The organism is Mucilaginibacter frigoritolerans (assembly GCF_007830615.1).
Lineage (GTDB): Bacteria > Bacteroidota > Bacteroidia > Sphingobacteriales > Sphingobacteriaceae > Mucilaginibacter > Mucilaginibacter frigoritolerans.
Genome location: NZ_VLLI01000004.1, coordinates 173,015 through 230,685, shown reverse-complemented (window position 1 = coordinate 230,685; position 57,671 = coordinate 173,015). Strand labels below are relative to the sequence as shown.

Sequence of the window (57,671 nt, the reverse complement as noted above, 5' to 3'; positions counted from 1 at the left end):
GCTATTCCCGGTGTAAATGCAGTAAGCTTTTCAATGAGCACACCGGGCATGCCCAATAATCAATATACCACTATCATCCAAAATCACGACAACATAAACCAGGAACTAAGAAGCGATGCTTATTTTATTGATGATGCTTTTTTAAAACAATATAATATTAAGGTAATTGCCGGTCGTGGTTTTTCAAAGCAGTTTAGCACCGACGCAAGCCAGGCTATGCTGATTAACGAGACAATGGCCAAAAAACTGGGCTATGCAAACGCAGCCGATGCCATTGGCAAAGCCTATACACTGTTAGGCAGCCATGGGTTAATTATTGGTGTTATCCAAAATTTTCACTTCCACTCTTTTCAGGAAACTATCCAACCATTGGCAATATGTTATGGCACCGGTTTTTTTACTTGTATCTCGCTTAATATCGCATCAAATCATATCCAAAATACCATTAGTCAAATTGAAGAACAATGGAAAGTACTTGCCCCAGGCTTACCCTTGGTTTATTATTTTGCTGATGAAGCTTACAACCAGCAATATATTTCGGAACAACGTTTCGGCAGCTATTTATTTGTTTTTCGATACTAGCTATATTTATTCCCTGTTTGGGTCTACTTGGTTTATCAACATTCAACACAGCGCAGCGTAAAAAAGAAATTGGTATCCGTAAGGTATTGGGTGCATCATCTACCGGCATTGCACTCCTGTTATCAAAAGATTTTACACAATTGGTTATCATCGCCTTGTTCATTGCCTCGCCTGCGGCCTGGTGGCTTATGCAGGTTTGGCTGCAAAACTTTGCCTATCATATTCAAATTTCTGTATGGATATTCATTTCATCGGGTGCAGCTGCTCTATTTATTGCGTGGTTTACGGTAAGTTACCAGTCCATAAGTGCGGCTTCACTTAACCCGGTAAAAAGCTTACGGAGTGAGTGATTCCTATATTAATTATTGTTGATAATATGCTTCTTGCTATTAAATTGTAAAATGATTGTTTTTATGTTAAAAACTAAAAGCAAACTTATTAACTTGACATTGTTTAATAAAAATCAGTCCGGATGCATACCGGCAACCCAATAGAAGCATTATTATCCTATGAAAACACAAGAATTGATCAATACCGCAAACGCACTTTTTGCGGGCGATAAGGGCCTGCTGGCTATGGACGAAAGTACCAGCACCTGCAACAAACGCTTTGCTGAAGCGGGTATCCCCCAAACCATTGAATATCGCCGTGCCTACCGTGAATTAATTGTAACTACGCCCAAATTGGGTGATTGTTTAAGCGGGGCCATTTTATATGATGAAACCATTTATCAGGCAACTAAGGATGGTGTTTTATTTATTGATAAACTGAAAGAAGCAGGCATCATACCCGGCATAAAGGTTGATGAAGGCACCATAAATCTGGCAGGTTTCCCCGGCGAAAAAATCACTGCAGGTTTGGATGGTCTGGATGATCGTTTGGCTAAATATTACCAATTGGGTGCCCGTTTTGCTAAATGGCGCGCAGTAATTACTATTGGTGCAACTATACCAACGCGTGGTGCTATTGAAGCCAATATGCATACCCTGGCCCGTTATGCTGCCATGTGCCAGCAAGCCGGAATTGTACCTATTGTAGAACCAGAAGTACTGATGGATGGATCGCACAGTTTAGAAAGATGTTTTGAGGTGACCAGAAATGTGCAGCACGAACTTTTCCACCAGTTGTATACTCAAAATGTTGATTTAGAAGCCCTGGTGCTTAAACCTAATATGGTTATACCGGCTTTTGATGCACCAAAGCATGCCACTATTGATGAGGTAGCCCATGCAACCGTAACCTGCCTGTTGGAAACTGTCCCTGCGGCGGTTCCGGGAGTGGCATTTTTATCAGGCGGTCAATCACCTGCGGATGGAGCAGCTCACCTTAACGCCATGCATAAATTGTATAAAGGCAAATTGCCATGGGGACTTACTTTCTCCTATTCCCGCGCTATACAACAACCAGTAATGGATTTATGGAGAGGTAAAGATGAAAATGTAGAAAAGGCTCAAAAAATGCTTCACTTCCGCGCCAGCTTAGTCAATGCTGCCCGTCGTGGAGAGTATACGCCGCAAATGGAAGCCTAGGTTTTGAGTACGGAGTCTTTAGTCTGAAGTAATTTTTTCAACCCTCTTTTTTGCTTGCAAAAAAGAGGGTGAACGAGCGTAGCGATATTCGGGTGAGTCTACTCTGCGAGCGGCGTTAACGTAAATGCATTGGCGTATTGACTCATCCCGACGTTCTCCGCCTTTAGGCGGATGGTCGACCTTCTCTCCGCTCCGCGCAAAGAAGGTAATTATGGCGATTCGAAAAATAAATTGACTTCCATGTTAGTGTCATAAAAAGACTTCAGACTAAAAACTCCAGACTTAAGACCTCTCTCACTAAAACTAAACCCTTTATTCCTTGTTACCTTAATGAATTAAAAACATGGAGCAAGTAACCTTATATCCGTTAAAGTTTGAGCCTATTTATCAGTACCGCATTTGGGGCGGCCGCAGGCTCGAAAATCTACTATCAAAACCCTTACCACCTAAGGACCCTATAGGCGAAGCCTGGATTTTAAGTGATCGTGATGATCAGCCAAGTAAAGTAAGCTATGGAAAACTGAAAGGGAAAACCATTAAATGGCTAATGGAAAACGCTCCCGAAAAACTGATGGGCAAGTTTGCCGGCCAGTTTAAACGCTTCCCGTTATTGCTTAAGTTTTTAGATTGTCAACAGGTGCTTTCTGTGCAGGTACATCCTTCTGATGATTTGACAGCATATATCCCCAAGGGCGAAAGTGGTAAAACAGAGGCCTGGGTGGTGTTGGAAACAGGTGATAAAGCCATTATTTATGCCGGTTTGAAACCTGGCACTACAGAACAAAAACTGAGGGCAAAACTGGATGAACATAAAGTGGCCGATGATTTGGCACATTTTACCCCGGTTATTGGTGATAGCGTACTCATAAAAGCAGGCACGGTGCATACGCTTGGCGATGTGGTGGTTTTTGAGGTACAGGAAAACAGTGATGTTACTTACCGCCTGTACGACTGGGACCGCATTGATGAAAAAACAGGCAAACCACGCGATTTACAGGTTGATAAAGCCATTGCCTGCATTGATTTTAATAAAACTGATATAAAACCAGTTACTCTAGTTATAAAAAGTGAGGTTCCGGTGCAAAGAGAGATAGTGATCCGGAATGAACATTTTGATTTGTGCAGAATAACCGGCGAGCTTCCCTTTATGGTTGGCAAAGAAGCCACACCCCATGTTTTGATCTGTGTTGACGGCAAGGGCGATCTGGAACATAATAGTGACTTTTATTCACTAAAAAAGGGAGATGTGATGCTTTTACCTGCATCTATTGGTGCATGCCCGTTTGTACCCAAGGGTGAAATTATCCTGCTTGAACTAGCTTTGCCAGAATAATATCATTGAGTCAGCCCCACCTAAATCCTCCCCGGTAGGGAGGACTTAAAAAAAAATAAACGTGATCCAAGCCAAAGTCTCCCCTACCGGGGGAGATTTAGAGGGGGCTATTAATAATAAAAATACATGAAGAAACTAATTGTTTTTGACCTTGACGGCACACTTGCCGAAAGTAAGGCGGCTATTGATAAAGATATGTCCGAAAGGCTTGCTGCCTTGTTAACGGTTGCCAAAGTAGCCATCATTTCGGGAGGAGATTGGCCTCAATTTGAGAAACAGGTGCTCAGCCATCTGCCTAAAGGAAAAAAGCTCAAAAACCTGTCTATTTTACCTACCTGCGGAACCAAATACTATCAATATAAAAAAGAGTGGAAGCTATTATATGCCGAAAACTTTACGGATGCCGAAAAGGAGAAAATTATTGCTTCACTAAATAAAGCGGTTGATGACTCGGGCTTTAAAGCTACCAAAACCTGGGGCGAAACCGTTGAGGACAGGGGGAGCCAGGTTACCTATTCGGCATTGGGACAGGAGGCACCATTGGATGAAAAGAAAAAGTACGATCCTGATTTTAAAAAGCGTGATAAAATAAAGAAACACCTAGAGAAAATGATTCCGGAGTTTGCCGTAAACCTGGGTGGTGCCACATCTATTGATGTTACTAAAAAAGGGATCGACAAAAAATATGGCATCCATAAACTGCGCGATGTACTGGATATAAAAATAAGCCAGATGATATTTATTGGCGATGCTATTTTTCCGGGAGGGAATGATTATCCGGCAAAAGAGGCCGGCACTTTTTCTATCAGGGTTAAAGATCCAAACGAAACAAAAACCGTTATTGAAGGTATTATAGCTTGTTTGGATGATGACGGTCATTTTAAAAAAGGGTTTTAAAATTCTCTGACCCCAAGCACTACTATAAATTATGATCAAAGCAAAAAAAGAAGGTGTAATATTCCGCAAAACGGAGCTGAGTTTTGAAAACGAAAGTGTGCTGAATCCTGCCGTTATAAAGGAAGGGGATCTAATCCATATTTTTTATCGGGCAGTACACATTAAAAATTACTCCAGCATAGGCTATTGTAACATGGATAGCCCCTTAACTATAAAAGAACGCTGGGAGAAACCCATACTATCACCCGAATTTGATTATGAGAAACACGGAACAGAGGATCCGCGTATAGTACAAATTGATGGGGTTTATTATCTTACCTACGTAGCTTTTGATGGTGATAATGCGTTGGGAGCACTAGCTACATCAACAGATCTGGTCAACTTTAAAAAGCAGGGAATTATCGTCCCTAAAATAACTTATACTGATTTTGATTTGCTTACACAAAACAATATCAACCTGAATAAAAAATACCTGGTTTATAATGAAGGCGCCAATATCCTTGCAGATAAAGACCTGGTGTTTTTTCCGCGGAGAATAAATGGCAAACTGGTATTTACACACCGCATTAAGCCAGATATTCAAATCACTGCTGTAAAAGAACTTTCGGATCTTACCGACGATTTTTGGATCAATTATTTCTCCCGCCTGAAAGATCATATTTTTTTATCATCACAATACCCGCATGAGGCTGAATATGTGGGTAGCGGTTGCCCTCCTATTGAAACGGAACATGGTTGGCTGGTGCTTTACCATGGGGTAAAAAGAGTACATGGAAATTATGAATATTCGTGCTGTGCAGCATTAATGGAGCTTAATGACCCGGGTAAAGAAATTGCGCGGCTGCCATATCCCCTCTTTAAACCCGACCAGGATTATGAACTTGCAGGCGGCGATGTAGATGATGTATGCTTCCCTACCGGAACAGTTTTGGAAGGCGACCAACTTTACATTTATTATGGTGCTGCCGATGAATTGATAGCCTGTGCATCGGTAAGTTTAAAGGGGTTGACTGAGGAGTTGTTGAGACAGCCCTTTCTAAATCCTCCCCGGTAGGGAGGACTTAAGCTTCGCACTTTTTTAAAGCCCTCTCCTTCCGGAGAGGGTTGGGTGAGGCTACCTCACAAAAAAGCCTCCCTGAATTTTCCAGAGAGGCTTTTTTATACCTGTTAGTTATTACGCGTGGCTGGATAACTTATCATTATGGATCTCTTCGAGGTAACCATGCTCATTTACGGCATATCTGGAATCGGAGGTATCATTGTAATTTTTAGGTATTCTGATTGCTCTGGCTTTCTTTTTTACCGGATAAAATAAAGGCAAAAGTATAACCGTCATCAGGGCGCAGATTTTTAATAGATCAATAAGCATAATTTCCAAACTAAGTAAACAAAATAGCGAGAGCGCTTTCCTTAATTTAAATACGAGGAAAATAGTTTCCTGGTTTAATTACTTCAGGACCAGTGCCATCGTGCATTACAAAGCTAAATCAATGCCAAATTATTTCATAGAGCGCAAACATTACTTTTAAATTATCAATAAAGGCATTCTTAGCTTATAAATTTTATCGGGATGCCCATTTTAACCTATCAGTTTGATACCTTTTTATCAGTTTGATAATAATTTTCCTATTCTGATTTTTTTTAAAACAAACGAAATATCACAGTTAAATCATGATTTCCTTCCCCAAAAATACTATGCATGCATAATTATTTATACAGTATGTTGAAAATAAAACACAGGCCGGCAACACTAAATACTTACCTTAATTGTTGTAAACCAAAATCATTGTTTAAAAATCAAACCATCGTTATGAAAAAATTAGCATTGGCAGCGCTTGTTCTTACTACCGCAATTTTTGCGGGATGTAGTGGGAACAGCAACAAATCAGCTACAGACAGCACCTCAAATTCAACTGCATCATCAGGCAGTGATGCAAATACTTTGCTGGGTGCGGGCAGTACTTTTGTTTACCCGCTGTTTTCAAAACTCTTTGCACAATACAATACAGAAACCGGCATTAAGGTTAACTACCAGTCTATAGGATCGGGCGGCGGAATTTTACAGCTTACTAATAAAACCATTGACTTTGGCGACTCAGATGCCCCGTTAAATGACGATCAAACTAAAAAAATGGGAGCCGATGTTTTACATATCCCCATGTGCTCGGGCGCTGTGGTAATCAGTTATAATCTGCCCGAAGTAAAATCAACCTTAAAACTAAGTCCTGATGTTTTGGCCAACATATTTTTAGGGAAGATCACCAAATGGAACGATCCGCAAATTGCCAAAGTAAATCAGGGTGTAACCCTGCCCGAAACCGGAATATTTATAGCACACCGCAGTGATGGCAGCGGAACCACCAATATTTTCACCACCTATTTATCAAAAGTAAGTGCAGCGTGGAATACCAGCCCGGGTAAGGGTTCGGCTATTAACTGGCCGGTGGGTATTGGCGGCAAGGGAAACGAAGGAGTAGCAGGCTTAATTAAGCAAACTCCGGGTGCTATTGGTTATATTGAGCTATCATATGCTATTCAAAACAAGATGACTTTTGCTGACCTGCAAAACAAAAGCGGCAATTTTATAAAACCTTCGGTTGAATCGACCAGTGCTGCGGGTAATATAACAATACCCGATGATGCCAAGGTTTTATTAAGTAATACTGATGCTGCTAATGGTTATCCTATCAGCGGCTTTACCTGGGCCCTAATTTATAAAGAGCAAAACTATACCGGCAGAACATTAGACAGGGCACAAAAAGTAGTCAAACTACTTTGGTGGAACATTCACGAAGGGCAAAAATATTGTAAAGACTTAAACTATGCCCCGCTTTCGCCGGCGGCGGTAACAGTTGCCGAAAAAATATTAAAATCGGCCACTTATGACGGGAAGCCATTGTTGCCATAATGCAACAAGAAACATATAAAACAGGGTGTCATTCTTTAAAAGGATGACACCTTTTTTATACCCATTTACTCAAAAACCCGCTAAACGCTTCTTTATACTGATCGCCCACGGTGATATTGACCTTCCCTATCTGCAAAGCATTGCGGGTAATGGAATTAATTTTATCAAGAGAAACAATAAAGGACCGGTGTACACGCATAAAACGCTTGCCTGGTAATTTTTCTTCAAGCGATTTTAAACTGGTAAGTGATAACACAGGTTTTTCGGCACTTTTCAGCCAAACTTTAACATAATCTTTCAATCCTTCAATATAAAGGATATCACTCAGGGCTATGCGCACCAGCTGATACTCTACCTTTAGAAATAAATATTCATTTTCGATATGCTCTTCAGCAGTAGTTGAAGCAGTTGGAGCATTTACCGCAGCGGTTGATTTTTGGAGCAATTCGCAATAAGCCAGGGCTTTGTTGGCCGCATGCAAAAACTCTTCGTAATTAAAGGGCTTCAGCAGATAATCCAAAGCATCAACCTTATAGCCTTCCAGCGCAAATTGGTTATATGCAGTGGTGAAAATAATGCGGGGCTTATTGCTTTTGCTGTTGTCCAGCACGCGGGCCAATTCAATACCGTTCAGGTCGGGCATTTGGATATCCAGAAAAACCAGATCTATTTTTTTTGAATGGATGGCTTTTAAAGCATCCACAGCACTCGCAAACTTACCTTCAAGTTTTAAAAACGGCGTTTGCTCAATAAAGGAGCTTACCAGGCCCAATGCCAGGGGTTCGTCATCAACAGCTATGCAGTTTAATATCATGACAGCGTAATAGTTAAGTGAACAGAATAAATTGCCTGGTCTACATCGTCATTAATAGTTAATGAGTAATTGCCGGGATACAACAGATCGAGCCTTCTCCGGGTATTATTGAGGCCTATACCGCTGCCTTCCTCTAAGTTATTACTTTGTTCTTTAAAAACAGAATTAACCACATGCAGATCAATAATTGATCCGTGCTGACCGATGTTAATATCAATAAACCCAGGCTGAACGGAACTTACCCCATGTTTAAAAGCATTTTCAACAAATGGCAAAAATATCATGGGTGCAATAGGCATATCGGTTAAATTAAGCGGCGAAGTAAAATTAATTTTTGTTTTATCCGTAAGCCGTAATTGCATCAGGCTGATATAATCCATTACAAAAGCAATTTCCTGCGTAAGCTGGGTGGTGTTGCTTTGATTGTCATACAACACATAACGCATCATCCGCGATAACTGATGAATAGCTTTCCGCGAAGTGTCAGCATTTACCAGTGTAAGCGCATAAATATTATTAAGGGTATTGAAAAAGAAGTGCGGGTTAATTTGCGCCTTTAGGAATGAAAGCTCCGAGCTTACCCGCTCCTGTTCTTTTTCAAGATTTGCCTGCTTATCGTGCTGCCATTTCACAATGGTAGTAATACTGGTGCTAATGCCTAAAACCAGCGCAATGGTACCTATTGTGGCGCCCATCATACCCAAATCCCATTCACGGCGATGACCATGCGGGCGCCTTGGTGGCCCCATTTTATGGAAGGCCACGTCTAAAAGCTGACGTACATTAAGCCAGTAATCTACGTAGCTATTTAATATTACCACCAATGCTATAATACTTATAATAGTGAGCAGATAAATACCGGTGTGATTTTTTAACAGAAACCGTGGCACCAATACAAAAGCATTTAAATAATAGGCAGCTACCAGTAAAATAAATATTATGGCATTTTTTACCCATATCTGTACGGGAACCGTTATGCCCCAAGACAGGGGCTGAGTATAAAACATTAAACCAAATACCAACCATATTAAAATATGGATCAACACGGTAACCAGCTTGCTCTTTGATTTGGTAACTATCATTTTTTTTGAGTGGATTGAGTGGAATAACTTAACTGTGCTAACAGGTTAGTAATCAACAAATCTGATTAACTTCACTATTCCACAAACAATATTACAAATCAAATCGGCATAAAGCCAATGCTAATCTATCATCAGCCATATTATACCGACGGGGAGGCAATTATTATCTTTAAAAAAGCCATTTTGATCGTGGTATTTAAGATGAAGCTTTTATGGGTTAAAATAAGGCATTTATCTACTTAATCGGGTTTGCCGTCTATTCTGTTTTTTTATGGATGAATAATGCAATTGATTTGTATCATCCAACAATAAAAAATGAAACAAGCATACTTTTTTTTAACATTTATCCTGCTGCTAAGTATACGGACTTACGCGCAAACCGGCAGGGATGTTCACGGAACCGTAACCGATTCGACCAAGTTAACCTTACCCGGCTCAACAGTAAAACTACTAACAGCAACTGACAGCATTACTACTGTTACCGATGCCAAAGGAGCTTTTGTTTTCCCTGGCGTAAAAGCTACTCAGTTCAGTTTAGTGATACAATCTATTGGCTTTGATCCGGTGAGGAGACGTATTACTTTAGATAATACTAATCAGCCTGTTTTTTTACGGCCCATTATTTTAAAAACATCAACAACCATGCTAAACACGGTTGTTATTGCTGATGCATTGCCGATAAAAGTAAAGGAAGATACTATAGAGTTTAACGCTGCGGCTTACCCGGTACGTGATGGTGCACCCATAGAAGATGTGATCAGAAAAGTGCCCGGAGCAGATGTTGATGCCAGCGGCAATATTACTTTTCAGGGTAAGAGTGTTACCAAAGTACGTGTAAACGGTAAGGATTTTTTTGGTGGCGATTTAAAAACTGCTACACAGAACTTGCCTGCCGATGCCGTGCAGAATGTGCAGTTTGTAAATGATTATGGCGACCAGGCCAACCTTACCGGTATAAAAAGCGGTGACCCCGAAACTATCCTGAACATCAATATAAAACCCAGCCGCAACCATGGTTATTTTGGACAGGTAAGCGCAGGCGATGGCGCAGATGCTATTCCGCAGGTTGCAGGCACTAAGGATGCAGACCGCTACATTGCACAAGGCAATCTGTTTAACTTTAATGGTGATCAGCAAATAGCGGTACTGGCTAATTTAAACAACACCAATACCAGCTTGTTCAACTTTGGCGGCCCCGGTGGGCGGCAGGGTGGTGGCGGACCGGGTTCATCTGCCACAAATAATGGTATTACTACGCAAAGATCCATCGGTTTAAATTACCGCGATAGCTGGGGGAAAAAGATTACCGTTTATGGTAGCTACAGTTTTTCGGACAATACGGTAAACACTATCAGCACAACTATACAAAACAATATTTCGCTGTCCAATCCTACTACCAATACCCAAACCAGTAACGAAACCGACAGAAAGGTAAACCATCGTTTTACCTTCAATATGGAGTATAAGCCCGATACGGTGAATTATTTAAAAATCAGTCCTTCGTTTTCGTACGCTGGTGTGCATACCATTCAAACCGGTTCAAACATACTGGCAAGAACTGACACAGCATTAACCTTAACAGATTATAGCTACAATTCGCTGGTGCATTCATCATCTCCCAACTATGGTTTGAATGTATTGTACAACCACAGGTTTAACGGACATGGACGCAATTTCAGTGTAAATTTAGGTGCAGGCCGTTCGGAGACTGATCAGTATCAAAACCCGGTTTACAATTATATCAGCGGCAACCCTAATGCCCCATTAAACCAATATATTACAACGGACAGCCATACTGATACAGTAAGTACCTATATTTCATATATCGAACCGATTGCGAAGCACTCTTACCTCGAACTGAATTATAATTACAAACATTCCAACACCGTTGCAGATAAAGAAACCGATACCTTGTCTACCGATGGAAGTATAAATATGTACCCGTTGTTGAGCAATGATTATACTTATAATTTCATTATTAACAGGGTAGGTTTAAACTACCGCTTTATTCAAAAGAAATACAATTATGTTTTAGGTGTTACGGGCCAATCGGCTTTGCTGGAAGGTAGTTCATTAGACAGTGCACCTACGCATTTAACCAGCTATAATTTTTCGCCCAATGCGCATTTCGTTTATAACATTTCGCGTACGCAAACATTCAGTGCCAACTATAGCGGCGCCAGCAACCAGCCCACTTATTCGGAATTGCAGCCGGTAACAGATTTTTCAAGCGCACTTTATCCCGTAACCGGTAACCCTGATCTGAAGCCGGAGTATAACAATACCTTTTCGGTAAGGTACAATAATTTCGATTTTACGTCCGGAAATGTATTTTTCAGCAACATGTCTTTTGTTCAAACGGATAATAAAATAGTTGCCAATACCATTACTTACCCCAAAAAATATACGCTTAATAATAAGCTGGCAGGCACTATTGCTACCGATTATTTAAACGCCCCAGGCTATTATTCGGCATCGGCATTTTATGTATTTGCCAAGCCTTGGGAAAAACGGAAGTATAACCTGTTTTTTGTAGGTAATGCCTCTTACACCAATAACATCAGTTACATTAGCAATGTTGACTCAACTAACTATCGTGAAACTACCGAAAAGAATATTGCCAAAACGCTGGTATTATCACAAGGCATCCGTTTCAGGGTTGATATTACCGATATAATTGATGCTGAGGCCAGTAGTACTTACACCGTTAACTCTTCACAAAACTCCATCAGCCAATCAGGTATACAGGACAATTTCAGAAGTTTGGTGTTAGGCTTAAATGGTAAAAACTATATCTGGAATAACTGGACCTACAGCTATGATTACACCAAAACACTTTATTACGGTTATAAAGGAGCAACCAACCCTAATATTTTTAACACCTACGTTGAGCGCAGGTTTTTAAAGGGTAATATGGCTACCCTACGCCTTTCGGCAATGGATGTTTTTAACCAGAATACCGGTTATACCAATACACAAAACGGCAGTTATACTACGCAAACCAATGCCAACCGTTTGGGCAGGTATTACCTGTTAACGTTTACCTATCGTTTCAGGAAAACAGCAGGTACTGCACCAAAAATGGGCCCTGGTCCTGGTGGTATGGGTCCTCCTCCGGGTGGTGGTTTTGGAGGCCCTCCTCCGGGTGGTGGCCCATCAGTTGACTAAAGACAATGGTTAATAAGAGCTTGTAAACTTTAAACAGTTTATCGGAGAAAGGGTTCAGTAGGGATCCTGATTTAGTTGATTAGTTGTTGATTTTATCAATAACTGAAAAGCGCCCCGGGGTGAGATACGGGGCGCTTATTTTTTTCATCAGGAACGGCTAATTACAAATGCGTTTCCAAAAACGCTACTGCCTCTTTCCAGTTATTTACCCTATGGTGATGGTTATGGTTTACATTATGAAAGGCATGAAACATAATGGGCTTCCCTTTAAAATAATCGAGGTTTTTAATGTGGTCGTCAATCATAAAATCGGTATTGATAACACTTTTATCGCCACAAAAAATAATATTGCGCCAGCCTATAAAAGGAAAGTTTTCCTGCAACCATTCCAGTTTTTCGGGTAATGACTGCGGAAATTCCATTGCTGCCGAAACAATATATACATCAAAGTTTTCCATCAGTGTTTGTACCGCTTCCACAGCACCTGGCATTACCGGCAGTGTCCGGAAAAAACCGGGAGTAAAAGCAAATTTCCGCGCGGCTTCTTTATCAGGAAACATTTCGTTTTCTTCGCGCCCCAGTATTTCATGCGGGTATACTTTTACGCCGTAATCCAGCTCATACCAGTTTATAAATTGGGTTTCGGTATCGGCAATAACCCCGTCCATATCAATCGCGATAGATTTTCTCATATCTCAAAAATAGAAAAGATAAGCTGTTTGAGAAACTTGTTTACCAGAAATCGTATTTCATGTCTTTGAAATGATAAGTAGCCGGTTGTTCTTTTTATGATTATTGATAGCTTTGCCACCGGAAGGCACGCTTTCAATTTTACCATATACCGCCATGTATCACCCGCTCGATAATCCTATTTGGAACGCCTTAAACTCCGGAAATAAATCAATTGCACACGGAAACGAAAAGGCAAAATACTTTTCCAAGGATGTATCGCCTTTTGTTGGTGTTGCGGAGCCAACCGATAGCCATTTTGAAGAGTTGTATAATCTGCTACCTGCCGGGTATGTGGCATTTCCTTCGTTAGTTGAACGCACCATTCCGCAACCCTGGAAAACAGTTGGCCAGGTTAGAATATTTCAGATGGTTTGTGAAACGCCGACAAGGGATGTAGATAAAAATGTATCTATTTTGCCTTTAAACGATGAGCATATCCCACAGATGCTTGCCTTAACCAAGTTAACCAATCCGGGGCCATTTGCTGAAAGAACAATAGAATTCGGTCACTATAAAGGAATTTTTGATGGAGACAAGCTTATCGCCATGGCCGGCCAACGGATGAACCCCGAACCTTATGCTGAAATCAGCGCTGTTTGTACCCATCCCGACTATTTAGGGAATGGCTATGCCGCCAAACTTTTATTATACCATGTGGAGCGGATAAAAGCATTGGGCGGAATCCCCTATCTTAACGTACTAACAGACAATGCCAGGGCTATTGCCCTTTATAAATCGCTGGGGTTTGTTACACGCGTTGAAATGCCAATTTATACTATACAGAAAAGTTAAATATTGTGAATAAAAAAGCCATCGCATACTGTGCGATGGCTTTTTGTTGAGGAAAAATGCTTTTATTACCTTCTTTGCGCGAAGCGGAGAGAAGGTCGACGGGCGAAGCAACGTCGGGATGAGTAGACACCGCCAATGCATTTACGTTAACGCCGCCCGCAGAGTAGACTCACCCGATCTACGCTTCGCTGGATCTGCCCTCTCTATTGTGAGCAATAAAGAGGGCGGGGAAGGCATTTACTCCACCCTAGCTTCCACTAAGCCACTATTATCAACCCCAAAAACTTTTGCAATAGCCTTTATGGTTGTTCCCTTTTTAAGGCTGATTGGTTTTGAATATTCATTGGCTTCCACAAAGGATGGTGTAGTACCATTGGTGGTATAATAAATTTTCGCACCGGGTGTAGCGGTAGTAATGGTTGCGGTATTTCCTTTTATGCTGATAACAGGTTTAGCAACTACCCCTACATATTTTTCGGTGCGGGCATCATGTATTACTCCTTTCCAGTTTAAGCCGAAACCAAAATCATAGGTATGCGCGTCGGCATCGGTATAGCAGATCATGTCATGCGGGATATCTTCATCCTGCAGCTCCACCGTTTGCATATTGGCAGGCATCTGGAATGGCAATAAGCCCGATGGTTCGGCTGCACCGGTTAAAATATCCAGTATGGCCTGGTTTTGCACGCCAAAGCTGGCAACAATAGCATTAGCATCTTTTTCAAACTCCGCCAGGATAGCCGGTTTGGTTAAAGTAATAGCTACAATTACGGGCTTGCCGTTCATGGCTTTTTTAGTTTCCTCAATAGTTTTCAGGTCGTTGTAATTGCCCGCGGTAATGCTCTTGCCTTTGTAGGTACGATCCTTTACGGTTGGTTCGGCAGGGTCGCCGGCAGCTATGCTATGTTCACGGGCGTCAGTTGCAGTATAGGCTCCATATTGCAAAGTGATGGGTACGTATCCATTACCTCCTTTAGCCACATCATCGGCATCATAACCTGCTCCGCCACTTGGACTGCTTACAAAAACAATGGCATAGTCCGCTTTGGCCGGATCATCAGTCACGGTAAAATATTTACTGATCAATTCCGCACTCACAGCATCGTCCCAACGCTCTTTTGACGGCGGCCCAAAAAAGCCTTTTATTGACGGAGTATATTTTTTAGGCAGATAAATGGTTTTACCCTTTTGCAGCGGCAGCACATTATCATGATTTTTTAGCATTACAATTGACTTTAACTGCGCATTATAACCAGCGGTCATAAAATCAGGATTACCCACAGTGGCTTTTGATTTTTCTACATCCAGGTAGGGGTTTTCAAAAAGACCAACCCTGAATATGTTGCGCAGCAACCTCACTGCCGATAGCTCAAACCTTGCACGCATAAATGCTTCGCCATGCTCTTTAACACCCATGTTATAAGCCTCAATAACCGGCCCGGCCACATTGTTACCACCAAACTGATCAACCCCGGCCATCAGCACTTTGTAATGGCGCTCGGCAACGGTTTTGGTTTCCATTCCCCATGATTTCCCGGCAAAAACATCGGGCGTTTTACCTTCATCAGCCGTAACCAGCCAATCGGTACAAACAACACCATCAAACCCATATTTTTTGCGGAGCAAATCGGTTATTAAATATTTATTATAGCTGTTACCTTCGTTTTCGCCGGTTATTTTATCCCTTCCGTACGAAATAGTGTAGTAAGGCATTACTGCCGAAACCATTTTTGTTGGGCCCGATAATTTCAAAGCACCATCAACAAAGGATACCAGGTGTTCATCAAAATTATTACCCGGATAAACGGCAAACTTGCCATAAGCAAAGTGCGCGTCGCGGCCGCCTTCTTCGGGGCCGCCACCCGGCCAATGTTTCATCATGGCGTTTACACTATTGAAGCCCCAGCCATCTTTTATCTCCGCATCGCCGGTTGAGGTTTGAAAGCCATCAACATAAGCCCTCGCCATATCGGCATCCAGTTGCGGGTCCTCACCAAAAGTACCGTTGATGCGTGCCCAGCGTGGCTCTGAACCCAAATCAATTTGGGGCGACAGGGCCGTTGCAATGCCCAATGCCCTATATTCTTTTGCGGCAATATTTCCAAACTGCTGTACCACAGCAGGATCAAACGTAGCCGCCAAGCCCAACTGATCAGGCCATTGCGATATTTTACCACCCGCACCCGCAGTATATTCCACACCCGAATTAGTGCTATGGCGTGGATCGGAGCTATTGTTGGCTGGAATACCAAAGCCGGTACCTTCCACCAGGGCCTGCACGTTGTTATTCCACTGTGCAGCTACTTCCGGACTTTGAACTGAAGTAACCAGCACGTGCCTTAAATTATCTTTTATTAAAAAGTCTTTCTGCTGATCGGTAACCCAGGCAGGATTGATACCACCTTCGTTAAACTTTTTGCCGTTATAGGTTCCTGCCCCAAACGGACCGCCAGATAATGCCGGGATAGCCTGGTGAATACTGTACAACATTAACCCGGCAATTTGATCGATTGATAGTTTTGATGCCAGGTCCTTGGCGCGTTCGTCTACCGGCAGGCGCCAGTCTTCATACTTGTCAAGCTTACCATTTTTGTTGAGATCCTTAAAGGCAAGACCATCAACGGTTAAAATCTTTACGCCCGAAGTGGTGGAATAGCCTAAAGTTGGCCCGTTTGGATTTTTCACCAAAACAATACCCGCACTATCGGGCAGGGAAGCCGTCCATTTTTTTGATGGATCGATGGCACTGTTACCACTCATCCCTGCCGACAAAACGAACAGGAAAGCAGCACCAGAAAAACAGAGCACAGCAGAAAGGTGTATTTTTCTTTTCATATTATTGGAATAAAGTTTCAAGATCAATGCTGATCTTATAATTGGTTTTAAAAATGAGGCCAGAAACCATTGTGTTTTATTGACACAATTAAAAGTAAATATATAAATAATTACTTTTAAACCTAATCGATAAAATTGGTTAATGTATAGATGGAAAGGTGTTTAGGGAGGATGAAAATGCATGACTGAGAGTCAACTCACCCCGGCATTGCTTCGCTCTTTGCCCCTCTCTGCCGCGAGAGGCAAAGAGGGTTGGGAAAGTTTTTATTTTTTTTTACCCTCTTTACAAATGTTGTAGAGAGGGCAGGTCCAGCGTAGCGTAGACCGGGAGAGTAAACTCTGCAAGCGACATAATTTCACTGCATTAAACCCATCGTCAACATTATATTTGTAATAATAAATGAGCCAGATAAGGGAAATAAAGTGTCCGCATTGCGGGGAATGGACTTTGTGGAACGGCGATATTGATGACCGCTGTTTGTATTGCGACGGTTTTCTGGAGCCGAAAAGATTTTCGCGCGAGGTGGAGAAAAAGATCAGGAAGGAAGTAATTAAAGAAAATGATTACTTTTTTATAAAGCCTGAGGACAGTGAATTTACACGTACCCTTAAAACCTTTTTGAATAACCTACGCTGGCTGGCTTATTACCTGCAAATAGTTTTTTTTGTTTTTATAACCCTGATACTGTTGTTACTAAGTTTATTGCCAGGATAAATGAAAACGTTACTTAACCCATGGTTTATTATTGGCTGCCTTACCTGGGCAATAGTACTTGTTTTACGTAGAACAAGCCACCCACTGCCCTATATTAATGGGTATATTAATGATGTCTTTGCCATACCCGTTATTGCCAACCTGGGCCTTTGGTTTAACCGGGTATTTATTATTAAAAGCAACCACTACGTATTATCAAAACGCCAGGTAGCCTTTATAGTAATTTATGTGGCAATAGTATTTGAAGGCTTTTTACCATATCTCTCCAAAACCTATACTGCCGATTGGATTGACGTACTGCTTTATATTTTAGGCGGATTGTTTTTTTACCGGGTAATGAACAAGGCGCGAATGGAGCAGAGATCTTCTTGAAGCAAATTGCTTATTACTTCTTTTCAATGCTTAAAGCTCCTGTAGGGCATTTATTTACCTGGTCAACAATTTCCTGGCTGGTGGCGCCATCCATATTTACCCAGGGTTTTACAGCCGGATTAAAAACGGTAGATAGCTGGGTTGCGCAGCGTGCAGCATGCTTACAAAGCTCTGGCTTCCAGGCTACGGTAACTTCTCCGTTGGTATAGGTATGTTTGTCCTTGTCTTCGCCATCGCTGTAAGCAAATGTGCGAATCTGTATTTCACCTTCCAGTATTTTTGAAACTGGGCAAGCTTTGGCAATTTGTATCAGTCGCTCGCGCTGTTCATCCGTTACCGGCGATGAAAAACTCACGTCCCTGTCAATCACAGTTACTGTTTTTTCATCCTTTGTTTCCTGGTACATGTTTACAGCAACACTAATTTGTGGTACATCCCAGCCTTTTCTGTCAATGTACATGCGCAGGGTTGCAATGGTACAGGTGCCTAATGATGATAACAATAGCGTGTATGGATCAGGGCCAAGGTCATTTCCTCCTTTAGCTTCAGGTTCATCCACAATAAACTTCCCATGCCGCCACTCAACGGTACATTTATATTTTTCGGTGCCTATAACGGCGGTTACAGGATGTTCCAGTATGTATTTCATATGGATATTTTTTAAATGTATATTAACGCTAACGCTGATAGACTAAAAAAGTACGTCGGCATAATCAGGTGTAATATCGAATATCTTTTTGGCAAAAGGACAAAGCGGTAAAATTTTAATATGTTGCTCACGGGCATAATCAACCCCGGCTTTTACCAGCTTGCGCCCCAGGCCCTTACCTTCATAAGCAGGGTTTACTTCGGTATGATCGATGATCATTTTTGTGGGACCTGCAAAGGTATAATGCATCAGGGCTATCTCTTTGCCTTCTTCCTCTATAAAAAAAGCGCCACGTTTGCCATCATTTCTATTTTGTATTTCCATCAGTCAAATATAAAGGTTGATATTTTTATTTAATGTCCAGCAGTTGTCAAAAATCAAGGTTATGTAATAAAATTAAAGAATAATACTTACTTTTAAATGCATGCAAACGGAAACATCTTCTATACTTAAAACATTCGAAGCGTTAAAAAATGTGCCTGACGATCAGCTGGAATGGCTGGTAGCCAACTGCACAGAAAACACGCTTCAAAACGGCGAAGCTTTTACCAAGCCGGGAGATAAGCTTACCGGACCACATTTTATTTTAAGCGGCCGGCTATTGCTTTACCTTGTACAAAATGGCAGCAGACGTGATTTTGCTACTTTTGGCCCGGGCGATGTAACAGGTTATCTGCCTTATTCGCGCGGCATGGTGGCAACAGCCAGCAGCCAGGCTATTGGCGAACTGCACTACCTGTCTTTCCCAACAGAACGTATCAGGGAAATGATTAATGATCATTTTGAGCTAACACAGGCCCTGGTACATGTAATGAACAACAGGGTACGTGAATTTACCGCGCTGCAACAGCAAAATGAAAAGATGATGGCGCTAGGTAAGCTCTCGGCCGGATTGGCGCATGAGCTGAATAACCCGGCATCAGCTATTGTACGAGATTCGGTAGCGCTGATAGAGCATTTACGTTTGGAACCGCAATCGCTCAAAAAAGTAATCGCCATAAAAATGACTGCCGAACAGGCTGATGGGCTCAATAAAGAATTGGCGGATTTACTTGCTATAAAGGAAAGACCGCATCTAACACTGAAAGAAAAAACCAAACGCGAAGAAGAGCTTACTGACTGGCTTGATGAACATGAGGTGGAAAACAGCTATGACATTGCCGAAACGTTTGTTGATTTTAATTTCACGGTAGAGAACCTGGAGAGTTTTTGTAACCATATCCCATCAAATTATTGCTCACCGGTTTTTAGCTGGATCAGTAATTTACTGATAAAGGAACGGATGGTAGAGGATATTCAGGAATCATCACGCAGGATAGCAGACCTCGTAAGCTCGGTGAAAATTTTCACACATATGGACCGCGGTTCGGATAAACAATATGCTGATATCCATGTTGGGATACGAAATACGCTTACTATGCTGGGCTATAAGGTTAAGAAAGATAATATCACCATTGTTGAAGATTACGATGAAACCCTGCCACCGGTAAAAGCCATGATAGGTGAGCTTAACCAGGTGTGGACCAACCTGATTGACAATGCGCTAGACGCTATGGAACCAAACGGCAAAGGCACTTTAATCATAAAAACAGAAAGGGAGCGCGAGTTTGTGCAGGTGTTTATCATTGATAACGGACCGGGCATTCCCGAAGAAATAAAAACAAGGATATTTGATCCATTTTTTACCACCAAAGAGATGGGAAAAGGAACAGGAATGGGCCTTGAGGTGGTACTGAGGATTGTTCAGCAGCACAATGGCTCAATAAAAGTAAGATCGGTACCTGGCAAAACAGAATTTATTGTTTGCTTCCCGATTGATGGATAATGGAGGTAAATTAAACCTCCTGAATATTGATAAATTAAATAAAGACACACTAATACCCAATGGAGCGACCTATAATTTTTTCGATAGATGATGATACACAGGTGTTACGTGCCATAAGCCGCGATCTGAGAACGATGTACGGTAAGGAATACAAAATTTTAAGCACAACATCTGCACTGGAAGCGCTGGAGAGTTTAACGGATCTGAAAAACAGCTCGGATGTTGTTGCCATGTTTGTTTGCGACCAGCGAATGCCGGAAATGGAAGGTGTAGCATTTTTAGAAAAAGCCATAAAAATATTCCCCGATGCAAAACGGGTGCTTTTAACTGCTTACTCAGATACCGAAGCAGCCATAAAAGCCATAAACGATGTAAAGCTTGATTATTACCTGATGAAGCCATGGGATCCGCCTGAAGAGAAATTATATCCCATTTTAAATGATTTACTGGACGACTGGCAAAGTAATTACGAGCCGATTTTTAAAGGTATAAAGGTTGTTGGTTACCAGTTTTCGCCGCAATCACATACCGTTAAGGACTATTTGGCAAGCAACCTAGTACCTTACCGTTGGCTGGATGTTGAAAAAAATCCGGATGCAAAGGATGTGCTTGAATTAAATAATGTAGGTATTGAGCAGTTACCTATGGTTATTTTTGAAGATGGCACCTATTTGTGCAAACCAACCATAAGAGCCATAGCCGAAAAGGCGCGTAAAAACACACAGGTAATTAAAGAAATTTATGATGTGGTAATTATAGGCGCCGGCCCGGCCGGACTGGCCGCGGCTGTTTACGGTGCATCTGAAGGTTTGAAAACCTTACTGATTGAACGCAGGGCACCAGGCGGACAAGCAGGATCGAGCTCAAGGATTGAGAATTACCTTGGCTTTCCGTCAGGATTAAGCGGGGCAGATTTGACGAGGCGGGCCATTAGTCAGGCAAAACGCCTTGGTGCCGAATTTTTATCGCCACAGGAAGTAAGCGACATCACCCAAAAAGATGGCTATAAAACAATTATACTTGATGACGGGCCCGAAATTATAAGTCGTACGGTAGTAATTACCACCGGGGTAGACTACCGCAAGCTTGACGTTAAAGGCGTTGAAAATTTCACCGGAGCCGGTGTTTACTATGGCGCAGCCATAACGGAAGCATCTGCCTGCAAGGATAAGGATGTTTATATTATTGGCGGAGGTAATTCTGCGGGGCAATCGGCGGTATACCTGTCAAAATATGCTAAAAACGTGTATATCATTATCCGCAGGGATAGTTTATCGTACACCATGTCAGCTTATTTAATTACGCAGATAGAAAACATTGAAAACATTGCTGTTTTAGCAGATACCGAAATATTGGAAGCATGCGGCGCTAACAGCCTGGAGAAGCTTACGCTTATCAACGTTAAAACAAAGGAATCTGAAACCAGGGAAGCAGCGGCCCTTTATGTTTTTATTGGGGCCAAACCTTATACCGATTGGATAAAGCTTGACATTTTAAAAGATGAAAAAGGCTTTATTGAAACCGGTCGCGAATTGAGGCGCTATGACCAGTTCCCTAAAATATGGAAAATGAAACGGGATCCGTTTTTGCTGGAAACCAGTTGCAGCGGTATTTTTGCTGCCGGCGATGTACGTGCAGGTGCAATGAACCGGGTAGCATCAGCCGTGGGTGAAGGATCAATGGCGATCAGCTTTGTACACAAATATTTGGCGGAGGTATAGTTTTCTTATTTTTAATACATTAACTAACAAACACTATGGAAGACGATGTTTGCAAACACCTTGAAGCTATAAAAACACTAAAGCATCCTAAAGATTATGTGTGCGAGGAATGTATTAAAACGCATGATGAGTGGATGCACCTGCGTACCTGCCAAACCTGTGGGGTAACTCTATGTTGTGATAGTTCGCCGAATCAACATGCCAGTAAGCATGCAAAAGAAGCAGGTCACCCGGTAGTAATCTCTGCTGAACCGGGCGAACGCTGGCTATGGTGCTATGTAGATGAAATGATGGCGGAGTATTAAGTTTGTAGTGGACGGTTTACAGTTGGCAGTTAGTAAATACTGCTTGAATACTGCAAACTACCCACTACAAACTGTTAATTAACTAAACGACCTCCCATTTTGATAAATACCTGTCAAGCGATAAGGGTCCTGAGCCTATCACTGTAAAAATAACCAGCAGTATTAGTGCAGTTATTGATGGCCACGCCATTGTATTTATAGCTGAAGTAAAAAAATCGGTCATAAACACAGCGGCAATTACAATTGGTATTTGTATAATACAGGCAAAACGTGTTAAAGTACCCATTGCTATAAGCACACCACCTACCAGATGAGCAAATATTACGTAATAAACAGCCGTCATTAACAAGGCTGTGGGAATATAAACTACACTTTGATCTTCAATCATATCTTTCAGATACGTTGAGTTATCGAGAAAAGCAAAACCTTTAAGCATCAAAAAAATCCCCAATGCTATTCGAATAATATCCAAAACCATAGGGTGATGTGTATCGCCCCAGTTTTCAATTTTATGAACCACGTTCATTACAACCTCCTGTTTTAAGTAAAATAGTTTTATAATTGGTTATGGCTTTTTTAGAGATGAGCCATCATAACATTTACTTTGCAACAATAAAGTTACACAACTGGTTTTGAAAAAGCAATAGGGATAGTTATTGTTAGCCTGGATTTATAATTACGAATGTTTTACAGAGACTTTGTTACAAATTTAATAGGGATGTCACCCTGAGGTACTCGAAGGGTGAGCGCAGAGGCCTTTACCCTCATGCTTCGAGCACCTCAGTATACTATCCTTTGGTAATGTCTCAGTTTGAAAAGAGGTCATTTTAATGCTTGACCGCTATTGCTTATTTTTGCTTCATGACAAAAAAAGATTTAAACCAATTGGCTAAGTTTATTATCGATATAAGTATGGAGGAGACAGAAGATACCAATAAGGATAAAAAATTATCAAACGAAGAGGTTAAAGGCCGTACAGGTGGCCTTGTTGGTGGTAATGCAAGAGCAAATAGCTTAACGGCTGAACAACGTTCAGAAATAGCAAAAAAAGCCGCAGAAAAAAGATGGGGGTGCTAATAAATAATTATATACCGCTTTCGATTTGATAAGGCACCTTATATTTAGCGAACATTCTCTTTTTAAAATCGTAATGGCTTGTTGATTCCTCTATAGTCTCTATTGCCTGCCGGATAAACACCTGAAGCATGTCAATTCCTTCTTGAGTAAAATACTGATAATATTTATGCTCCCTAACACAATATCCAACGTATTTATTTTTAGCTTGTATGGTTGGCAATACATTCTTTTCATACCTACTGTAAATATTTTCAACGGTAAAGTCAGCTACTTTTTTGTCCTTTATCCATGCGGCCGGATCGCCAGTTAGGTTCAATATCTTAAAAACAGGGGTATAATACTCTAATGAAAATTGTGATGGATGTTTTTGTATTTCAGAAGCCAAAACAACTAAATCAATCTGCTTACCACTAATTAAATTGACTATCTCATGCCTGTTCTTCTTTTTGCGTGAAGCCTGCTTTTTGGTTAAGCTTTCTGTTTGTTCAACAATCCCTTCAATAATTGATTGTTTCTCAATTATTTTATCAACCGATTTTTCGATTTCCTCTTTTTTAATTGGCTTGTTTTCAAGACCCTTTTCTTCTTCTTCCATCTCCTTTAATTATAAATTTCTATTTTTTTCTGTCTAATTATTTCATTAAGTGGTTTTTTGTCATCCCACGGTATTTCAATCTTGTAGGTGGCCTTTTTTATATCGGGCATTTGCTTTTTGGCTCGCATCCAAACTAATCTATCTACTTTGCTTTTATCAAAAGCGTTATATATGTATATTATACTTGAATGTATGTTTTGTTCTTCTGCAATTTCTTCAATTATCTTTTCACTGCGTATGTAAGGGGCTGCCTCTTTCATTTTTTCTTCTGAAAATAAATACCGTCGTGCAAAATCATCTGCTTCAACCTCTCGTTCGTCTAGAACAATCGAATCTTCTGTGCCTTCTGAAATGTGATATAGATTTTCTTTTATTTCATCCCAATCAAATAATACGTGATATAATTCATGTATTAAACAATGAAACAGGGTGGGATAAAATCCTTTATAATCTGTTAAAACTATGCAGGGCTTATTATTAACAGAAAATGTAACTCCACGCAAATAAAGCGTTGATAACCTTGGTTGAAATATTACTGTAATTCCCAGCTTGAATAGGGCTTTAACAATATGAAATAATCCAAATTCAACGTTTCTTGAGTGCCAACGTATTTGAGGGAAAAACTTAATAAGTTCTTCACGACTATAATGGTAAGGATTATCTAACTTTTCAATGAAGTTTTTGGCTGATGTTAACCAAAAGTTGCGGGTCATGGAAGTTTTAATAGGATTTTTTGAACTTACTGCACCAGACCAAAATGCTGTGCTAAAAGCTATCTTTTTATAATCAAAAATCGATTGTAAGCCGAGATAAGATGTTATCCTTTTTTCAATCTTTTCAAAATCATTAATAGTATCAATAAAACCTGCTTTTCTTAAAACGGTTAAATCAAAGTTTTCCCTGATAAACTTTTTCTTATTTGATATTGTGTTTTCATTTGAAAAATTATTTTCAATGAGCTTTATGTGTATTTCAATTAGCTCTTCAACTGGCATATTAAGGAAAATTGCAACTGCTTTAAGTGTTGAATAATCAACTTTCTTTTGGGTAACGTCTAAAAGTCCATTCAGAGAGCGGTGACCAACTCCTAATAGTTTTTCAGCCGCTGTTTGAGACATATTAAGTTCATAAAGTCTTTTTTCAAACATTTCTCTAAGACTAACTTCTTTAAAAATGTTATTCAACAATGCATTTATTTCGTCGTATTTATCGCTCATTATATTTATCGATGCAGTTTTACATAACAAAAATAAACATTATATTCAATAAATCAAGTATAAATTAACATATTTGATGCATAAAAGCATCAAAATAAAACAAACTGAATTTTATGCTTGACAATAAATAATTCAATATCTTTGCTATATGAATAGGTTACCAATAGCCAAGAAAGTACAAATAATCAACTGCTTAATTGAGGGTATGAGCTTACGCGCAACATCAAGATTAGCAGATGTAAGCATCAACACAGTTACAAAACTATTACTTGATACTGGTAAAGCTTGTCAAATATTTCACGATAAAACTGTACACAGCTTAACATCTGAACGGGTACAATTAGATGAAATTTGGTCGTTTGTTTATTCAAAAGAAAGCAATGTTTCAGAGGGCAAGGAAAACGAAGCGGGTGATGTTTGGACTTGGGTAGGAATTGACGCGGATAGTAAAATAGTTGTGTCTTGGTATGTTGGTGACAGGGATGCACTATCAGCAAACACCATAGTAAGCGATATAAAGAGCAGATTAGTTAATAGGGCACGATTAACCAAAGACGGGCTTAAAACCTACATAGATGCCGTTAAAAACAGCTTTGGTAAGGATATAGACTTTGCACAGCTTAAAAAGATTTATGAAAGTGATTACACTAAGGGAGCAAAAAAATATGCTCAACGTAATGAGTGTCATTACAGCCGCGGTGATTTTGTTGGTGTTGAGATAAAAAGGGTTTCAGGTAATCCTGATGTAAAGCACGTAAGTACTAGTTATATTGAAAGACAAAATCTAACTATGTGTACGCACATGCACGGGTTTACAAGGCTTACAAATTCGGTTAGTAAGAAGATTGAAAACCATTGCCATGCGATTGCCTTACACTTTGTTCACTATAACTTTTGCAAGGTGCATAAGACGCTAAGAGGTACCCCGGCAATGCAGGTGGGTTTAACTAAAGAACCAATTAGTATTGAAGATATTGTAAGGCTGGCTGATAAATATTAAAATCAGCCCGAATTATTCTGGAGCTAAATCTGGATTGACTTCTAGGTATTTATTTCTTAAATAAATACCCATCACGTTAGTAATTACATTCATATCCAAAGTTATGAATACATCATCTCCATTTGTGTTTTTTGTTTTATACTGAGGATTTTTGAAAATATAGTCTTTTATTGGTTTAAATAACTCATTGGTTGATATATTACTTACTACCAATGGTGCGAAATTTTGCGCGTCTAATGCTGTTTTGATGTTTTGATATTGCATTTCATTTAATAACATAGACAGATTATTATCAACGAAGTCTTTGCCGCCTGTATCTTTAAGTATATCCTCCCCCAATTGGGTTAATTGAACAGGACTGCGTGAAACGAACAAGGAAGTATCCATACCTCCGTCTTTTGACTTTAAATAAACCACTAAGCTATTAATATTTGTACTTAACGAATTAAGGGTAGTGCTTATAGTAGCTAATTTAGGAACAATGTGGCTATCAATAGTATCACACTTCTTTTCAGCCTCCTCAACTCTTCCCATCCAATGTAAAATTTTCTTAGTCATATAAATAGCGATCAATACACATACTAAAACAACACAAAACATTGCGGTTAGTTTTGGCCAATGGTCACTAAGGTATTTAAGTATGGGATCAAACATCTATATAAGAAGCGGAGGGACGTGGATAGTTAGTTACTTTTTCAGTCGCCAAATATACGGTATAACGTACATTTAATTATAATTAAAACGTCATGAGTGTTTAATAACGTATATTCTATTTACTTTACAAAGTATCGGGAGGCTTCATGTTGATTGTAAGTTAGGTTTCGATAAAGATATAATTAAATTTAAATTGTTAAACTATTTATTAACAATGTTACAAATATATTTTACCGGCCAAAATGACAACAATCACAATTCTTTAAACCTCCTTTTATATACCCGTTTAGTTGAGTTTTAGTTGGGTGTTACCCCCTTCCTCATCTCTACACACCTACTGCAAACAAAATTGATTGCTAATCCAAACTAAGACACTACCCATCTTTTTTATTTTTCGCCCCTGATTTTTAACCTACCCGATTGAGACAAGATTTTCCGGAAATCAGCGAATTTTTAGCCCACGCTGGCCCAGCCGCTAATGTAATTCATTGATTTACAGCAATAGCTTGTTTCATTTGTACCGGGTGTATTTTTCTGTCCCATGTATTTGCGGGACAAGACGCGTTCAATAGGGAGGGTTCGGCCCTTAAAACTTATTGGCATTTAAAACCGGGTTCTGGCTGGCATTAACCTGGTAGGTGTAAATGGTATTATCCTCATGTACCTCAACTATGCGGTAGCCCCGGTAATCTGTTCCCCAGTTACCACCAATATGCGAATCAAAAAAATGAGGAAGCTTGTCGGTATACCTCACACCATCCAAAGTATGGTCGTGCCCATGAAAAGCAGCTTTTACATTTGGATAGCTATGCAGCAAGCTAACCGTTTCTGGGCAGTTTAAAAAGATGGTGGCCTCGGTTTTTAGCCATTGCACCGGGGCAATATGAAGTATTACAAATACAATCTTTTTATCGGTAAGCTTATCAAGTGTATCTTTTAAAAAAGCATTATCCGGGCAAACGTAACCTCCTTTGGTATCAGCTGTATTGGCAAACACAAAAGCCACTTCATCCATCTCAATAAAGTATTTATCCTCATAGCCAAAAACGGTTTTCCAGATCCCCGCATCTGCAAAATCATGATTACCCGGAATGGTGTAGCAGGGTACATCCAGTTTATCCAGGTATTTTTTCTTTATCTCGGGCAACAGATCGGGTCGGTTATGTACCAAATCACCGTTAATAATCACCAGGTCCAGGTGATTTTTGGCATGGTCATCATTTAACCATCTAACCATACTACTGGTATAAGCAGCATAATCAGTACCCTGCTGTCCGTAATGAATATCTGATGCCAGTGCAAAGCGTAGCTTAGGTTTGGCTGCAAACTGCCTTTTATAAGCTTTGTCTTCGCTTGCAAAAGTATTAACAGCGGGAAGCAGGCTCACAGCGGCAATACCTGCAGCAGCCGTTCCGATAAAATTTCTGCGTGTGCTCATTGGATAAGTTTAAATCTGACATTAAGATATTAAAAAAGGACTACCTGAGTCCTTTTTCTTTTAAATATTTTGCCAGGGCTGGCGGATTATCTGTTTGCAGGCCCCTAAGACCTTTTTCTATGGCTTTATCCCAAACGGAGGGACCTTCCTGCGGTCCCTGGGCATCCGGCCAAACAGGTAAACCAAGCGCATTGGCAAGGGCAACCATCTGTGCATCATATTCGGCATAGTTCCCATCCAATAAATCAGGACGATTTTGGTTGATGAACAGGCGCATAGATTCTGTGCTCTTAACACTATCAGGCAAGCTTACCATCAACGGCATCGTTGCATCAGTTTTGCGCCAATCTGTAATTTGCGATGGCTTATTGATATAAACCAACACCTGCTTTTCCATGTGAAACTGCTTTAGCATATTCAGTGTTTGCGTTGCATCAGCTTCCTTAAAATCGATATAAATATGGATTTTATTGCGGCAAAGTTTTAGTATCTGCTCAAAGGTTGGGATATGATAAATGGCAGTAGTATCCGGTTTATTTTTAACGCTCACCTTCAGGTTTTCTATCTGATCAAGGGTTAAATCTTTTACCAGTCCTTTGCCATCCGTCATACGGTTTACGCTGGCGTCATGGAGGCTTACCAGTTTACCATCGGCTGTTGTCCGTAAATCTATCTCAATATAATCGGCTTTATCTTTTATAGCCTGGTTATAGGCTTCAATGGTATTTTCGGGATAGTGGGTATGATCGCCGCGGTGGGCAACAATGATAAATTTATGTTTTAGTTTAGGCACGGGGTTAAACTGAGTCCCATTTTGCAGTGCCCAATAAAAAGGTATTAATAACAGCGCTAAATATTTCATAATACAATACTATTATTTATTACCGGTTACGCTTCCAATAGCATCACCTACTTCATGACCAGCATTGGCTTTAAAATCAAAGCCGAGCAAATTAGCTATAGTTTGTGCCAGTTGTTTATGATAAGTGGTTGTTGGCGTTTTAATAATACCTGATGCCTGAGTATCAGGACCTAGTACTGCAAACCATGTTTGTTCAGAGTGTAAAACATCGGCACCGTGGTCACGCCATTTTTCAAGAGGTACATCGCCACGACCATGATCGCAGGTGATGATCAGCGTGGTTTTATTTTTATATTGTGGGTCAGATTGCAGGTATTGCCAAAGCTCATTAATATAGCCATCTTCCTGACGGGTACGATCAAGGTAAAACTCATAGTTACCTTCGTGGGCCATATCATCCGTTTCATCAAAGGCTATGTACATTACCCTTGGTTTGTATTGCTTCAGATATTCTTTACCAAACTCATAGGTCATAAAATCAATCCTGGTCGAATCGCTTAGGTAAGAAGGGGCCTTATGCTGTAATTCATTTAAGTATTTCAAACGGCCGTTTGCATCGGCAGCGGTAAAATCCATAAATCCTGAGTTTACCAATAAACCTGAACGGTTAACATTTAAAATCTGCGGAAATCTTTCCCACGATGAAAAAACGGCAACTTTATTTTCAAACCCTTTTTGTTTATTTAAAAACTCCAGCACATTTTGGTTAGGGTTGGTAATCGGTTCGTTGGTGTTCATTCTTACATCGGGAAAACCGGTAAAAATTTCATTATATCCCGGATAAGAAAAATGATACGGGTTAGCCACCTCATCATGATTACCCAAATCCCTATCGCCATAAAGCTGTCCGTTTTGGGCCACTACTGACCAAATAAAAGGCAGCAATAATTTACGGCGTTCTTCTGCCGTGGCTGCCCAGTATTTTTTAGTCATATCCTTTTTATCTTCAGTAAACTTTGAATTGATCAAAGCTGAATCCGCTCCGCGATAAAGCTCCTGCCACCTGAAACCATCCAGCGTAATAACAATCACGTTTTGTGTTTTGCCTGTTTGCGCCTTTAATTGTGCGGCTGCTACAACAACCAGCAATAACAAGATCATCTTTTTCATAAAAACCTGTTTTTTGTTTAAAAAGAAAGGCCATCCTTTTTGGGGATGACCTTCTTTTTGTTATTTTTAATTATTTAAGTATCCACATAATACCGTTGATATCGTCGTTACCGCCGTATTGGCTGGCAAGGGCTTTTTCATAATTTACAGTATTACCTGAACGATCACTTAAAGGATATTGGAAACGCATAGCTATACGCTGACCATTATCAGTACCCGGACCAGTAGTAAAGGTAGGCACACCGGTTCTGCGGTAGTTGAAATAAGCTTCCAAACCTGAGTGGCGGAACAATGCCAGGTATTTTTGCTGCAATATTTCTGTTAATCCGGTTGCACCGGCAGTATACTGTACCGATGGCTGTGCATAGTAAGTATTCCAGTTAATATTGATGGTATATGTATTGTAATTGGCATTATCCTCCGTTGGATAAGTATCATTAATATTTACCGGATGGTAAAAAGAAGCGGTATAAGTACCATTAACCGGGATACCATAAGATGCCATTGAAGCCTGTATACCAGCTATGTAATAAGTTTCAGCATTACCTGCTGCCCAACCGCGGTTAATTCCTTCAGCAATGTTAAACATCAATTCGGGATAACCGATCTGGATACTTGGCTCACCTACGTGAGTTGAGTAATAGCGTTTACGGTTGATGAATGAATAGCGTTGTAAACCTGCGTTGTTGTACATGGTACCCAAATCTAAACCCGGATCAGCACCAACAAATGATGAAAATGCAGTTGGGCTATTGTGTAATGTATCTACCTGGTAACGTGAAGGCTCAGCTACTGCATAAACACGTGGATCATTCAAACTTCCAGCAAGGGCAGTATAAGTTAATGATAGATTTTGTCTTGAACCGCTTTGACCAAAAACTTCCGGATATTGAGGGTAGTAGTTGGTGTTAACAGACTCCAGAAAAACGTACTGCATATTGTCAGACGAACTTTGCATTAACGGATAAGTTACCGGATCGGCAATAATTTTAGCAAACTGAGCAGGAACATTCAAATCTGGATCAGCAGCTTGTTTACTTAGCTCAAGCAATAATCTAATTCTGAAAGTATTTACAACTTTTTGCCATTGGGCCAAGCTGTTGCCATAAAATATATCGCCACCTAATGTTGCTCCTGCACCAGTACCACCGATGTTTGGATTATTTATTAGCTGAGCCATATCTGAGTTTGCACTTTCCAACCATGCCAAACATTGTATCATTACTGATTTTTGAGTATCATAAGCCGGGGTAAGATTTTTCAAACCCTGTAAAGCCTGAGTCATTGGAATATCGCCTCTTTCCAAACTCATTTTACTGAAAAAATAAGCTCTGAAAAATTTACCCATGGCCTCGTAAGGATTAATAGCTGCCCCACCCGATGCTGTAGCCTGACTTTCCATAGCAACTACGTTGGTTAGCGTTGTATAGTAATCAGCACCACTGTCAAAATCATAGGTATTGTTACCGTAATAATCATAATTGTAGATATAATACTGACCCCAAATTTCATCCTTATTAGAAGCATTTGGATAAACCATAGCGCTTTGCGTGCTGCTGCTAGTTGCCCCATCAGGTAAATCAACCAGATTGGTTAATACACCGGTTAAAAGCAATGCAGATGGTACACTGTTTGGTAAATTATTATTTACGGTATCGTCTTTAAAACTTTTTTTACAACTGCTTACTACCAGTAACACAAGTACCGGCAGTAAATAAATTCCTGATATCTTTTTCATAATCATTTTCCTCTTTTAATTAAAATGTTAATTTAAAGTTGACGCCATAGCTACGTACAGTAGGTGATTGCAATACAGACTGGCCTGCTACACCGTTATACTGGTTTAAGTCAACATCTTTAAATTCTGAATTGGCGTAGAAATACAATAGGTTACGACCATAAACATTAGCTGATGCAGTTTTGATGAAAGTTTTTTCCAGCCATTTTTTAGGAAAATCATAGCCGAAAGTAATTTCACGTAACTCTGCATAAGTTTTACTCATCAGGTTAGCCTCATTAACATTATAGTATGAGCTTACATAACCTTGTACAAATGCTGTTTGCGTATTTGGTGTAAATTGTAATTGGTTATAGTTAAGTATTGCACCTGTTTTTGAATCGAAGTTAGGAGCAGTACCATTTGCTATTACTACACCAGGGCCAACATATGAACCTGCATAACCTGGTTTGCCAAAGTTTAACCAATCCTGGTAACGGGCAGCGCCGATAGCACCTTCAGCAGTTAAAGCATTTGCTCCGCCCACCATTGTTTTTTGGTGCATGTAATCAATCATTTTACCACCTACAGAACCATCAAACTGGAAACCAAAGTTCCACTGTTTGTATTTGAATTTGTTAGAGAAAGTCCAGCTATAATCAGCATTAGCATTACCTAAAAACTGATTTACCGGATTTACCATTGGGGTACCATTGGAATTATTTACAATTTGACCATTGGCAGTTCTTACGAATTTGGTACCGTAAAATGCATCAGTGCGGGTACCCACAGTTACGTAACCGCCATTGTATGCATACTGGCTTTGACCCGGAGGCAATTGATCAAAATATTGTTGGAACCTTGACCAGTTAACCAAAATATTCCAGCTAAAATCATTCAGTTTAACAGGGATGCCGCTTAAGGAAACTTCCTGACCTGTTTTTCTAGTTTTTAAAGCATTCAGGTATTCAGAAGTATAGCCAGTAGCTGTTGCAATAGGATTGTTCAGAATTTCAAGTCCGTCAATATATTGGAAAGCAGTTGCACTTACACCTAAACGGTTTTGTAAGAATTTAATATCAACACCTTCCTCATAGTTTACCCTTGTTGAAGTTTGTATGTTATCCTGATATAAAGCAGTAGGTGCATAACCGGCACCTTGATTATTGTAAGGCTTACCTTGCGTATAAGCAGGATTTAATGAATAGTTTGGACCGTTATATGGCGATAAATAAGTAGCACCATAACCAAGCGGGTTGTAAGTTAAAGGATTACCACCTGATGTTTGACCACCAAAAGCAGTGATAGAGTTGAAAGGCGCAGGCCCAATTTGAGCACTGGTTTCATCAGAACGTACGTTTGAGTAAGAAGCTCTGATTTTTAAGAACGAAATAAAATCAGGTAGTTTAATATAATCAGAAACAACTGATGCTACTGATAAACTTGGGTAGTAATAAGTTGTTGGCACCTGGAAAGCTGATGTTTTATCAACACGGCCGGTACTTGAAATAGTTGCGTATTTACCAAAGCTTGCATCTAATGAGTAAAATGCACTTGCAACCATCATATATGAGCTAAAGCTGGTAGACTGAAGCGCGTTTAAAGAGTTGCTAAATGAATATACGCCTGGTACAGTAAGGTAGTTGGTAGATGTCCAGCTTGAATTGTAGGAGAAATCACGGAAGTTACCACCCACTAAACCTGACAGGTTAAGGAATTTCTTAACGGTATAGTCAAAGTTTAATAAGGCCTCGGTGTTATTATCAAACAAATCACGACGGTCTTCACGATAATCACCCTCATTACCTTCACGACCATAAGGGTGAGCTGAATAAGGCAGATCTTCTGTATGTAACAAATTATAAGTATCAATAGCACTTTTCAGAGTTACATTCAGGTGATTATCAATTTTATAGTTTCCTGACAGGTAACCATCAACATCATTTTTGTAATGTCCACGGGTCCAGTCCTGAGTCATAAAATATGGGTTCTGGTAACGGGTGTATTCTTCAAATTCTGATTGTACGCCTACTTTACCAGGCTGCCATACGGCTTTAATAATTGGCTGATTAACGCTCCAGTCAGCACCTGTCCAGATAGATAGATCATAGATTAAGCTGTTAGGACCATAAGTAACATCGGGATAGTTATCAGTACTCTGTCTGTTGTAATCAACATTGGCTTCAATTTTAAAGCGCGGGCTTGGGTTAAATGAAGCATAGATATTAGCATTTGCTATGTCCAGGTATTCGTTAGGAATATAGCTTTGCTGATGTTGTTGTGAAAATGAAAAACGGGTAGTATAATTATCACCATTTGATGATAAGGCAATATCATTATTAGTTTGATAACCTGTTTGCAAGAAATCAGCAAGGTTATTTGCACCACGCGCTAACCATGGTGTTCCCTGGCGAACGCCATTAACTACCGGGCTGTCAAACTGAGGAATTGACTGGCCTGCAAAATACGGGCCCCAAATATCATAATCACTATCCACACCACCTGGTGCACCACCTTTACCGTCAACAAACTCATAAAATTCGTTTTCACCCGGTCCGAATGAATGCTGTGTTCTTGGGAAAGTAAGGAAGCCTTTATTAATTACTGTACTGCTGTTTAATTCAACATGAAATCCTTTAGAATTTTTGTCACCTTTTTTAGTGGTAATTAAAATAGCACCATTTTGTGCGCGGCTACCATATAATGCAGCAGCAGCAGGGCCTTTTAAAACAGTATAGGTTTCAATATCATCAGGGCTAAGGTTAAATGTATCGGTATTGATGGGGAAACCATCAACAACATACAGGGTAACAGCATCACCACGCATTAAAACGCTTGGCTGACCCAATAGCTCAGCTGATGCACCTACTGATAAACCTGCAACTTTACCTGTTAAACCGGTAATAGGGTTAGGATCACGGGCGGTGGTCAAATCAGCACCATCAACGGTTTGTGTTGCATAACCTACACGGCGTACTTCTTTTTTTACACCCAGTGCGGTTACTACCACTTCGTTTAATGATTTGCTGCTGCCGCTAAGGGTAACATCAATAATAGCATTATCGCCAACCACAACATTTTGTAGTTCAAAGCCAATAAAACTAAAAGTTAAGGTTTGGCCTTTTGCAGCTGTAATTAAATAGCGACCATTAATATCGGTTACACCGCCTTTATTAGTGCCGGCAATCTTTACGTTTACCCCAGGCAATGGCTGGTGTGTGTCGTCTGTAACCGTGCCTGAAATTTTTGTTTGCGCCCATAATAATGATGGGGCAATACAGAATAACATCACCGTTACAACGGTTTTTAGTTGTTTGTAAATCTGTTTCATCTGTTAATGTTTAATAGTGAAGAAAAGGAGTTTTTCATTCAGCAATACTAAACTTTGTTTATTAGCACTAAACTAATTTTAGATTAAGCAATGCTTAACATTTGATGTATAACAGATTAAGAATGGTATTTTTATAACAGGAAGGTTACATTGGCCTTACAAAAACTTAATTTAGCCTCACTAAATACTCTCAGGGGGAGGACTTAAACTTCGCGCTTTCAAAAGCCTCTCTCCCGGAAAGGGTTGGGTGAGGCTCCGTACCTGTTTTTTGTATTAGAGCTATTCAATAGCCGATCATTTATCTGTTTAAATGATCCAGAGCAAGTTTTTTAAGATATTCAATATTATTTACCGGAACATTCATCTCTTTTGCCGTATCGTCCCAGTAGCGCATGCGTATTATTAATTCGGCATCCGGGTTTTGTTCAAATTCATCGGCCTCAGCACTGCTCATTACCCCACCCTGAAACTCTAATGTAGTTTTGCTGGCTGACGATAATTTGTTGTAATACTCCGGATATTTATAAGTAAGATAACGTTTAGCTAATACATGGCCCTGTACTAAAGCGGCTACCCTTTCAGAAAAACCTTTTTCGAGCAGATAATCGGCACCCAGTTTTTCGTGGTCAACATTTCCCATGCCGTCCATGCTGCCTGCTTCTTCGGCATCGGCACATAAATGGCCAATATCATGAAAAAATGCAGCCAGGATCACTTCATCATCATAACCTTCTTCTTCGGCCAGGGAGGCCGCCTGTGACATGTGCTCTAATTGGGAAACGGGCTCTCCGATATAATCCTCATCGCCAAATTTCTCGTACAATGAAAAAACCTCATTTACTATGGCCTGATTATTATTCTTTGGTACCCGCATTATTATACATTTTTTGCAAATAAAAGGTTTTAATATTATGACAATATTAACATACAATAATTCTCTTTACCAATCGTTCGGCCGGTGATAATCAAATCCGGACTCATTTGGCAAGTATGCAACGTATGCCATATAGATAGCATCTATTGGGTGACATATGTGGTCACCTTCTTTTTTAAAAATCTGTTTTGGCTGATTGTATTGTCGTAAATGATTTTAACTTTTATTAACACAAAGCTATTTTGCGCCGCTTCGCAATATTACTTACTTTGCGGCGTCAACCCGCCACCACCAAAATGGAAGAAGATATCCTGATACAGATCAGCAACCGAATAAAAGAACGTCGCCGCGAAAAGAACATTACCGTACAGGAACTTGCTCAACGGGCCAGCGTAAGTAAAGGGCTGATATCTCAAATTGAAAACAGCAGAACCATCCCATCGTTAATTGTACTGATTGAGATTATTAAATCACTGGAGATTGATTTGAATGAATTTTTCAAGGATATCCGTTCCAAAAACAACAGTGTTCCAATTTTAGTAAAACGAAAAGCAGAATACAGTCATTTTGAAAAGGAGCATGCCATGGGTTTTCATTACCAGCGCATCTTCACACAGTCTATAAACAAAAGCACTATTGATATTGTAATACTGGAACTGGAACCTGATGCCCTAAGGCCATTGGTTGAAACAGATGCTTTTGAATACAAATACATTTTATCAGGAAGTGTTGAATACCAGTTTAACGAAGATTTTATATCGCTGAATGAAGGCGACTCCATGCTATTTGACGGCCGCATCCCTCATACTCCTAAAAACCTTGGCACTACCACTGCCCGTATGCTGGTGATTTATTTTTTTGAGGAGAAGAAGTAATGGTTTATTGGTTCACTGGCTCATTAGTTCATTGGTTGGTAGTGTTTAGAGCAATCGTTAGAAAACACTAATGGACAATTGAACTAATCAACTGATGAACTTAATCAAACCTTAACACTAATTTCGTTTGGTATTAATAAACTAAGTTTAGTATTGCTCAACAATCATTGAGCAATTTATGTCCATAAAATTAGTAGTATTTGACATCGCCGGTACCACGGTAAAAGATGATCATGACGTAAGCAAGGCATTTCAGGCCGCTTTAAAAAAATCTCATTATGAGGTTCCTATTGAGCTGATAGATCCATTAATGGGTTATGAAAAAACGCTCGCTATAAAGCAAATTCTACGGCTGCATGAGCACAATGATGCTAAAATAACTCCCGAACTGGTAAGCAAAATACATAAGGAATTTGTAAAGCAAATGATTATTCACTACCAGACGGCCCCGGGCATTGAACCGTTACCAAATGTTGAAGAAAGCTTTACCAAACTACATGAGCAAGGCATACAGGTAGGTATTAACACCGGCTTTAGCCGTGATATTGCCGATACCATTGTAACCCGCTTACAATGGCTTGAAAAAGGCCTTATTGACCATGTAGTTGGCTCTGACGAAGTAGAGCTTGGCCGCCCTTATCCTTTCATGATTCAGAAAATGATGCTTGATGCAGGCATTGAAAGGCCAAAAGAAGTTGCCAAAGTGGGCGATACAGAGGTTGATGTGCGTGAGGGTCAGAACGCAGGCTGTAAATATGTAATAGGTATTACCAGCGGCATATTTACCCGCGAGCAACTGGAGCCCTATAACCCCACACATATTATTGATAATATGACAGAGTTACTTGAAATTATAAAAGGGTAACTATATGAAAGTTATAGATAGCCTTCGCGCTAAAGTTGCTAAATGGCCCTATTCACTGCTGTCAATTCTGGCAGCTGTTTCGTCGTTTGGGGCTTATACTTCTATGTATGCTTTCCGCAAAGCATTTGCCGCCGGAACATTTACCGGTCAACAATATTTCCATGTTGATTATAAGGTTTGGCTGGTAATTGCACAAATTTTAGGCTATACCTTAAGCAAGTTTTACGGCATCCGTTTTATTGCCGAAATAAAAGGCAGCAAACGTGGCATAGCCATTTTAATACTGGTTGGCATTGCCTGGTTAGCTTTGCTTGCCTTTGCGCTGGTTCCGGCTCCTTACAATATTATATTTCTTTTTGTAAACGGTTTCCCTTTGGGTTTAATATGGGGTCTTGTTTTTGGCTATCTGGAGGGTCGTCGCTCAACCGAGTTTATGGCTGCAGTGCTATCTATCAGCCTGATATTTGCCTCGGGCTTTGTAAAAACCGTGGGACGTACCTTATTACATATGCTGCCTATTAATGATTTCCAGATGCCCTTTTTAACTGGAGCCGTATTTGCCATTCCGTTAGTATTATTTGTATTCTTTTTAGAACTGGTTCCACCACCTACTGCCGAAGATATAAAGCTCCGTACCAAACGCGCACCAATGAATGCCGAAGAGCGCCGTCATTTTTTGCAGCGTTTTATGCCGGGGGTAGTCTTAACGCTTATCATCTATGTGCTGTTAACCGTTATGCGCGATGTACGTGATAATTTCGAGGTAGAAATTTGGGCCAGTCTTGGGGTAAAAAGTAATATGATATTTACCAGTACCGATACCAAAATATCAGTAATTGTATTGGTTGCCATGAGTTTGCTGATACTGGTGCGCAAAAACCTGCGTGCCTTTAGTATTATCCACCTGCTGATTATTGGGGGATGTGTGTTAATTGGTGCTTCAACCGTATTATTTTCATTAAAAATGATTAGTCCTACAACCTGGATGACTATGGCAGGATTAGGTTTATACCTTGGTTATGTACCTTATAACGCCATATTTTTTGAGCGGATGATAGCTACTTTTCACTACAAAAGTAACGTAGGTTTTATTATCTATGTAGCCGATTCACTGGGCTACCTGGGCAGCGTTACGTTACTGCTGGTAAAAGAATTTGGCAGACCAAATATTAGCTGGGCTGATTTTTTCAGACAAGGTGTAGTTTTTGTTGCTATAATTGGTGGAATTGCGGCTACCCTATCGCTCCTTTATTTTTTACAAAGCGCCCGTAAGAGCAAACAAAGTCAGACAGAATTAAATATACAACCTGCATGAAAACAGGATCACAAAAATCCGCCATTATAATAGGTGCAGGCATAGTTGGCCTTGCCACCGCTCGCGCCCTGGCCACCCGGGGTTATAAGATAACCATTTTTGAACGCAACGAACGTGCTGTTGGTGCTTCCATCCGAAATTTTGGAATGGTATGGCCCATTGGGCAGGCAACCGGCCCCATGTTTGAACGGGCAATGCTATCGCGTAGTATATGGAAACAAGTTTGCACTGAAGCACAGATATGGCATAACGAAGTCGGCTCTCTACACCTGGCTTATCACGATGACGAATTACAGGCCATCAGCGAGTATGTAGAGGTAAACCAGCAGCACCGGGACTGTGCCTTGCTTACACCTCAACAAGCGCTGCATAAATCGCCCGCTGTTAACCCTTCGGACTTAAAAGGTGCTTTGTGGAGCAGCGAAGAAATGATTGTAGAATCGAGGGTAGCTATTGGACAGGTAGCCAAATATCTTGCCGAAAAATATGATGTTGAATTTCACTGGAACACGGCTATTACACAAATAGAACATCCAAAAGTAATATCAGGCAGCCGCAGTTGGGAAGCTGATGAGATTTTTGTTTGCAGCGGGGCTGATTTTGAAACACTTTATCCCGAAATTTTCCTCGAAACACAAATCACCAAATGTAAACTGCAAATGATGCGCCTGGTAACCCAGCCGGATGAGTGGCGCATTGGCCCTTCTTTATGTGGCGGCTTGTCCATGATCCATTATCCGGGTTTCCAGGCGGCAGCGTCGTTACCCGCATTACGCAAACGGTATGAAGAACAATATGCCGAATACCTTAAATGGGGTATCCACGTTATGGTATCACAAAATGGCAGCGGTGAACTAACCATTGGCGACTCGCACGAGTACGGCCTGGTGCATGACCCTTTTGATAAGGAATTTATTAATAATATGATAACCGCCTACTTACATACTTTTGCCACCTTTAAGGATTGGAAAATGTTGCAGTCATGGCACGGCATCTATCCAAAAATGACCAACGGAAAAACCGAACTTATTATTGAACTGGCATCAGGCGTAACCCTGATTAATGGTCTTGGCGGCAATGGCATGACGCTTTCGTTCGGATTGTGCGAACAATATATTGGGCAGAGGAGTTTATAGTCGATAGTTCATAGCCAAAAAAAATATAATTTAAAAAAAATAGCATATTGTTTATGTATCATAAAAAATGGATCCTGCATCAGCCATGATCTATCAACAATGAATCATGAACCCCAATAATCACCATGGATACCAGGAGAGACTTTTTAAAAAAAGCGGCACTATTAACCGGAGCTGCAGGTATAACTAACTTTTTGCCGCCTGCCATTCAAAAAGCAATGGCTATTAACCCTGCGCCGGGCAGCACCTATATGGATGCAGAGCACATTGTTATTTTGATGCAGGAAAATCGCTCTTTTGATCATTGCTTTGGTACGCTTAAAGGCGTAAGGGGCTATAATGACCCGCGTGCTATTGATCTGCCTAACAAAAACAAGGTTTGGCTGCAATCAAATAAAAAAGGTGAAACTTATGCACCTTTTCGTCTGGATATAAAAAACACCAAAGCTACCTGGATGAGTTCGTTGCCACATTCATGGCGCAACCAGGTAAATGCGCGTAATGAAGGCAAGTTTGACCAATGGTTGGAAAACAAACGCAACAGCATCCCTGAATATTCAAACATGCCTTTAACGCTGGGCTATCATACCCGCGATGACATTCCTTTTTATTATGCTCTGGCCGATGCTTTCACAGTATGTGATCAGAGCTTTTGTTCATCATTAACAGGTACAAACCCTAACCGTCTTTACTTCTGGACAGGCACCGTACGTGAAGAACAAAATGAAAATGCAAAGGCTAATGTTTGGAACGATGACATGGACTATGGAACTCTTAAATGGACCACCTTCCCAGAGCGTTTGGAAGATGCAGGCATATCATGGAAATGCTATCAGAACGAAGTTGCCATTGACACCGGCTTTGATGGCGAAGAAGATCCGTGGTTGTCAAACTTCCAGGATAATCCACTGGAGTTTTTTGCACAATATAACGTTCACCTGCACGAGCCGCACATCATTGCCCTACAAAAAAGAGTAGATGAGCTGCCCGGTAAAATTAACGAACTGCAAAAGAAAATTGATGCTCTACCAGCAGGCGATAAACAGGCATGGCATTTAAAACAGCAATTAAGGGAAACCAAATCATACCTGGAAGCAGTAATTAAAGAACGTGAAGTATACAAGCTGGGTATGTTTGATAAACTAACAGACCGCGAGAAAAGCATCCACCAAAAAGCATTCAGCAATAATAAAAACGATCCGGATTTCCATCAACTAACTACTTTAAAATATAACGACGATGGTACAGAACGCGAATTTCAGGTGCCTAAAGGCGATGTATTGCATCAGTTTAGGGAAGATGTAAAAACCGGTAACCTGCCAACAGTATCCTGGCTATCGGCACCGGAGCATTTTTCTGATCACCCAAGTTCGGCATGGTTCGGTGCCTGGTATGTATCAGAAGTAATGGATATCCTGACCCAAAACCCTGAGGTTTGGAAAAAAACTATTTTCATCCTTACTTACGATGAAAATGATGGTTACTTTGATCACGTTCCGCCATTTGTAGCGCCACATTCCCATAAAGATGGTACAGGCAAGGTATCCAAAGGCATTGACACCCGTGTGGAGTTTGTGACCCTTGAACAGGAACTTGCCCGTAATAACTTCCCCGAAGTATTTAATAAAGAAAGCGCTATCGGCTTGGGTTATCGTGTACCTATGGTTATTGCATCGCCTTGGAGTAAGGGTGGTTGGGTAAATTCGGAAGTATTTGACCATACCTCTACCCTTCAATTTTTGGAGACATTCCTGAATCAAAAAACAGGAAAAAACATAAAAGAACATAACATCAGCGACTGGAGACGTACCGTTTGCGGTGACCTTACGTCCGTTTTCAGGCCTTATAAAGGTGATGAAATACCTAAACCTGAATTTTTGCCCAAAGATGCTTTTGCAGAAAGCATCCATAAAGCACAATTTAAAAAAGTGCCCGATGATTATAAGGTATTAACTACTGATGAAATAGCACAAATTAACACCGCACCTCATACTTCATCTTATTTGCCAAAACAGGAAAAAGGCATCAAGCCATCGTGCGCGTTGCCTTATCAATTATATGCTGATGGTAAATTAAATGCAGATAAAACTGCCTTTAACTTAAACTTTACTGCCAGCAATGAAATTTTTGGTAAAGATGCATCGGGCTCACCTTTCAATGTGTATGCACCGGGCAAATACCTGCAGGAAAAAGATGGCAAGCAAATTATGGATGATGTGCGCACCTGGGCCTATACTGCTATAGCGGGCGATACCCTGGCAGATGAATGGCCATTACACGAATTTGAAAACAGCAATTATCATTTACGTGTATATGGGCCAAACGGCTTTTTCCGCGAGTTTAAAGGCAATGCTGCCGACCCCGCTATTGATGCTGTTTGCGAATATCAACGCAGCCTTACCGACAGCAAAAAGCTAAGTGGAAACATTGAATTAAAGCTAAAAAACACAGGCAAAGCTCAGTACATTGTTGAAATTACAGATCATGGTTATAAAACCAACAGCCGTAAACGGGTAGTGGAAGCCGGCCATACCTCAACGCTGGTACTTGATTTGGTTAACAGTTACGGGTGGTACGATTTCAGCATAAAAGTGCTTGGTCACGAAACTTTTGAAAAACGTTATGCAGGCCGCGTTGAAACCGGCAGACCATCATACAGCGACCCTAAAATGGGCAATATGATAGGATAAAATATCAAAAGGGGCTGTTTTCAAATTGAAAACAGCCCCTTTTTCTTTGTTTTATATAGATATCATCTGCTTTAAGCTTCCAGTATCCTTCTCAAATAATTGATTTGGCCCAGGTGATAATTTAAATGGCCAAAAAAATAGGTAAGGTAAAATCTGGTAGTATTAGGGCCTTGTATTTTTTCTATAGGGTATTTCTCTTCCAGCTTTTCTTCGCTTATGTTTCCCAGGGTACTTTTAATTACTACGATCAAACTATCTATCCCGGCTACTAATTTTTCGCGGGGTATATCTGTTTCAGAAAACTCAGCTTCCCGATTTCTGACATATCCATTATTGGCTATTGTTGTGCCGACGCTAAAATTAAGACTCCCTATCAGGTGACTCGTCAGGATACCGGCAGTGTTGGTTATGCCATCAACTTTTTTCCAAAGATTGGCCTCGTCTTTAAAGCTGGTTATTTCTTCCTTTAATTTTTTAAGCTGAAGCTCAAACAGTGTAGCTAAAATATTGTCCATAATACTTAGGATTTTTAATTAATGGTGCAATATAGTAAGCCCTAAGTTACTAAAATGTAACATTTGTAATCAGTCTGTTTGCAAAGGATTATTCATTACCCCGGCAAAAAGGATCAACCCGGTATTCACCTGTCTTATTACAAATATAAAAGGATGATCAATTACAGTTGGCGGTGGGATTGGGGCTGCCGCTGTTCCTACCACTACTACCGTTGCTGCAGCAGCTGTTGTACCACTTTCATCAACATCAATATAGGCTTTATGATCTACACGGCTTATTTGCAGCGGAAGCGTAGCATTAATCCCACTAAAATCAGCAGCATTAGAAAAAGCAATACCCATTCCTAATTCTGCTAATGGGCCATTGAGACTAGCGCTATAGCTAAATTTAAACTTAGGCAACTTTAATTCGCTGTTGATTGGGTTGAGGCTATTTATCCACAAATTCCATTTGGCAGAATCAAGCCCGGCGGCTAATTGGGTTACACTTGTACCTGTTTCGGGCATTGCTATAACCATACTGTACCTGTTGTTTGAGTAAGGCAATTCAAAAACATGAACTTCGCTGTTATCATATCTTTTAAAATCAATTTTACCATCCATAAAACTGGTTTGCACCTGGCTGTTATCTGCAAGGGTAAAGGGCAGAGGAATTGTTTTTGCTGGATCAAATTTTTCGTTCCAGATGCTTTTAAAATAGATGGCGTTAACCAGGTACATTTCATCACCTGCTTGTATCTGATTAACGATTGATGGAATTGCACCGTTAGTTTGTGTATTTACCCAACTGTTAATTGTATTTACGGATGACGAATTGCTAAAATCAAGCGACTGCACCTTGGCATTAAAATAGGTATTGTTGGTTTGTAAAAATTGCGGCAACACGCTCAAATTTTGGTTATACCAAATTGAATTGGCAATTTTAACTGTAGTATTGGGATCTAGCTCAGGTAAATTATTTAATAAAGTTTGATAATAGGTATTAACCTGATCTTGCGTTAAATTATTAAAATTAAGCACTTTTTTAAATGCATCAAGGTGGTACCGTTAGCTCCGTTACTGGTCATACCCAATGCAAAGCTTACACTCAAGGGCGATACAAAAAGATTGTAATTAGTAGTATTGGCGCTATCCAGGTTTTTAAACAGCTTCAGGGTAAATGCATTGTCATAGGTAACTTTTTGCTGCTCAATAGCAGAAAGCACCAGGTCTTTCCCCGGGCCCGAATGAGGATTTACATTTGACTTTTTGCAGGAAGCAAAGCCAATTAAAAACGAACATAATATTAACAGCGGAGTTTTGTGTTGTACCATAAAGCTTAGATTTAACAATTTAGTTCACCTGGTTATTAATCCATTACGCAACAGATTGCGTAATGATACAATCAAACTAAAAAAATCAATTCACTAAAGCTACTTCCGTTGTTGTTAACTCTTTTACGCGGGTATATTTATTTAAAAACGCAGGTTTAAGGCGGCTTACCCAATAACGTTCATAGGTACTTAATGGTTTTGTTTGCCAGCCTTTTGAATTTAAACTGCTAATAACATCGGCTGGAGCATAAAGCATAAATGGTTTAGCAGGTAATTGCCCTTTTCCGGCAGCATCTATTTTAGTAATGGGTTTGTTTATATAAAATTCAAATGCCGTTACATAATCATCACCCAAAACCACTACCGGGATATTTTGCTTATTATTTTGGTTAATAAACATAGCCGCTTCACTTGCCGCCTGATACTTCATTAATGAAGGATAAAACGACAGATTAAGATATAAGTTAATAATAAATGATGCTAAAACCGACCGGTATATAATTTTATGATTAATGGAATGCCCCATCTCATCAGGAAAAATAACCATCATTAAAAACAGTACAGCCAGCGTGAGTGCAGTGTACAAACTAAAAACGGCGGGCCTGAAAAAATACTGCAACACGCAAACCAGCAGCAGCAATAAAATAATTACAATGGTTTGCGTAGTATTAACTGCACGAATAGTTTTATGCAGTTTAATATAATAAACGTACTGTGCAGTTATTATGGCAAAAAACGGAAATACGATATTTAAATAATGTGGCAGTTGGAATTTAGAGGCCGAAAACAACAAAAAAGTAAGTAAAGCTCCGCTGATACAAAACCACTCGTGCGCTTTTACATTTTTACTGCTTGCTTTAATATATTGAAAAACGGCTGCAAATAACAGTAGCGACCATGGCAAAAAGGCCCATAAAACAGTATGAACAAAAAAGAACGGATCGCCGCTGCCTTTAATGGGCCCGGTATTAAAAAAACGGCCAAACTGACTGTCCCAAAAGAAAAAACGAATACCAGATACTCCTTTTTGGCCAAAAATCACTTTCTCCGGATGGAGATCAAACTGCTTATTAAGGCACCATAGCTCGGGCAAAATAAATATCATCACTAAAATAATTCCCAGCAATGATCTGAAACTGAACAGCGCTTTCCACTGTTTTGTAATTATAAAGTGTCCGGCAATAGCTCCGCCAATAGGTACAATTGCAAACATGCCTTTGGTCATAATGGCACAAGCTGTAAAAATGCATCCGGCAAGCAGTTGCCAAAAACTGTTGTTTTGATACGCACAATACAAATGGTAAACAGCCGCTATAATTAACCCTGTTAAATAAGGTTCGGCACGTACATCATTATCTGATAATACAATATGTTCGGCAGTGAGCAATATCAGCACACTCCAAAGGGCTATTTCCTTATTGTAAACTGCTTTGGCAAACTTATAAGTATAGCCGGCCCCCATCAATATAAAAAGTATACCTGGCAGCTTATAGGCCCAGGTAGTAAACCCAAACAGGTTAAAAGAAATAGCAGTTATCCAAAATGGAAAGTGCGGTTTGTCCAACCAGTCGGCGCCGTGATAATAAAGATTAATGTAATCATGCCTTATTACCATGGTTTTAGCAAGTAGGGCATACAAAGCACCATCAGGACCCATGATAGGGATAAATAACCCACTAAAGTTCACCAGCGCTGCTAAACCAATAAAAAGATAAAGCCATTTATACTGGGCTGTTATTTGTGCTTGAGGCATAATTTATGGGGGTAAAGGTAAACAGATTTTAATGAACGTTCTATCAACATTTTTACACTAATTTTATACTTTTATTTGGCTTATATCTGTTAAATTAAGTGCGAATCAATTGGTATTTATGCCGTAGAACTAAAAAGCTTTTTACAGTACATTAAAAGGTATTAGCAAAGCAACCCAAAGTATAAAATCACCGTCATAAACTATAAATAATTTCAACCCTTAATTACCGATGGAAAGAAGAAATTTCTTAAGAAACACTGCTATAACAGCCGCTTCATTAGCACTATTAAATAAAAGAAGCTTTGCCGCTACATTTGCTGATCCAAACTATCAGTTTAAAGCATTGCGTAATAATGTAGGCATATTTTCAGAACAAGGCGGCACCATTGCCTGGATGATAAACAAAGAGGGCATTGTAGTGGTTGATGCTGAATTTCCGGAGCAGGCTACACACCTGATAGGCCTTTTAAAAAAACAATCAGACCTGCCTTTTGAGTGGTTAATTAATACCCACCACCACGGCGACCATACCAGTGGAAACATTTCATTTAAAGGCATCGTAAGCAAAGTAGCGGCACATGAGAATTCATTGATCAATCAAACTTCCGTTGCGGTAAAACAAAAAACAGAGGATAAACAGCTTTATCCCAACAATACCTTTAAAGATACCTGGAAAACAAAAGTAGGGGATGAAACCATTAAGGCTTACTACTTTGGCACAGGGCATACCAATGGCGATGCCATGATTCATTTTGAAAATGCCAACATTGTTCATACCGGCGATTTGGTATTTAACCGTCGTTATCCTTTTGTTGACAACAGCGCAGGTGCATCCGTAAAACATTGGCCTGTTGCGCTTGAACATGCCCGTAAGCAATTTGACAAGAATACCCTTTTTGTATTTGGCCATGCTTATGACCCGCTAAAAGTAACCGGCACCATGGATGATGTAATAGCCATGCAAAACTTTATGGAAAAACTGGAAGACTATGTAGTAACCGGCATTAATGCAGGTAAAAGCAAGGAAGACTTGCTAAAAGCTACCTCAATTCCCGGCATAACCGACTGGCAGGGCGATGGCATTCAGCGCGGCATTACCGCTGCTTATGAAGAGCTGAAAGGCTAAATTAAAATACAGAAGGATTATAAGATTAAGAAGTTATCCTTTTAATCTTATAATCCTTCAATTCATAAATAACGTTATTATAGTTTACCTATAATATCTTCTGTAACACCGGTCTCCCCCATTCTTGGGAATATCGTTTTTACACTATTTTCGTGTGCAGTTGCAACCATATCAGTCATGGCATCCAAAGCAAAGGTAACGTTATAACCTCTTTCGCTTGCCTGGCGGGCGGTACCTTCAACACCAATACTGGTTGATATACCTCCAATTACTATTCCGGTAACTCCTCTTTTTTTCAGTTCATCTTCTAATGCGGTTTCAAAAAAAGCACCCCAGGTATGTTTGGTGATGTAAATATCTTCAGGCTGTGCGTTTATTTCAGGGACTATTTCTGTCCAGTCTTCTTTAAATGCAAAGTTTGATGCCGGTGCAGGATCTTTGCGGGAGGTTGTCCATTTAGCGCCAGAAGGGTTTACATTTACCAGTACTATTGGCTGTCCGGCTTTGCGAAAAGCCTCAACCAATTTTGCTGCATTAGCCAGTACATCTTCAACCGGGTGAACCAATGGAAACCCAACAATGCCTTTTTGCAGGTCAATTAAAATCAACGCGGTTTTTTTATCTAATTCAGTAATCATAGCTTTTTGATGTTTAATGCAGCAAAATTAATAGTTTGATATCAAACTATTAATTATTTCATAAAAAGCTATTATATTTTTACATAGATATACCGCTTTAGTTGGTAAATTGCTTTGTAAACTTAATACCCAAGCTCTTAATCAATTTAATAAACCGTAATTAACATGCTCAAATACTTAAAAGTTCTTGTCTGTATTTTACTATTGCCTGCTGTGCATTATGGGCACAAACAGAACAAACTGTTATTCCGCTGTGGCCAAAAGGTGCTCCCGGTTTTGAAAGCCGCCGTAATGAACCTGAACAAGCTAAAGATTACTGGGTAAAAAACATCCATAACCCATCGCTTACAGTATTTTTGCCACCAAAAGATAAGGCAAACGGCGCCGCAGTAGTAATTTGCCCCGGTGGTGGCCACAGGTTATTAGTTTGGACAGCAGAGGGGATTGATCCGGCAAAGTATTTGAATAGCCTGGGAGTAACCGTGTTTGTATTAAAATACCGCTTGGGCCGTGATACCCTATCGCCTTATAAAATAGAAGTACATGCCCGCGAAGATGGCTTGCGTGCTATGCGATTAGTTAGAAGCAAGGCTGCTGAATATAGTTTAGACACTACCCGCATAGGCATGATGGGATTTTCGGCCGGTGGCGAAGTGGTTGATATGGTAGCCTTCGGGCCAAATCAGCCCGATCCAAATGCAGCAGACCCTATTGACCGCTTAAGCGCAATGCCTAAGTTTTTAATACAGATATATCCTGGCCCGCTTTTTATACCCGATGCCGTTACTAAGAATGCTCCTACGCTTTTCCTGCTGGCAGCTAACGATGACCCTTGCTGCTCAATTTCATTAATGCAATTGCTTGAAAGATACCGGGCAGCTAAAGCACCTGTTGAAGCGCATTTGTACACACAGGGACAGCATGGATTTAATATGGGTTACCGCTCAAAATTAAAATCAATTAGCAGCTGGCCGCAAAGAATGGCCGACTGGCTATCAGATAACAATATTTTACAACCAGAAAAACCTAAAATAATGCATTAAAAAAATTAAGGCCCCGTCAATGACGGGGCCTTAATTTTTCCAGAAAATTTCGAATCTTACAGATAACTTAACCACCACTGATGATGTGTTTTTTTGTATTTGCTGAACCATCGGCACGGGAAATACAATATCACTATTACCAGCAGCCAAACCAGGTAAACACCACCTAAATTAAAACCCATATCTGCCGGTTTGAAAAGGAATGGCGAGTCTTTAGAGAGAATCTGGTCAGTATGATATCCCGAAGCAAAAAACAGGATAACATCCAGTGATCTGATGAGGTAAAAATGCAGCACGTAGTAAAAGAATGGTACATTACCGTAGATGATCAATATATTGGTGAACTTGTTCTGAACGTTTTCAATCAACGACAGGATAACCAGCGAAGTTCCAATAGTCATAAAGGAATACAATAATGATGGCGGGTATTTACTCACATTAAAAAACGAAAGAACGGTATAAACACCATCGCGCTGTATTGCCCATGGGTTCGGGTCGCCATATTTATTAATAATCCTCAAAACTAAAAACAGGGCCAGCGCGCCAATACCGGTATAGAGCAATATCTTCTTTCTTTTTTGCTGCGTAAAAGCAGGCGTATAGAGCTTGCCAAAAACATAACCTAAAAACATTACTCCTGTCCAAGGAATAATGGCATATAAGTCAAATGCAAAACGGTTACCTCCCAACGGAATTACCGAACCCCTTGCTACCAAAAACAAGTTATCTAAATTTGCTGCTACGCCGCTTTTCGGAAAAGTAACGTAATCCAGAATATCATGACAGAAAAATATCAATCCTCCTAAAACAGCTATTACGGTTAATGGTGCCCTCACCACCAGCCCCAGCAAAATCATACTGAGGCCTATTGCCCAAAGTACCTGTAAAATAAAAACGTTGTAAAACGGATTCAGTGAAAAAGCAAACGTTAGTATAACCACCTCAACAAAAACAAGCCATAAGCCCCTTTTTATCAAAAAGGCACTGAGTTCACTTTTGGTACGTTTAATACCCGCTAAATGAGCCGATACACCACTCAAAAAAACAAAAGTTGGCGCGCAAAAATGGGTTATCCACCGGGTAAAGAATAGTATCGGGGTTGTGGTAGCCATATCTGTGGGGTCACTGTTAGGGCCAACGTGATGAAAGAAATCCCGCACGTGATCCAATGCCATTATCAGCATAATAGCACCGCGCAAAATATCAATTGAACTAATCCGTTTTTTTACTAAAAGTTGGGCATCAGTTGCCATTTGTGAAAGCTTTTTAGGGTTAGTAGAACAATGTTCAAGATATAAATATTTTTCAAAACAGCCCCCTCTAAATCTCCCCCGGTTGGGGAGACTCTAACTTCGCCAGCGTTTATTTTTTAAGTCCTCCCTACCGGGGAGGATTTAGGTGGGGCAAACATGGCACTCATATCGATCTCACGTTATTGTAATAAATGCCAAAAGTTAAACCGTTAGCCCTATAAAAGTGTTAACTTTAATAAAACCCAATTTTATGGCAAATTTCCAGGAAATAATAGCGTCTGAAAAACCCGTTTTGGTTGATTTTTCAGCAGAGTGGTGTGGCCCTTGTAAAATGATGCCGCCAATACTAAAACAAGTAAAAGATGCCTTAGGCGATAAGGTGACCATTATAAAAATTGATGTCGATAAAAACCCTACTGCTGCCAGCGCATATAAAGTACAAAGCGTACCTACTTTAATGATATTTCAAAACAGTCAAACCAAGTGGCGCCAAAGTGGTGTAGTACAGGCTAATCAATTACAGCAGGTAATACAGCAGTTTGTATAAATATTGTTATAAACGCAGCTCAAATTTGCTCATATGGCTCTTTGTGCTATCTTTATAAGCGCGACATTTACTGCCGAATGGGATAATTTACAGGAGAGAAAAAGGTAAAATCACACATAGTAACTTTTATAGCAGGTGTGCTCGTAATAAGGTAATAGCTTATTGGTAAGCATACAGCTAAATAAAAAACAAATTAGCTTTTACTCCTGGCGATCAGGGTGTGGGTGATATTAGTGTTTGGGATCTGTGCACAAGTAAAGGATATAAAATTGCTTGCCTAACAGAACTAAACACCTAATGAAAAAACTTTTTATACTGACCTCACTGGCTGCGGTCTTTTTTTTAAAAGCCGCAGCGCAGGGAATTTCTATCAACGAGGGATGGAAATTTAAAACAGGCGATTCAACACAGTGGGCCACGCCAAATTACAACGACCAACACTGGAAATCAATTGATGTAACGCACAACTGGGAAATACAAGGTTATCCTGATTACGATGGTTTCGGCTGGTACCGGCTGCACGTGGTTATCCCATCAACCTTAAAAGAAAAATCATACCTGAAAGATAGTATCCGTATTAACCTGGGTGTGGTTGATGATAACGACGAGGTTTACCTAAATGGCAAATTGATTGCCAAATATGGTGGCAAGCGTGGCCCTATCACAATTTCAAATTATGGCCCGCGCAACTATACTATCGCCGCAAATAACCCTGCAATTTTGTGGGATAAAGAAAATATTTTAGCTGTACGCATTTTTGATACTGGTGGCGATGGCGGTTTATATGGCATTCAGCACCAAATAACCATGGCCGGTGTGATGGATAATGCAGCCATTAATACCGATGCCGATTACATTTATGATGATGAAAAAATAGGATTAAGCAAATCTATTAAGCTGATTACTACCGGCAGCTATCAGTTTAAAGGCAGCCTGCATTTTACTGTTACAGACCCCGAGAACAATAAAATAATATACGAAACCACTAACGAGGCTAATTTTGCCACTGGTAAGCCATTCAAATACACCTTTAGTATTGAAAAGCTGCGTAAAAAATCATACTTATTAAGCTATACATTTACAGATACACAATCAGGCGCTGTTATAACCAAAACTGAAAATACTCCGTACCTGCTTACCCCATATGCAAGTTCAAAACCCCAAATAAATGGTGCAGACGTTTATGGAGCAAGGGCCGGAAACCCATTTTTATACCTGATACCGGCTACCGGGAAAAGACCCCTAATTTTTGAAGCCACAGGTTTGCCCGATGGTTTAAAGCTTGATCATTCAACCGGCATTATTTCGGGTGTGGTTAATCAGAAAGGCACTTACCCGGCAATACTTACCGTACACAATAACAAAAGCAGCAAAAGCAAAAAGTTCAGCATCATTATTGGCGATAATATTGGTTTAACGCCCGCGCTGGGATGGAACAGTTGGAATGCATTCGGCCTTAGTGTTAATGATGCTAAAGTGCGTACAGCGGCAAAAACAATGGCCGGCAAGTTGAGCCAGCATGGATGGAGCTATATTAATATTGATGATGGCTGGGAAGCACCGCAACGCCTGGTAAACGGAGAGATTACTCCTAATGAAAAATTTCCGGATATGCGGGCATTAACAGCCTATGTGCATAGCTTGGGTTTAAAAATGGGCATTTATTCGTCGCCTGGCCCGCTTACCTGCGGTGGGTACCTAGGGAGCTGGCAGCACGAAGATCAGGATGCTCAAACCTATAGTGACTGGGGTATTGATTACCTTAAATACGATTGGTGCTCTTACTCAACTGTTACAGCCAAAAATCCAAATTTAGATGATATGAAAAAGCCTTACCAGGTAATGCGTGCATCGTTGGATAAAGTACCGAGGGATATCATGTTCAGCTTTTGCCAATATGGAATGGGCGATGTTTGGAAATGGGGTGCAGAAGTGGGCGGCAACAGCTGGCGCACTACAGGAGATATTAATGATAGCTGGGACAGTATGTCATCTATTGGTTTTAACCAAACGGCCGATGGCCCTTACGCTCAGCCAGGCCATTTTAATGATCCGGATATGCTGGTAGTAGGCGAAGTGGGTTGGGGAAGCAATCAGCACAAAAGTCAGTTAACACCGGATGAACAATATACCCACATCAGTTTATGGAGTTTACTATCGGCTCCGCTGCTGATTGGTTGTGATATGGGCCGGCTCGATTGGTTTACTTTTGGCTTATTGGCAAACGATGAAGTATTGGCTATTGACCAGGATGCACTCGCAAAACAAGCCTATCAGGCCATTAAAACTGATAATTATCAAATCTGGATAAAAGACCTTGCCGATGGCAGCAAAGCAGTGGGCATATTTAACACATCAGATAAATACCAAACTATCACCCTAAACCGTAAAGAAAATAACTTGACTGCTTATACCCGGATAAGAGATGTATGGCAGCAAAAATATGTGGTAGGCATATGGCCCAATTTTAATGCTAAAGTAGCGCCGCACGGAGTGGTTTTGTTGAAGCTGAGTAAATGATAACCTAATTTATTTTTGCGGAATAGGATAGTAATAGATTGGTGTATAAACACCCTCGCTGCAGGTATAATAACCTTTTCCATCAGGTGTAAAGCCTATGGCTTCGCCTTGTTTTTCCTGGGTATAGGGCAATTGTTGCGGCGTTCTTTGTACAGTTTGCCAAATGGGTTCGTTACCTATGCGTTGCCAATAATAAACCTTGGTATAGCTTTTTATTAAAACCTGCCGCCCGTCTTTTGAAATATCACCGGCTGTTATCCACTTAAATAACTTTAACCCTTTAAAAAACAGTTTACAACGTTTGGTCATCACAACCGTATCATTAACCTTATAGTTTAATGGCGATGTATAAACCGTAACAGAGTCCTGCCGTTTTGATACAATGTACATCAGTTTTTCAATAGGATCTATCATTAATGTCTCGGCATCTTTTGGACCATCCGGATATTTTAAATGGATAGGATCGGCACTGGCATTAAGCTTTTGGGTGGTGGCCCATTCTTTTTTTTCTTCCATCCGGTAAACCGTAAGATACGGGCGGGTTGCACCATTGTCGCCAATATCGCCCAGGTAAACGTAACTTTTACCTGTTACCGGGCCAGGCCCCACAGCAATATCCTCACAATCAAATACACCATATCCAGACCGGTTATCTCCCTTAAAATAAATGGTTGATTTAAGCTCGCCGGTTGGAAGTATGGCAAAAAACCTGCTGGTATCGCCACTGTCATTATGAATGTAGTACAATCCCTTGGTTATACCAGATGCCGCTATACCAGAAATCTCATTCATGTCCTTTTCCTGCAGCCTGCCAACTATATTACTTTCCTGGTCTAACTGACGATGCCGACCATAAGCACCTAAAAATAAGATGACTACTATAGGTACTATTATTCGTATTTTTTTGGTGCGGCTCATTCCTCTTTTATGTTGCAAAAATAGTAATGTTAATAACGCAGATATACGTTTTTAATGTGAAGATAATGATTTTAATGCCCAAAAACCAGAGGCATATCATTTGAAGGGGAGAAATGAAACTAATATAAGCTCAAACAATTTAAGTTAAATTGTTTGAGCTTCAGGTATATTTAAACTTTAAAATGATCTTTCTTTCTTTCCAATTTCTGAAAAGGGACTTTTATTACATTCAGGAATTTACCGTTAATATTTTCGTCCATATGCGTATCAATGCCGAAAACAGTTTGGTCTCGATCCAGCTCGGTATAAGTACCAAAAATTCTGTCCCAGATGCTCAATACATCACCATAATTGCAATCGGTGTAAGGTAATTCATGGTGATGGTGCACATGGTGCAAGTTTGGTGTAATAAAAAGAAAACCGATGATTTTGTTGGCCCTTGGAGACAAACGAAACTCTGTATGTGCCGAAACGTTAGATATGGATTGAAAGGTTTGTCTCAAAATTAAAACACCTATAGCTGGGCCCAATAAAAACGTCCATAACATTAAGCAACAGGTACGCACACAAGTTTCACCGGGATGCTCACGTACAGTTGTTGAAACGTCAACATGCAGATCGCTATGATGTACCAGGTGAAATTTCCACAGGGTATCAATTTTATGCATCACTACATGATACACGTACTCACAAAAATCTAGCAACACAAACAAGCTGATGTAATAAACCCATACATTTTTATGATAAGGAATAAAATTGATTAGTCCCCAATGATGGGCATTTGCCCATACAGAAATATATACAATAAAACTTGTTAAAAAAAGCTGTATAGGTAAAGCTGTAAAGATAAATAACGAATTTACCTTAGTATGTTTCCATTTATTTTTGATACCATAAGCAGAAACCAAAGTTTCTGAAAACCATAAAGTGGTAATAACAGCAGCATATAAAATAAGCTGTGTTACATCTTCATGGTTAGAAAAAAAAGCACGTAGTTCGTCCATTTGGGGTATTTAAATTAATGAGGTCACGTAAAAGTAATAATAAATTTACAATTTCATTAACTCCAAATCAGGTTTTGAAGTGTCTGTAATAGCAACTTTACCTCTTTCCTTGCGCAAAATCCTGTTAAACAGGGATATTTCACGATCAAATAAAAATCGGAAAAATAATTTTGTCCAGGAAGTATGATAGTATAAGGTGTCGTAATATTCAGGAGCTGTTTTCCTTATCTCCGGAAGCTTGTTCCATGGAATTGAAGGAAAATCATGATGCTCGTTATGGAAACCCACGTTAAAAGCTACATTGTTTAAAATTCCATAATAGCTATATGTTTCCTGCTCAACGCTGTGGGTTAAATAATGCTCTTGTACCCAGCGTGCGCCCAGCGGATGTAAACCAACTGAAAATGAAAAACTTAGCAATAAAAACGCAATAGCATGCCAGCCCATAAAATACCATATTGCGGTAGTGAACAATACCTGTAAAACAAAATTGGTCACTATCCATCCATCAATAGGGTGAATTTCTTTTAAGCGTGATAAACGGAAAATCTGAAAAATTGGGAAAAACAATAACCATAATGCTTTTCCTAAAAAAGAATTACTGATCAGTTTTGCTTCCCATCTATTTGGTAAATCAGCATCCAGTTCATGAACACCCTGAAAAGAATGGTGTTTGATATGATATTTTTCAAAAGAAATAGCACTTGGCAATATCTGCGGCAAATTTGAAAACATAGATGCCCACCTGTTGGCGTTACGATTCTTAAACAACAACTGGTGTGTACACTCATGTATCATAACAAATAATGCATGATCGGCAAATGCACCCAAAAAATACGCTGCACCCAAAACAAGCCACCACGATTGGTCACGAAGTAGCCATGCCATTACTACCTGGAATGATACCAGACCAATAATTGCAAAAATGGTGTAAGGATTTTTTCCGATCAAATTCCTTAAATGCGGAAACTGTTTTAAAATTTTCTTCGTCCGGATGCGGTGTGGTTCTGACTCTTGCGAGTAAACAAAATCGGCTCTTTTAATCATGTTTTTTTTAAGGGGCAACTGGGGCTAAATATAGCGATATGAATGTAAATTATAATTTAATTGCGAATATTTAGTTTTGTGCCTTATTACTATTGGAATTAAACACTTAAACTATAATTTAATTTAATGTCATTATAATACAATTATATTAAATTATTGTTGCCTGAATACTAATACTCTAAATGTACCAGGCACTACTTTCCTCGTTCCTGTTTCATAATCTGCTACACTAAGGTATATTTTATGAGTACGGGTATCTAATGCAAGCGTCTTGGCCCTGGTAGCAGTTTTTAGCGTTTGAACTACACTATACTCATTGGCAGATTGCTGTTTAATAATGGTTGTTGTAGCATCGCCGTTTGAGCAAAATATCAATTTAGTTTCCGGATCATAAGCAACAGCATCAACTCCTGCACCTATTGGCAACGTGGTAATAACTTTTCCAGTTGCAGCATCAACAACACTCATTCCTTTATTTTGGCGACAAACCGTAAATAAACGCTGATTCGCTTCATCCAAAGCTATACCTGTAGGACCACCTGCAGGCGCTATGGAGTAATTTTTTACAACTTTTAAGGCTTTGCTGTCAATTACGTTTACGCTATTTTTATCTTCAAGGTTATTATAAATTTTTCCTTTTCCATCGGCCACGGCAAACTCAGGACCGCCACCTAACGAAACTGTGCCAACCTGTTTTAATGTATTAGGGTCAATTACCGATGAGTTATTACTTTCGCCATTAAAGCTGAATACTCTATCAGTATAAGGATCGTAAATAATGGCATCAGGACCCTTGGCATCAACAGGGATGGTTGCAATAGTTTTTAATGTTTTTAAATCAAAGGCTACTACTGCATCGGCGCGGCCATCACTTATAAACCCACGGTTAGCCTTGTTATCAATAGCTATACCATGTACACCTTTCATATCGGCAATAACACCAATAGGCTGTTCTGTTTCCAGGTCTATTACATTTACC

Annotated in this window: 50 protein-coding genes and 1 pseudogene (2 of these 51 running past the window's edge); 25 read left to right on the top strand and 26 right to left on the bottom strand. The window is 40.1% G+C overall.

What is annotated here, in order from left to right:
• The 6 genes from JN11_RS08640 to JN11_RS08615 form a co-directional block, all read left to right on the top strand.
• Nucleotides 1–582: the final stretch of an ABC transporter permease gene (locus JN11_RS08640; RefSeq protein WP_144911682.1), read on the top strand. Its footprint begins 1,449 nt before the window's first position; only the last 582 of its 2,031 coding nucleotides appear in the window; its start codon lies off the left edge, out of view; its stop codon occupies nucleotides 580–582.
• Between the two features lie 17 nt (nucleotides 583–599).
• The gene (locus JN11_RS08635) at nucleotides 600–932 is read left to right on the top strand and encodes an ABC transporter permease (protein WP_170227721.1); all 333 of its coding nucleotides are present in this window, start codon (nucleotides 600–602) and stop codon (nucleotides 930–932) included.
• A 159-nt stretch (nucleotides 933–1,091) separates the two neighbouring features.
• Nucleotides 1,092–2,111, top strand: coding sequence for a class I fructose-bisphosphate aldolase (locus JN11_RS08630; RefSeq protein WP_144911679.1), 1,020 nt, complete (start codon nucleotides 1,092–1,094; stop codon nucleotides 2,109–2,111).
• Between the two features lie 343 nt (nucleotides 2,112–2,454).
• Nucleotides 2,455–3,444, top strand: a complete 990-nt coding sequence (locus tag JN11_RS08625) for a type I phosphomannose isomerase catalytic subunit (RefSeq protein ID WP_144911677.1) — start codon at nucleotides 2,455–2,457, stop codon at nucleotides 3,442–3,444.
• Nucleotides 3,445–3,570: 126 nt separating this feature from the next.
• Nucleotides 3,571–4,341, top strand: a complete 771-nt coding sequence (locus JN11_RS08620; protein ID WP_144911675.1) for an HAD-IIB family hydrolase — start codon at nucleotides 3,571–3,573, stop codon at nucleotides 4,339–4,341.
• Between the two features lie 31 nt (nucleotides 4,342–4,372).
• Nucleotides 4,373–5,395 carry a glycoside hydrolase family 130 protein gene (locus tag JN11_RS08615; protein WP_144911673.1) on the top strand — a complete coding sequence of 341 codons (1,023 nt, stop codon included), beginning with the start codon at nucleotides 4,373–4,375 and terminating at the stop codon, nucleotides 5,393–5,395.
• A 120-nt stretch (nucleotides 5,396–5,515) separates the two neighbouring features.
• Here the strand turns inward: JN11_RS08615 and JN11_RS24415 are convergent, their stop codons facing one another.
• Complete coding sequence (locus JN11_RS24415) at nucleotides 5,516–5,677, bottom strand: hypothetical protein (RefSeq protein WP_170227720.1); 162 nt, start codon at nucleotides 5,675–5,677, stop codon at nucleotides 5,516–5,518.
• Between the two features lie 474 nt (nucleotides 5,678–6,151).
• Here JN11_RS24415 and pstS point away from each other — a divergent pair, with 474 nt between their 5' ends.
• Nucleotides 6,152–7,249, top strand: a complete 1,098-nt coding sequence (gene pstS, locus JN11_RS08610) for a phosphate ABC transporter substrate-binding protein PstS (protein WP_144911671.1) — start codon at nucleotides 6,152–6,154, stop codon at nucleotides 7,247–7,249.
• A gap of 55 nt (nucleotides 7,250–7,304) precedes the next feature.
• Here the strand turns inward: pstS and JN11_RS08605 are convergent, their stop codons facing one another.
• Complete coding sequence (locus tag JN11_RS08605) at nucleotides 7,305–8,063, bottom strand: LytR/AlgR family response regulator transcription factor (protein WP_144911669.1); 759 nt, start codon at nucleotides 8,061–8,063, stop codon at nucleotides 7,305–7,307.
• Nucleotides 8,060–9,145, bottom strand: coding sequence for a sensor histidine kinase (locus tag JN11_RS08600; protein WP_144911667.1), 1,086 nt, complete (start codon nucleotides 9,143–9,145; stop codon nucleotides 8,060–8,062). The genes JN11_RS08605 and JN11_RS08600 overlap by 4 nt, the downstream gene beginning before the upstream one ends.
• A gap of 315 nt (nucleotides 9,146–9,460) precedes the next feature.
• Between JN11_RS08600 and JN11_RS08595 the strand changes: the two genes are divergently transcribed.
• On the top strand, nucleotides 9,461–12,313 hold the full coding sequence (locus JN11_RS08595) for an outer membrane beta-barrel protein (RefSeq protein ID WP_144911665.1): 2,853 nt from the start codon (nucleotides 9,461–9,463) through the stop codon (nucleotides 12,311–12,313).
• 161 nt (nucleotides 12,314–12,474) lie between these two features.
• On the opposite strand, the gene JN11_RS08590 is transcribed toward JN11_RS08595, so the two are convergent.
• Nucleotides 12,475–13,005 carry a 5' nucleotidase, NT5C type gene (locus JN11_RS08590; protein ID WP_144911663.1) on the bottom strand — a complete coding sequence of 177 codons (531 nt, stop codon included), beginning with the start codon at nucleotides 13,003–13,005 and terminating at the stop codon, nucleotides 12,475–12,477.
• Nucleotides 13,006–13,159: 154 nt separating this feature from the next.
• On the opposite strand from JN11_RS08590, the gene JN11_RS08585 reads away from it, so the two are divergent.
• Nucleotides 13,160–13,837, top strand: a complete 678-nt coding sequence (locus tag JN11_RS08585; RefSeq protein WP_144911661.1) for a GNAT family N-acetyltransferase — start codon at nucleotides 13,160–13,162, stop codon at nucleotides 13,835–13,837.
• A 237-nt stretch (nucleotides 13,838–14,074) separates the two neighbouring features.
• Here JN11_RS08585 and JN11_RS08580 read toward each other — a convergent pair whose 3' ends face one another.
• Entirely contained in the window at nucleotides 14,075–16,672 is a 2,598-nt protein-coding gene (locus JN11_RS08580) for a glycoside hydrolase family 3 N-terminal domain-containing protein (protein WP_170227719.1), read from the bottom strand.
• 400 nt (nucleotides 16,673–17,072) lie between these two features.
• Here JN11_RS08580 and JN11_RS08575 point away from each other — a divergent pair, with 400 nt between their 5' ends.
• Both JN11_RS08575 and JN11_RS08570 read left to right on the top strand, forming a co-directional pair.
• On the top strand, nucleotides 17,073–17,387 hold the full coding sequence (locus JN11_RS08575) for a hypothetical protein (RefSeq protein ID WP_144911659.1): 315 nt from the start codon (nucleotides 17,073–17,075) through the stop codon (nucleotides 17,385–17,387).
• Nucleotides 17,388–17,759: a hypothetical protein gene (locus tag JN11_RS08570; RefSeq protein ID WP_144911657.1), complete on the top strand. Its 372-nt coding sequence runs from the start codon at nucleotides 17,388–17,390 to the stop codon at nucleotides 17,757–17,759. It abuts the gene before it with no gap.
• A 13-nt stretch (nucleotides 17,760–17,772) separates the two neighbouring features.
• Here the strand turns inward: JN11_RS08570 and JN11_RS08565 are convergent, their stop codons facing one another.
• The gene (locus JN11_RS08565; protein WP_144911655.1) at nucleotides 17,773–18,408 is read right to left on the bottom strand and encodes a (4Fe-4S)-binding protein; all 636 of its coding nucleotides are present in this window, start codon (nucleotides 18,406–18,408) and stop codon (nucleotides 17,773–17,775) included.
• Between the two features lie 42 nt (nucleotides 18,409–18,450).
• Nucleotides 18,451–18,732, bottom strand: a complete 282-nt coding sequence (locus JN11_RS08560) for a GNAT family N-acetyltransferase (RefSeq protein WP_144911653.1) — start codon at nucleotides 18,730–18,732, stop codon at nucleotides 18,451–18,453.
• Between the two features lie 100 nt (nucleotides 18,733–18,832).
• Between JN11_RS08560 and JN11_RS08555 the strand changes: the two genes are divergently transcribed.
• From JN11_RS08555 to JN11_RS08545, 3 genes are read left to right on the top strand one after another with little or no spacing between them, the layout of a single operon-like run.
• A complete protein-coding gene (locus JN11_RS08555; RefSeq protein ID WP_144911651.1) occupies nucleotides 18,833–20,233 on the top strand; it encodes an ATP-binding protein in 1,401 nt (466 codons plus the stop codon).
• A 59-nt stretch (nucleotides 20,234–20,292) separates the two neighbouring features.
• On the top strand, nucleotides 20,293–21,954 hold the full coding sequence (locus tag JN11_RS24920; RefSeq protein ID WP_144911649.1) for an FAD-dependent oxidoreductase: 1,662 nt from the start codon (nucleotides 20,293–20,295) through the stop codon (nucleotides 21,952–21,954).
• 35 nt (nucleotides 21,955–21,989) lie between these two features.
• The gene (locus tag JN11_RS08545) at nucleotides 21,990–22,259 is read left to right on the top strand and encodes a UBP-type zinc finger domain-containing protein (protein WP_144911647.1); all 270 of its coding nucleotides are present in this window, start codon (nucleotides 21,990–21,992) and stop codon (nucleotides 22,257–22,259) included.
• Between the two features lie 82 nt (nucleotides 22,260–22,341).
• On the opposite strand, the gene JN11_RS08540 is transcribed toward JN11_RS08545, so the two are convergent.
• Nucleotides 22,342–22,785, bottom strand: coding sequence for a DoxX family protein (locus JN11_RS08540; RefSeq protein WP_144911645.1), 444 nt, complete (start codon nucleotides 22,783–22,785; stop codon nucleotides 22,342–22,344).
• Between the two features lie 335 nt (nucleotides 22,786–23,120).
• On the opposite strand from JN11_RS08540, the gene JN11_RS08535 reads away from it, so the two are divergent.
• Entirely contained in the window at nucleotides 23,121–23,336 is a 216-nt protein-coding gene (locus JN11_RS08535) for a histone H1 (protein ID WP_144911643.1), read from the top strand.
• Nucleotides 23,337–23,343: 7 nt separating this feature from the next.
• Here JN11_RS08535 and JN11_RS08530 read toward each other — a convergent pair whose 3' ends face one another.
• Nucleotides 23,344–23,931 carry a P63C domain-containing protein gene (locus JN11_RS08530; protein WP_144911641.1) on the bottom strand — a complete coding sequence of 196 codons (588 nt, stop codon included), beginning with the start codon at nucleotides 23,929–23,931 and terminating at the stop codon, nucleotides 23,344–23,346.
• A 5-nt stretch (nucleotides 23,932–23,936) separates the two neighbouring features.
• The gene (locus JN11_RS08525) at nucleotides 23,937–25,148 is read right to left on the bottom strand and encodes an ImmA/IrrE family metallo-endopeptidase (RefSeq protein WP_144911640.1); all 1,212 of its coding nucleotides are present in this window, start codon (nucleotides 25,146–25,148) and stop codon (nucleotides 23,937–23,939) included.
• 148 nt (nucleotides 25,149–25,296) lie between these two features.
• Between JN11_RS08525 and JN11_RS08520 the strand changes: the two genes are divergently transcribed.
• Nucleotides 25,297–26,148 carry an IS1 family transposase gene (locus tag JN11_RS08520; protein ID WP_144911638.1) on the top strand — a complete coding sequence of 284 codons (852 nt, stop codon included), beginning with the start codon at nucleotides 25,297–25,299 and terminating at the stop codon, nucleotides 26,146–26,148.
• A gap of 12 nt (nucleotides 26,149–26,160) precedes the next feature.
• Here the strand turns inward: JN11_RS08520 and JN11_RS08515 are convergent, their stop codons facing one another.
• From JN11_RS08515 to JN11_RS08485, 7 genes are all read right to left on the bottom strand, one after another.
• Complete coding sequence (locus JN11_RS08515) at nucleotides 26,161–26,802, bottom strand: hypothetical protein (protein ID WP_144911636.1); 642 nt, start codon at nucleotides 26,800–26,802, stop codon at nucleotides 26,161–26,163.
• Nucleotides 26,803–27,388: 586 nt separating this feature from the next.
• Complete coding sequence (locus JN11_RS08510) at nucleotides 27,389–28,240, bottom strand: metallophosphoesterase family protein (protein ID WP_144911634.1); 852 nt, start codon at nucleotides 28,238–28,240, stop codon at nucleotides 27,389–27,391.
• A 40-nt stretch (nucleotides 28,241–28,280) separates the two neighbouring features.
• Entirely contained in the window at nucleotides 28,281–29,102 is an 822-nt protein-coding gene (locus JN11_RS08505; protein ID WP_144911632.1) for a glycerophosphodiester phosphodiesterase family protein, read from the bottom strand.
• A gap of 12 nt (nucleotides 29,103–29,114) precedes the next feature.
• Nucleotides 29,115–30,212: an alkaline phosphatase family protein gene (locus tag JN11_RS08500; RefSeq protein ID WP_144911630.1), complete on the bottom strand. Its 1,098-nt coding sequence runs from the start codon at nucleotides 30,210–30,212 to the stop codon at nucleotides 29,115–29,117.
• Nucleotides 30,213–30,282: 70 nt separating this feature from the next.
• Nucleotides 30,283–31,950: a SusD/RagB family nutrient-binding outer membrane lipoprotein gene (locus JN11_RS08495; RefSeq protein WP_144911628.1), complete on the bottom strand. Its 1,668-nt coding sequence runs from the start codon at nucleotides 31,948–31,950 to the stop codon at nucleotides 30,283–30,285.
• Nucleotides 31,951–31,969: 19 nt separating this feature from the next.
• Nucleotides 31,970–35,260 (bottom strand): SusC/RagA family TonB-linked outer membrane protein, encoded by a 3,291-nt coding sequence (locus JN11_RS08490; RefSeq protein ID WP_144911626.1) that lies wholly within the window; start codon nucleotides 35,258–35,260, stop codon nucleotides 31,970–31,972.
• 298 nt (nucleotides 35,261–35,558) lie between these two features.
• Nucleotides 35,559–36,134 (bottom strand): phosphonate degradation HD-domain oxygenase, encoded by a 576-nt coding sequence (locus JN11_RS08485; RefSeq protein ID WP_144911624.1) that lies wholly within the window; start codon nucleotides 36,132–36,134, stop codon nucleotides 35,559–35,561.
• 296 nt (nucleotides 36,135–36,430) lie between these two features.
• Between JN11_RS08485 and JN11_RS08480 the strand changes: the two genes are divergently transcribed.
• The 5 genes from JN11_RS08480 to JN11_RS08460 all read left to right on the top strand — a co-directional run bounded on the left by JN11_RS08480 (nucleotide 36,431) and on the right by JN11_RS08460 (nucleotide 43,015).
• Nucleotides 36,431–37,009: a helix-turn-helix domain-containing protein gene (locus JN11_RS08480; protein WP_144911882.1), complete on the top strand. Its 579-nt coding sequence runs from the start codon at nucleotides 36,431–36,433 to the stop codon at nucleotides 37,007–37,009.
• 178 nt (nucleotides 37,010–37,187) lie between these two features.
• Nucleotides 37,188–37,874, top strand: a complete 687-nt coding sequence (locus JN11_RS08475) for an HAD hydrolase-like protein (protein ID WP_144911622.1) — start codon at nucleotides 37,188–37,190, stop codon at nucleotides 37,872–37,874.
• Between the two features lie 4 nt (nucleotides 37,875–37,878).
• Nucleotides 37,879–39,189, top strand: coding sequence for a DUF5690 family protein (locus JN11_RS08470; RefSeq protein WP_144911620.1), 1,311 nt, complete (start codon nucleotides 37,879–37,881; stop codon nucleotides 39,187–39,189).
• The gene (locus tag JN11_RS08465) at nucleotides 39,186–40,325 is read left to right on the top strand and encodes a TIGR03364 family FAD-dependent oxidoreductase (RefSeq protein WP_144911618.1); all 1,140 of its coding nucleotides are present in this window, start codon (nucleotides 39,186–39,188) and stop codon (nucleotides 40,323–40,325) included. Before JN11_RS08470 ends, JN11_RS08465 begins: the two co-directional genes overlap by 4 nt.
• Nucleotides 40,326–40,450: 125 nt before the next feature.
• Nucleotides 40,451–43,015, top strand: coding sequence for a phosphocholine-specific phospholipase C (locus JN11_RS08460; RefSeq protein ID WP_144911616.1), 2,565 nt, complete (start codon nucleotides 40,451–40,453; stop codon nucleotides 43,013–43,015).
• A gap of 71 nt (nucleotides 43,016–43,086) precedes the next feature.
• On the opposite strand, the gene JN11_RS08455 is transcribed toward JN11_RS08460, so the two are convergent.
• The 3 genes and pseudogenes from JN11_RS08455 to JN11_RS08445 form a co-directional block, all read right to left on the bottom strand.
• On the bottom strand, nucleotides 43,087–43,530 hold the full coding sequence (locus JN11_RS08455) for a DUF1572 family protein (protein WP_144911614.1): 444 nt from the start codon (nucleotides 43,528–43,530) through the stop codon (nucleotides 43,087–43,089).
• A 69-nt stretch (nucleotides 43,531–43,599) separates the two neighbouring features.
• A pseudogene (locus JN11_RS08450) lies at nucleotides 43,600–44,843 on the bottom strand (serpin family protein).
• Between the two features lie 85 nt (nucleotides 44,844–44,928).
• Nucleotides 44,929–46,596, bottom strand: a complete 1,668-nt coding sequence (locus tag JN11_RS08445) for an ArnT family glycosyltransferase (RefSeq protein ID WP_144911612.1) — start codon at nucleotides 46,594–46,596, stop codon at nucleotides 44,929–44,931.
• 229 nt (nucleotides 46,597–46,825) lie between these two features.
• Here JN11_RS08445 and JN11_RS08440 point away from each other — a divergent pair, with 229 nt between their 5' ends.
• On the top strand, nucleotides 46,826–47,722 hold the full coding sequence (locus JN11_RS08440) for an MBL fold metallo-hydrolase (protein WP_144911610.1): 897 nt from the start codon (nucleotides 46,826–46,828) through the stop codon (nucleotides 47,720–47,722).
• Between the two features lie 77 nt (nucleotides 47,723–47,799).
• Here the strand turns inward: JN11_RS08440 and JN11_RS08435 are convergent, their stop codons facing one another.
• A complete protein-coding gene (locus JN11_RS08435) occupies nucleotides 47,800–48,360 on the bottom strand; it encodes an isochorismatase family protein (RefSeq protein ID WP_144911608.1) in 561 nt (186 codons plus the stop codon).
• Nucleotides 48,361–48,716: 356 nt separating this feature from the next.
• On the opposite strand from JN11_RS08435, the gene JN11_RS08430 reads away from it, so the two are divergent.
• Complete coding sequence (locus JN11_RS08430) at nucleotides 48,717–49,403, top strand: alpha/beta hydrolase (protein ID WP_246138967.1); 687 nt, start codon at nucleotides 48,717–48,719, stop codon at nucleotides 49,401–49,403.
• 56 nt (nucleotides 49,404–49,459) lie between these two features.
• On the opposite strand, the gene JN11_RS08425 is transcribed toward JN11_RS08430, so the two are convergent.
• Nucleotides 49,460–50,656 carry a DUF1624 domain-containing protein gene (locus JN11_RS08425; protein ID WP_144911603.1) on the bottom strand — a complete coding sequence of 399 codons (1,197 nt, stop codon included), beginning with the start codon at nucleotides 50,654–50,656 and terminating at the stop codon, nucleotides 49,460–49,462.
• Nucleotides 50,657–50,906: 250 nt separating this feature from the next.
• Between JN11_RS08425 and trxA the strand changes: the two genes are divergently transcribed.
• Complete coding sequence (trxA, locus tag JN11_RS08420; protein ID WP_144911601.1) at nucleotides 50,907–51,203, top strand: thioredoxin; 297 nt, start codon at nucleotides 50,907–50,909, stop codon at nucleotides 51,201–51,203.
• Between the two features lie 297 nt (nucleotides 51,204–51,500).
• Complete coding sequence (locus JN11_RS08415) at nucleotides 51,501–53,723, top strand: putative Ig domain-containing protein (RefSeq protein ID WP_144911599.1); 2,223 nt, start codon at nucleotides 51,501–51,503, stop codon at nucleotides 53,721–53,723.
• A gap of 9 nt (nucleotides 53,724–53,732) precedes the next feature.
• Here the strand turns inward: JN11_RS08415 and JN11_RS08410 are convergent, their stop codons facing one another.
• The 4 genes from JN11_RS08410 to JN11_RS08395 all read right to left on the bottom strand — a co-directional run.
• Nucleotides 53,733–54,641, bottom strand: a complete 909-nt coding sequence (locus JN11_RS08410) for a hypothetical protein (RefSeq protein WP_144911597.1) — start codon at nucleotides 54,639–54,641, stop codon at nucleotides 53,733–53,735.
• A 170-nt stretch (nucleotides 54,642–54,811) separates the two neighbouring features.
• Nucleotides 54,812–55,645, bottom strand: a complete 834-nt coding sequence (locus tag JN11_RS08405; protein ID WP_144911595.1) for a sterol desaturase family protein — start codon at nucleotides 55,643–55,645, stop codon at nucleotides 54,812–54,814.
• A 45-nt stretch (nucleotides 55,646–55,690) separates the two neighbouring features.
• A complete protein-coding gene (locus JN11_RS08400; RefSeq protein ID WP_144911593.1) occupies nucleotides 55,691–56,692 on the bottom strand; it encodes a fatty acid desaturase in 1,002 nt (333 codons plus the stop codon).
• Nucleotides 56,693–56,845: 153 nt separating this feature from the next.
• Nucleotides 56,846–57,671 carry the 3' portion of a YncE family protein gene (locus tag JN11_RS08395; protein WP_144911591.1) on the bottom strand. It continues 167 nt past the right edge of the window, so 826 of the gene's 993 nt are visible here — the last part of the coding sequence; the start codon falls outside the window, past its right edge; it ends in the stop codon at nucleotides 56,846–56,848.

What these genes read in the sequence shown, in the direction of transcription:
- JN11_RS08630 (WP_144911679.1), top strand. Translation starts at nt 1,092, where the DNA reads ATGAAAACACAAGAATTGATCAATACCGCAAACGCACTTTTTGCGGGC.
- JN11_RS08625 (WP_144911677.1), top strand. Translation starts at nt 2,455, where the DNA reads ATGGAGCAAGTAACCTTATATCCGTTAAAGTTTGAGCCTATTTATCAG.
- JN11_RS08620 (WP_144911675.1), top strand. Translation starts at nt 3,571, where the DNA reads ATGAAGAAACTAATTGTTTTTGACCTTGACGGCACACTTGCCGAAAGT.
- JN11_RS08615 (WP_144911673.1), top strand. Translation starts at nt 4,373, where the DNA reads ATGATCAAAGCAAAAAAAGAAGGTGTAATATTCCGCAAAACGGAGCTG.
- JN11_RS24415 (WP_170227720.1), bottom strand. Translation starts at nt 5,677, where the DNA reads ATGACGGTTATACTTTTGCCTTTATTTTATCCGGTAAAAAAGAAAGCC.
- pstS (WP_144911671.1), top strand. Translation starts at nt 6,152, where the DNA reads ATGAAAAAATTAGCATTGGCAGCGCTTGTTCTTACTACCGCAATTTTT.
- JN11_RS08605 (WP_144911669.1), bottom strand. Translation starts at nt 8,063, where the DNA reads ATGATATTAAACTGCATAGCTGTTGATGACGAACCCCTGGCATTGGGC.
- JN11_RS08600 (WP_144911667.1), bottom strand. Translation starts at nt 9,145, where the DNA reads ATGATAGTTACCAAATCAAAGAGCAAGCTGGTTACCGTGTTGATCCAT.
- JN11_RS08595 (WP_144911665.1), top strand. Translation starts at nt 9,461, where the DNA reads ATGAAACAAGCATACTTTTTTTTAACATTTATCCTGCTGCTAAGTATA.
- JN11_RS08590 (WP_144911663.1), bottom strand. Translation starts at nt 13,005, where the DNA reads ATGAGAAAATCTATCGCGATTGATATGGACGGGGTTATTGCCGATACC.
- JN11_RS08585 (WP_144911661.1), top strand. Translation starts at nt 13,160, where the DNA reads ATGTATCACCCGCTCGATAATCCTATTTGGAACGCCTTAAACTCCGGA.
- JN11_RS08580 (WP_170227719.1), bottom strand. Translation starts at nt 16,672, where the DNA reads ATGAAAAGAAAAATACACCTTTCTGCTGTGCTCTGTTTTTCTGGTGCT.
- JN11_RS08575 (WP_144911659.1), top strand. Translation starts at nt 17,073, where the DNA reads ATGAGCCAGATAAGGGAAATAAAGTGTCCGCATTGCGGGGAATGGACT.
- JN11_RS08570 (WP_144911657.1), top strand. Translation starts at nt 17,388, where the DNA reads ATGAAAACGTTACTTAACCCATGGTTTATTATTGGCTGCCTTACCTGG.
- JN11_RS08565 (WP_144911655.1), bottom strand. Translation starts at nt 18,408, where the DNA reads ATGAAATACATACTGGAACATCCTGTAACCGCCGTTATAGGCACCGAA.
- JN11_RS08560 (WP_144911653.1), bottom strand. Translation starts at nt 18,732, where the DNA reads ATGGAAATACAAAATAGAAATGATGGCAAACGTGGCGCTTTTTTTATA.
- JN11_RS08555 (WP_144911651.1), top strand. Translation starts at nt 18,833, where the DNA reads ATGCAAACGGAAACATCTTCTATACTTAAAACATTCGAAGCGTTAAAA.
- JN11_RS24920 (WP_144911649.1), top strand. Translation starts at nt 20,293, where the DNA reads ATGGAGCGACCTATAATTTTTTCGATAGATGATGATACACAGGTGTTA.
- JN11_RS08545 (WP_144911647.1), top strand. Translation starts at nt 21,990, where the DNA reads ATGGAAGACGATGTTTGCAAACACCTTGAAGCTATAAAAACACTAAAG.
- JN11_RS08540 (WP_144911645.1), bottom strand. Translation starts at nt 22,785, where the DNA reads ATGAACGTGGTTCATAAAATTGAAAACTGGGGCGATACACATCACCCT.
- JN11_RS08535 (WP_144911643.1), top strand. Translation starts at nt 23,121, where the DNA reads ATGACAAAAAAAGATTTAAACCAATTGGCTAAGTTTATTATCGATATA.
- JN11_RS08530 (WP_144911641.1), bottom strand. Translation starts at nt 23,931, where the DNA reads ATGGAAGAAGAAGAAAAGGGTCTTGAAAACAAGCCAATTAAAAAAGAG.
- JN11_RS08525 (WP_144911640.1), bottom strand. Translation starts at nt 25,148, where the DNA reads ATGAGCGATAAATACGACGAAATAAATGCATTGTTGAATAACATTTTT.
- JN11_RS08520 (WP_144911638.1), top strand. Translation starts at nt 25,297, where the DNA reads ATGAATAGGTTACCAATAGCCAAGAAAGTACAAATAATCAACTGCTTA.
- JN11_RS08515 (WP_144911636.1), bottom strand. Translation starts at nt 26,802, where the DNA reads ATGTTTGATCCCATACTTAAATACCTTAGTGACCATTGGCCAAAACTA.
- JN11_RS08510 (WP_144911634.1), bottom strand. Translation starts at nt 28,240, where the DNA reads ATGAGCACACGCAGAAATTTTATCGGAACGGCTGCTGCAGGTATTGCC.
- JN11_RS08505 (WP_144911632.1), bottom strand. Translation starts at nt 29,102, where the DNA reads ATGAAATATTTAGCGCTGTTATTAATACCTTTTTATTGGGCACTGCAA.
- JN11_RS08500 (WP_144911630.1), bottom strand. Translation starts at nt 30,212, where the DNA reads ATGAAAAAGATGATCTTGTTATTGCTGGTTGTTGTAGCAGCCGCACAA.
- JN11_RS08495 (WP_144911628.1), bottom strand. Translation starts at nt 31,950, where the DNA reads ATGAAAAAGATATCAGGAATTTATTTACTGCCGGTACTTGTGTTACTG.
- JN11_RS08490 (WP_144911626.1), bottom strand. Translation starts at nt 35,260, where the DNA reads ATGAAACAGATTTACAAACAACTAAAAACCGTTGTAACGGTGATGTTA.
- JN11_RS08485 (WP_144911624.1), bottom strand. Translation starts at nt 36,134, where the DNA reads ATGCGGGTACCAAAGAATAATAATCAGGCCATAGTAAATGAGGTTTTT.
- JN11_RS08480 (WP_144911882.1), top strand. Translation starts at nt 36,431, where the DNA reads ATGGAAGAAGATATCCTGATACAGATCAGCAACCGAATAAAAGAACGT.
- JN11_RS08475 (WP_144911622.1), top strand. Translation starts at nt 37,188, where the DNA reads ATGTCCATAAAATTAGTAGTATTTGACATCGCCGGTACCACGGTAAAA.
- JN11_RS08470 (WP_144911620.1), top strand. Translation starts at nt 37,879, where the DNA reads ATGAAAGTTATAGATAGCCTTCGCGCTAAAGTTGCTAAATGGCCCTAT.
- JN11_RS08465 (WP_144911618.1), top strand. Translation starts at nt 39,186, where the DNA reads ATGAAAACAGGATCACAAAAATCCGCCATTATAATAGGTGCAGGCATA.
- JN11_RS08460 (WP_144911616.1), top strand. Translation starts at nt 40,451, where the DNA reads ATGGATACCAGGAGAGACTTTTTAAAAAAAGCGGCACTATTAACCGGA.
- JN11_RS08455 (WP_144911614.1), bottom strand. Translation starts at nt 43,530, where the DNA reads ATGGACAATATTTTAGCTACACTGTTTGAGCTTCAGCTTAAAAAATTA.
- JN11_RS08445 (WP_144911612.1), bottom strand. Translation starts at nt 46,596, where the DNA reads ATGCCTCAAGCACAAATAACAGCCCAGTATAAATGGCTTTATCTTTTT.
- JN11_RS08440 (WP_144911610.1), top strand. Translation starts at nt 46,826, where the DNA reads ATGGAAAGAAGAAATTTCTTAAGAAACACTGCTATAACAGCCGCTTCA.
- JN11_RS08435 (WP_144911608.1), bottom strand. Translation starts at nt 48,360, where the DNA reads ATGATTACTGAATTAGATAAAAAAACCGCGTTGATTTTAATTGACCTG.
- JN11_RS08425 (WP_144911603.1), bottom strand. Translation starts at nt 50,656, where the DNA reads ATGGCAACTGATGCCCAACTTTTAGTAAAAAAACGGATTAGTTCAATT.
- trxA (WP_144911601.1), top strand. Translation starts at nt 50,907, where the DNA reads ATGGCAAATTTCCAGGAAATAATAGCGTCTGAAAAACCCGTTTTGGTT.
- JN11_RS08415 (WP_144911599.1), top strand. Translation starts at nt 51,501, where the DNA reads ATGAAAAAACTTTTTATACTGACCTCACTGGCTGCGGTCTTTTTTTTA.
- JN11_RS08410 (WP_144911597.1), bottom strand. Translation starts at nt 54,641, where the DNA reads ATGAGCCGCACCAAAAAAATACGAATAATAGTACCTATAGTAGTCATC.
- JN11_RS08405 (WP_144911595.1), bottom strand. Translation starts at nt 55,645, where the DNA reads ATGGACGAACTACGTGCTTTTTTTTCTAACCATGAAGATGTAACACAG.
- JN11_RS08400 (WP_144911593.1), bottom strand. Translation starts at nt 56,692, where the DNA reads ATGATTAAAAGAGCCGATTTTGTTTACTCGCAAGAGTCAGAACCACAC.